Origin of the sequence: Methylobacterium sp. E-041, from assembly GCF_022829665.1 — a bacterium.
Taxonomy (GTDB): Bacteria; Pseudomonadota; Alphaproteobacteria; order Rhizobiales; family Beijerinckiaceae; genus Methylobacterium.
This window is the reverse complement of the sequence record NZ_JAKSYQ010000186.1, coordinates 1-54,879: the sequence shown is the minus strand read 5'-3', so window position 1 is coordinate 54,879 and position 54,879 is coordinate 1. Positions and strand designations below refer to the sequence as shown.

Here is a 54,879-nt window from a genome sequence, read left to right as displayed (position 1 = left end):
TCCGCGCCGTGACAGCATGGCGCCTTCTCCCTGGAGGTCTTGCCGGCCGGTTCGGCCTTGGGGCCGCCCCGGCCGGAGCGGTGAGGCTCCGACGCCGAGGGTGCCGTTGCCGAAAGGTCATAGGGCGCAGCACGCGGCCCGTCCACAACCGCCTTGCGCGGGAGCGGTGGCCGGGGCAGGCTCGAAGGGGACAACCGACATCGGAAGAGAGATCATGGCCGAGCCACGCGAAGGCGCCCTGGACGACGAGACCATCGCCGCTCGGATCGCCGCCGAGATCCCGGCCTGGCGCTACGAGGACGGGTGGATTCGCCGCACCTACAAGACCGCGAGCTGGAAGAGCACGCTGATGGTGATCAACACCATCGGCCACCTCGCCGAGGCCGCGTGGCACCACCCCGACCTGACCGCTTCCTACGCCTGGGTCGAGGTGCGGCTGATGAACCATGCCGCCAAGGGCATCACCGACAAGGACTTCGCGCTGGCGCGCAAGATCGAGGAGGTCGTCTCCTGGCAGCCGGGCCTCGAGGGCCAGGGCCTGGAAGGGACGCCGACGGACGCACGCTTCGCCTACGTCAAGTACGAGAAGTAGGCCGATCCTCACGACACGCTCATGGCATCGCGCGGCGGAGACGCTCGATTCCTTACGTGGGCGGCTCGATCTTGGCGGTGCGGTTCCGGCAAGGGGCCGCGCCAGCCCCGCGTGAGACCATGCCGAACCTTCGATCCGCCCTCGCCGCCGTCGCCGGCCGCCCGCCCGCCATCCCGGACGCGCCCGCTCTCAGCTTCACCATCGGGCAGGATGCCGGCGGCTGCTGGGTCGCGCTGGAGAGCCACGGGATCGCCGGCGGCCTGTTCCGCAACCGCGACGACGCGCTCCATTACGCCGGGGGCGAGATCCGGAACGGGCGCGGCGAGATCCGCTTCGCCACCGGCCCCATCGCCTTCAAGGCCGGATGCTGAGGCGCCCCGCGGTCACTGCGGGCTCTTCACCCGGCGGCACTCGGTCTTGAGGTAGGAGGTCTTGCCGATCTCGTCGCGCAGGTCCGTGCGGGCGATGATCTCCTGCCAGCCGTTGGTGCAGCCGAGCTCGTTCGCGACGCGGACCTTGCGCACCTCCAGGGCCTTGTCGTCGGTGCAGGCTTCCTGCGCGATCGCGTTGGCGCAGACGAGGACGACGGCGAGGAAGGTGTTCACGGCAAGGGCTCTCCCGCGGGAAGGACGTGGCAGCCCTACGCACGAGCCGTGCAGGAGGTTTCGCGCCGGGCGGCGCGGCGGCGTCGCCTTGCGTCGACCGGGCCGAGCTTCACGCCACGGCGACGACGCGGTCGGCCGCGTAGGTCGCGCCCTCGACCGGGTTCGCCACCCATCGGCAGCGCCCGATCGCCATGTCGTGCCCGGCATGAAAATGGCCGGACACCCACAGGACGGGCCGCGCGGCGTCTTCGAGGTCGTCGAGCACCGTGGTCGCGTAGAAGGCCGGCACCCACCACGGCACCCCCGGCGCATCGCGGAAGGCGTCGGCCGCACGCGGGCTCGGGGGATGGTGCGTCACCGCCACCGTCGGCCCGTCGAACGGCTGCGCCAGGGCCGCCAGCAGCCGGCGGCGCTCGGAGGCGTGGGCCGCCATCGCGTCGGCGGGAAGCCAGGCGGTGCCGTCGGCCTTGCGGATCGAGCCGCGGTACTCTCGCGAACCGGTGATCGGGTCGGTCATCCGCTCGGCCGCGTAGCTCACCGGGTCGGCCGGCCGGTCGGGCGCGTCCGCCGCGAGCCAGCGCCCGGCCAGGGACCAGTCGCTCCACAGGGTCGCGCCGACGAAGCGGACCCCATCGAGGACGCACGTGGCGCCGTGCTGCAGCAGGTGGATCCGGGCACCGGCGCCATTCAGGCGCTCGACCTCCCCTGTCAGTGCGGCGAGGAGCTTGGGGGCGGTTCGCGCGTCGCCGGTCGGCGCATAGTGCTCGTGGTTGCCCGGCACGAGCACCACCGGTCGGCCGCCGGCCAGCGCCAGCACGGCGGCGAGCCCGCGCTCGGGGTGGCCCTCGTACAGATCGCCGGCGCAGACCATCACGTCGAACGCCCCGCTCGGTGCGGCGATGAGATCGAGGCGGCGGCGCTCGAGATGGAGGTCGGAGATCGGGAAGATCCTCACGGGGGCGGTCCTGCTTCCTGGGCGGCGCGGCGCTCGGCGGAGGCCGCGCGAAGGATGTCGCTGGCCGAGTCCGCGTTGAGGATGGCGATCCCGGCCGCGGCGATCAGGTCGGGCCAGGGCGAGGGCTGCAGCGCGGTGGCGAGCCCGGCCGCGATGATCGCCAGGTTGGCGTAGGCGTCGTTGCGGGCCGACAGCCAGGCCGCCCGCGTCAGGCTGCCGGCGCCGTCGCGATGGCGCGACAGCATCAGGGCGCAGGTCAGGTTGACGGCGAGCGCGCCGAGGCCGGTGAGCGTCAGAGGAAGCGGCGCCGGCGCGCTCAGGTCCGAGACCTTCTCGTAGGCCGCGTAGGCGGTCGCGAGGGCCGGCACCATCAGGATGCCGGCCATCAGCGTGCCGAGGCGGGCGCGGTTGACCGCGCTCCAGCCGAGGCCGGCGAAGATCAGCAGGTTGATCGCCGCGTCCTCGAGGAAGTCGAGGCTGTCGGCGATCAACGCCACCGAGCCGATCGCCAGGGCGACCGCGATCTCGATGCCGAAGTAGCCGAGGTTCAGCCCCGCGACGCGCGCGACGACGGGGCGGAGCGGGGGGGAGGCGGTGGAGTCCACGCGGGCGACGGTGTCCGTTGACGGGCCGGGCCGCCTCTTCGCCCACCGCGCGCGGGCTGTCGACCCGGCCTCGGCGTTTCGCCCGGCTGGATTCGGCGCCCGACCTGTGCGAGGCGGGGCCGCGGCCGGACCGAATCCGTGCGGCCGGAACGAGGAGTCTCAGATGTTGCCCGAATTGCGCGTTCTCTACTTCGAGGACCTCGAAGTCGGGCTCTCGGAGACCCTGTCGAAGACGATCGCCTCCTCCGACGTGATCGGCTTCGCCGAGATCACCGGCGACCGCAACCCGATCCACCTGTCCGAGCACTTCGCGGCGCGCACGCCCTTCGGCACCCGCATCGCCCACGGCCTCTACACCGCCGGGCTGATCTCAGCGGTGCTCGGCACCCGCCTCCCCGGCCCCGGCGCGGTCTACATCAGCCAGACCCTGAACTTCCGCGCGCCCGTGCGCATCGGCGACACCGTCGACGTGACCGTCGAGGTAGCCGAGCTCGTGCCCGAGCGGCGCCGCGCGCGCCTCAAGTGCACCTGCTCGGTGGCCGGCGAGGTCGTGCTCGACGGCGAGGCCCTGGTGAAGGTGCCGACCAAGGCCGAGGCCGACCCGCTGGCGATCCGCATGGGCGGCCGTCCGCCGGCGTGAGCGGAGCCGGACCCTAGGGCCGCCGACCGCATGTCCGCCGACGCGCGGTCCGTGCAGCCGATCCCGATCACCGATCCGGCCGATCCGCGCCTCGCCCCCTATGCGGCGATGCGCGAGCGCGACCTCGTCGGGCGGGCCGGTCGCTTCATCGTCGAAGGCGAGGTCACGCTGCGGCTGATGCTGTCGCCGCAGGCCCGCTTCCGCACCGAATCGATCCTGTTGCTGCCCGAGCGCGTCGCCGGCCTCGCGGCCGCGATCGAGGCCGGCCCCGGCACGCCGCCAGTCTTCGTCGCCGACCGCGCGGTGATGAGCGCGGTGGCCGGGTTCCCGATCCATCGCGGCGTGCTCGCCGTCGGCATTCGCGGCGACGGCGTGCGTGCGGACGCGGTCGTCCCGCCGGCGCCCGCCCCGGCGCTGGTCGTCGGCCTGGCCGGCTTGACCAACCACGACAACGTCGGCGGCCTGTTCCGCAACGCCGCGGCCTTCGGTGCCGATGCGGTGCTGCTCGACGCCGGCACCTGCGATCCGCTCTACCGCAAGGCGATCCGCGTCTCGGCCGGCGCCGCCCTGACCGTGCCCTTCGCGCGCTTGGATCCCGGCGCCGACTGGCTCGCGACCGCCCGCGCCCTCGCCCTCGAGCCGCTGGCGCTCAGCCCGTCCGGGCGAGAGGACGTCGCCGACCTGACGGCGCCGGCCCGCACGCTGCTGCTGCTCGGCACGGAAGGCCCCGGGTTGCCGGCCGACGTGCTGGCGCGGATGCGCGGCCTGCGCATCGCGATGGCGGCGGGCTTCGACTCGCTCAACGTCGCCACCGCCGGCGCGATCGCCCTGCATCGCCTCTCCGGCGGGGGGCGCGATGCGCGCGACAATGCGCACCCATTGCCTTGACCCCGCGGCGAGCTAGCTTGACAGCAGGTGGACCGGGCGGGAGCCGGTCGTCCGCCGGGTGGTTCTGGTCTGGGAGTCGGGCGCGTTGCTTCAGTCACGGGAGGGCCTGCGGACATTGTCCGGGCGCCGGGTCGTCGTCGTCGGTGCCGGGCCGGGCGGCCTCGCCACGGCCCTGCTGCTGGCGCGCGCCGGCCTTCAGGTCACGCTGATCGAGAAGGACCAGCAGGTCGGCGGCCGCACCAAGACGGTCGAGGCCCCCGGCGGCTACAAGTTCGACATCGGCCCGACCTTCTTCCTCTATCCACAGATCCTGGCCGACATCTTCGACAGTTGCGGCGAGCGGCTGGAGGATCACGTCAAGCTCGAGCGGCTCGATCCGCAGTACCACCTCGTGTTCGAGGCCGGCGGCGAGATCCGCGCCACCGGCGACATGGACCGCCTCGAAGCCGAGATCGCCCGCATCGCGCCCGACGACGCCAAGAACGTCAAGCAGTTCTTCGCCGACAACCGGGTCAAGCTGAAGTTCTTCAAGCCGGTGCTGGAGCAGGCGTTCCACACCCTCCGCAGCATGGCGAGCCCGGGGATGCTGCGGGCGCTGCCCCACCTGCATCCCGGCCGCAGCGTCGACCGCGACCTGCAGCGCTACTTCAAGGATCCGCGGGTCCGCCTCGCCTTCGCGTTCCAGACCAAGTACCTCGGCATGTCGCCGTTCCGCTGCCCGAGCCTGTTCACGATCCTGTCGTTCCTCGAATACGAGCACGGGGTCTACCACCCGGTCGGCGGGTGCGGCGCGATCTCGGAGGCGATGGCCGGCCTCTGCCGACGCATGGGCGTCGACATCCGGCTCGGGACCTCGGTCGAGCGCGTCACCTTCGACGGCAAGCGCGCCGACGGCGTGATCGTGGACGGAGAGCGGATCGCCGCGGACGCGGTGGTGATCAACGGCGACTTCGCGCAGGTGATCCAGGATCTCGTCCCCGAAGTGCACCGCCCGCGCTGGCGCGACCGGAAGATCGAGAAGGCGCGCCTCTCGTGCTCGACCTTCATGATGTACCTCGGCATCGAGGGTAAGATGCCCGAGACCCTTGGGCACCACACCATCCTCCTGGCCGAGGACTACGCGCGCAACATCCGCGAGATCACCGACGGCATCCTGCCGATGCAGCCCTCGGTCTACGTGCAGCATGCCGGCTACACCGACGGCGGCATGGCGCCCCCCGGCCATACCGCCCTCTACGTCCTCGTGCCGGTGCCGAACCTGAAGGCGGGGATCGACTGGCCCGCCACCCGTGCGACCTATCGGGCCCTGGTGCTGGAACGCCTGAAGCTCCTCGGTCTCGACGACATCGAGAGCCGCATCCGCTTCGAGCGGATCGTCGACCCGGTCGAGTGGCGGGACGAGTTCGCGGTCTACGAGGGCGCCACCTTCAACCTCGCCCACGACCTGATGCAGATGCTGTACTTCCGCCCGCACAACCGCTTCGGGCCGGGGCTCTACCTCGTCGGCGGCGGCACGCATCCGGGTTCGGGCCTGCCGGTGATCTACGAGGGCGCGCGCATCTCCGCCCGCCTGCTCATCGAGGAGCTGGCCGGCGCCCGCGTCGCCGAGACCTCCGGCGTGCCCGAGACCGCGGCGCTCGCCACCGGCGGCGAGACCTCGTGAGCGTCGCTGGGCCCCGCACGCTCCGTACGCCGACTCCCATTCCGCATTCCGGCCGCGCCCCGAGGCGCCTCGCGCTCGCCGCGGTGGCCGTCGTCGTCGCCCTGCCGGCGGCGGCGGCCACCGTCGAGGTGGTGGTGGATGGGGCCGACCCCGGCACCTCCGTGTCCGTCGCCCTGTGCCAGGGCGGCCTGTCCGAGGAGGCCTGCAGCCTCGGGCAGGAGCTGACCGCGCGCGGCGGGACGGTGAACGTCGTGTTCCGCGACGTTCCGGCCGGCCGCTACGCCGTCGCGGCGTTCGAGGACGTCAACGGCAACCGCAAGCTCGACCGGACCGGCCTCGGCCTGCCGATCGAGCCCTACGGCTTCTCCGGGGGCGTCGGTCTCAAGGCCCGCCCGACCTTCGCGCAGGCCGCCTTCGACCTGCGCGAACCCGGGACCGCGCTGCGGGTCGGCCTCGCCCGCGCCCTGCCCCGACGCTGAGGCGCCGCGTGACGGAGCCTCTCGTCCGCGTCGCGGGCGCCGCCCTCGCCTATCGCGATCGACGCGTGCTAGACGCGGTCGATCTCGTCCTCGGCGCGGGCGAGATCCTGGCGCTGCTCGGGCCGAACGGCGCCGGCAAGACCTCGCTGATGCGCCTGATCGCGGGGCGCCTCGCGCCGCAGGCCGGAACGGTGCGGGTCGGCGGCCAGGATCCGTTCCGGGTGCGCGCAGCGCGGCGGGCGATCGGCTGGGTGCCGCAGGAGATCGCGCTCTACCCGCGCCTCACCGTCGCCGAGAATCTCGGCGTGTTCGCGCAGCTCGCCGGCATCGGGCGGCGTGAGCGCGCCATGGCCGTGGCGGAGGCCATGGCGCTCACCGACATCGCCGAGGCGGCCGGGCGCCCGGTCGGGCTGCTCTCGGGCGGCTACCAGCGGCGGGTCAACATCGCGGCGAGCCTGATGTGCCGGCCGGCCCTGGTGCTGCTCGACGAGCCGACGCAAGGGGTGGATCTCGTCGCCCGCGCCGCGATCCACGCCGTGCTCGGGCGCCTGCGCGAAGAGGGCACCGCCATCCTGATCGCCACCCACGACTTCGCCGAAGCCGAGCGCCTCGCCGACCGTGCCGCCTTCATGGCCGGTGGCCGCATCGTCCGCGAAGGTACGCTCGCGGACATGCTGGCCGAGCTTCGTGCCGGCATTCCCGAGCGCGAGGTCGCCCTCAGCCTGCCGGCCGGCCCCGCCGCCGACGAGGCCCTGCGCCGCGCCGGGTTCGCGCCCTCGCACACCCCCCTGGTCTGGCGCGCCGCCCCCGGCCTCGCCCGCCCGCTCGACGGCGCGGACCTGCTCGACGCGCTGCGGGCGCAGGCGGTGCCGGCCTACGAGGTCCGCGTGCGCGCGCCCGGCCTCGAGGCGCTCTACCTCGACGCCCTCGACGGCGGCCCCGCGGGCCTGCGCCTGGCCGAGGCCGCGCGATGATCGGCGCCGCCTTCCGCGTGATGTGGATCAGCCTGATCCGCGACCGCGCCGCCCTGACGATGGCCTTCGTGCTGCCGACCGTCATCTTCGTGATCTTCGCCGCGATCTTCTCGGGCGCGATCGGCGACCGCATCCGCATCCATCTCGGGCTCGCCGACCTCGCCGGCACCGCCACCACCGAGCGCCTGATGAAGGCCCTGGAGGCCGACCCGTCGCTCCGCGTCACCCGCCTGCCCGAGCGCGACTTGGCCGGAATCGTCGCCACGGTGCGCCGCGGCGACGTCGACGTGGCGCTGGTGATCCGCAGCGACCTCGCAGCACCGGTGGCCGGTGCGGCGTCCGAGCAGCCGGTGGTGCTGGTCGAGAGCCCGGCCAAGGCGCTCGCCACCCCGATCGCCCTCGGCCAGCTCCAGCGGGTGCTGAACGAGGCGCTGCCCGACGTGGTGCTGTCGCGGGTCGTCGCCGATGTCGAGCGCAGCGGCAAGATCGGCGCCGACGAGCGCGCCTTCCTCGACGAGGCCTTCGCCGAGCAGCGCGCGAAGAAGGAGCCGTTCAGCTTCGCCTCGCTGGTCGAGCGGCGCAGCACCGCGGAAGGCGCCGCCAACGAGCGCGTGCGCTACTATGCCGGTGCGATCACCGCGGTGTTCCTGCTGTTCGCCGCGATGCAGGGGGCGATGTCGCTCACCGAGGAGCGCGCCACCGGCCTCGCCGACCGGCTGATGGCGGGGCCCGGCGGCCTGGGCGTCATCGTGCTGGGCAAGTTCGCCTTCCTCACCGTGCAGGGCGTCGCCCAGGCCGGGCTGATCTTCGCGGCCGCGGCCCTGCTCTACGGCGTCGAGATCGGCCCGCACTGGCCGGCCTTCCTCGTCACCTGCGCGCTGGTCTCGGCGATGGCGGCCGGGCTCGCGCTCGCCGCCTGCGCCGCCGCCGCGACCCGCCAGCAGGCGCACCTCGCCTCGACCTTCGGCGTGCTGCTGCTCTCGGCGGTCGGCGGCAGCATGGTGCCGCGCTTCCTGATGCCGCCCTGGCTGCAGCAGGCGGGCTGGTTCACGCCGAACGCCTGGGCGATCGAGGCCTACCAGGGCGCCCTCGGCGACGGCGCCGCCGCGGCTTTGGCTGCCTGGGGCGTGCTGTCGGCGATCGGGCTGGCCGGGCTCGGGGCCGCCTTGATGCTCGTTTCGCGGCGGACGGCATGACGATGGTCGACCCGGCGCGACCCGGTGGCGCGTTGACCGCCGATCGGTTCTGCCTAGCTTCAATCGAGGGGACGCCGTCGTCGCGGGCGTGCCGGGAGTATCGAACGCCATGAGCCAGGATTCCACGGTCGCCGTCGTCGGCAGCGGGCTCGGCGGCTTGGCCGCCGCCTGCGTGAGCGCGGCGCGCGGACACCGGGTCACGGTCTACGACAAGAACGACTGGCTCGGCGGAAAGGCCGCGGTGCTGCACGAGGGCGGCTTCCGGTTCGACATGGGGCCGACGATCCTCACCGTGCCGCGCGTGCTGGAGCGCATCTTCGCCGAGGCGGGCCGCAACCTGCACGACTATCTCGACCTGCGCCGGCTCGATCCGCAGTGGCGCTGCTTCTTCGACGACGGCACCCGCATCGACCTGATGCAGGACGTCGCCCGCATGGCCGCCGACATGGATCGCTTCGCGCCGGGCGCCGGGAGCGGCGAGGGCTACAGGAAGTTCTTGGAGGTTTCCGAGAACCTGCACCAGATCTCGGAAAAATTCTTCTTCTGGAAGCCGGTGGAGGACCTGTTCGACACGATCAACGTCCGCGCGAACCTCAACCCCGGGACCCTGCGCGACGTGCTCGCGCTGCGGATGCACGCCTCGGTGGCGAGCACGATCCGCGGCAAGGTGAAGGATGCTCGCCTGGCGCAGATGCTCGACCACTTCGTGCAGTATGTCGGCTCCTCGCCCTACGGCGCGCCGGCGGTGCTCTGCGCCATCGCGCACATGCAGACGGCGGAGGGGGTCTGGTACCCGATGGGCGGCACACGGGCCGTCGCCGAGGCGCTGGCCAAGCTCGCGACCGAGCTCGGCGCGACGCTGAAGCCGGGCGAGGAGGTGTTGGGCCTCGACGTCTCGGCCGGCGCGGTGAAGGGCGTGCGGACCAAGTCCGGCACCACCGCCTACGACGCGGTGATCTCGAACATGGATTCGGTGCGGACCTATAAGGAACTGGTCGGCGGCGACGCCGGCAAGGCCTACGCGAAGAAGAACCCCGAGCCGGCCTGCTCCGGCGTGGTGCTCTACCTCGGCCTGAACAAGCGCTACGAGCACCTGAACCACCACGACTTCGTCTTCTCCAAGGACCCCGAGGAGGAGTTCGACTGGATCTACCGCAAGGGCGAGCCGGCCCCGGACCCGACCGCCTACCTCGCGGCGCCCTCCTCCACCGATCCGTCGGTGGCGCCCGAGGGCGGCGAGGCGCTCTACGTCTTGGTCCACACGCCGTACCTGCGCCCGCACCACGACTGGAAGACGATGTTCCCGGCCTACCGGCAGGTGATCCTCGACAAGCTCAAGCGCACGGCCGGCATGCCCGACCTCGAGGAGCGCATCGTCGTCGAGCGCCACCTCACGCCGCAGGACATCCACGAGCGCTACCACGTGCTCAACGGCGCGATCTACGGGCTGGCCTCCCACGGCAAGGTCATGGGCGCGTTCAAGCCGGGCAACCGCTCGCGGCAGGTGCGCAACCTCTACCTCGCCGGCGGCGCCGCCCATCCCGGGCCGGGCATGCCGATGGTGATGATGTCGGGCTGGATCGCCGCCGACGCGCACGACGCCGACGCCCGCGGGCAGCTGCGCGAATCCGCGTGACCGGCGAAGCGGCACCCGGCATCCTGCCGCCCGGTCCGGTCCGGGATTGAACCCATGGCCGATGCGCCCGATCGCAGCCGCCGGTTCCGGGCGCCGCCGCCGGCCTCGCCGGTGGTGTGGCGGTTCATGGTCGCCTACTTCGATCGCTTCCTCCGGCGGCGGATGAACGCCCTGCGCCTCGCGCGCTGGGGGGCGGCGCCGGAGCTCGGCCCGGGGCCGGTGGTGGTCTACTGCAACCATCCGGCCTGGTGGGATGCGGCGGTGATCATCCTGCTCGCCGGGCGCCTGTTTCCCGAGCGGTCGAGCTACGCGCCGTTCGACGCGCGGATGCTGGAACGCTACGGTGTCTTCCGCCGGATGGGCGCGTTCGGCGTCGACCTCGACACGCCGCGCGGCGCGGCGCAGTTCATGGCGGCCTCGCGCGAGATCCTGGCCCGGCCCGCGAGCGTGCTCTGGATCACCGCCCAGGGGCGCTTCGCCGACGTGCGCAGCCGGCCGCTTGCCCTGCGCGCCGGCGTCGCCCGGCTCGCCGAGATCGCGCCGGACGCGCAGTTCGTGCCGCTGGCGCTCGAATACGCGTTCTGGGACGAGAGCGGCGCCGAGGCCTGCGCGGCCTTCGGCCAACCCGTGTCCGGGCGGACCTTGGGCGATTTGCCCCGCGGCGAGCGCCTCGCGCGGCTGGAGGCCGACCTCACCGCCGTCCTCGATCGCCTGAGCGCCGACGTGATCGCCCGCGATCCGGCGCGGTTCCACGACCTCGCCGCGGGGCGCCAGGGCGTCGGCGGCCTGTACGACGGCTGGCGGCGGATGGCGGCGGCCCTGCGCGGGCGGCGCTTCGAGGCCGGCCACCGGGCCGCGGCCGGGCGGGAGACCCGGGCCGAGGAAGCGCAGCGCTGATGGTCGACCTCGTGCTGCCCGCCCTCGCGATCCTGGCGCTCGCGGCCGCGCTCCTGCCGGCCGTCCTCGCCGCGATGAACCTGACGCTGCTGCGCACGCCCGAGCCGGACGGGCCGGAGGCGGGCCTCGTCTCGATCCTCATCCCGGCGCGCAACGAGGCCGCCCATATCGCGGCGACCGTTCGGGCGGCGCTCGCCGGCGTCGGCGTCGCCGTCGAGGTGCTGGTCGGCGACGACCACTCGACCGACGCCACCGCCGAGATCGTCGCGAGCATCGCCGCCGGCGAGCCGCGCCTGCGCCTCGTGCCTGTGCCGCCGCTGCCGGAGGACTGGACCGGCAAGAACCACGCCTGCGCCCACCTCGCCGGCGAGGCACGTGGCGCGCATCTGCTCTTCGTCGACGCCGACGTGCGGCTCAAGCCGTTCGCGGCGGCCGGCCTCGTCGCCCATGCCCGCCGCACCGGATCGGGCCTCGTCAGCGCGGTGCCGCGGCAGGTGATGGGTACGCTTGGCGAGAAGCTCACCGTGCCGATGATCAACTTCCTGCTCGTCGGCTACCTGCCGGTGGCGATGATGCGCGCCTCGATGCGCCCGGCTTTGGGCACGGCCTGCGGGCAGCTCCTCCTGATCGGGCGCGACGCCTACGCGGCGATCGGCGGCCACGGCGCCATCCGCCGCTTCCTGCACGACGGGGTGAAGCTGCCCCGGCTGCTGCGCGCGGCCGGACACCGCACCGACCTCGTCGCCGGGCACGCGCTCGCCGATTGCCGGATGTATGCGGGATTCTCGCAGTGCTGGGCCGGGTTCTCGAAGAACGCCCACGAGGGCATGGCGACGCCGGTGGCGCTGCCGGTCTGGACCGCCCTGCTCGGCCTCGGCCACGTCCTCCCGCCCGTGCTGGTGCTGGCCGGCCTCCTCGGCGGCCTCGACGCTGCGACCTGGTTCCTGGCGTTCGCGGCGCTCGCCGTCTCGCTGGCGACCCGCACGGCGATCACCCTGGTGACCGACGAGCCGGCCGCGACCATCCCGCTCCACCCCGCGGCGGTCGTGGTCGCGCTGGCGATCCAGTGGAACGTGCTGCTGCGCCGCAAGCGCGCCGGCGCCGCCGTCTGGAAGGGCCGCAGCTATCCGACCGGCGGCGCCTGAGTCTCCGAGAGGATCCACGCCGCCGTCTCCGCATCCGCCTCGGCGACCGCGAGGTGCAGGACGATCGGCGTCTCGTAGGGATGGCGCGCCTTCAGGGCCGCGGCGAGGGTGTCCGACAGGCCCGTGCGCGTCTTCACGATCGCGACGACCTCGCTGCCGTGCTCGATCGCGCCCTTCCAGGCGTAGACCGAGCGCATCCCGGGCAGCACGTTGACGCAGGCGGCGAGCTTGTCCCGCACCAGCGTCTCGCCGACGGCGAGCGCCGTCTCGGCATCGGGGAACGTGGTATAGACGAGGAGCGGACGCTCCATGCTATGGCTCTCTGAACGACTGGGCGCACGCACGAAGCATGGTGCACGCGCACGATTGAGCCCCGCTCCGGCTCCGCGTCAACTCAGGTGGGTCCGGGTCACGCATGCCGCGCTTCCACAAGGTCGCCTTCGTCGCGAGCCCGACGCCCGACGCCCGCGAGGCGGCCGCCGCCCTGATGCGGCGCTACGACCACGTCGCGCCCGAGGAGGCCGACGTGGTGGTCGCCCTCGGCGGCGACGGCCTGATGCTGCAGGTGCTCCACCGCTTCATGGACGCGAAGAAGCCGATCTACGGCATGAACCGCGGCACCGTCGGCTTCCTGATGAACGAGTTCCGCGAGGATACCCTCCTGGAGCGCCTGGAGGCCGCGCATCGCAGCGTCGTCCACCCGCTGCTGATGGAGGCGCACGACACCGAGGGGCGCAGCCACCGCGCGCGCTCGATCAACGAGGTCTACCTGCTGCGCCAGACCCACCAGACCGCCAAGCTCAAGATCTCGGTCGACGGGCAGGTGCGGCTGCCCGAGCTGATCGCCGACGGGGTGCTCGCCGCCACCGCGGCCGGCTCCACCGCCTACAACCTGTCGGTCGGGGGCCCGATCCTGCCGCTCAATGCCAAGCTCCTGGCGCTGACGCCGATCTCGGCGTTCCGGCCCCGGCGCTGGCGCGGCGCGCTGCTGCCGGACCACGCCCACATCCGGATCGAGGTGCTCGACGCCGAGCATAGGCCCGTCGCGGCGGTGGCCGACCACACCGAGTTCCGCCGGGTGTCGATGGTCGACACCTGGCTCGACCGGGAGACCGATCTCGTGCTGCTGCACGACCCCGGCCACAGCCTCGACGAGCGCATCCTGCGCGAGCAGTTCGGCTGAAGGCGCTCGCCTACGCAGCGAGATCCCTGCGCGCCCCGTAAGCGGCGAGCGCGCACAAAGTCTCCGCGAACGCCGCACGGATCTCCGCCATCTGCCCCGCATCGGGGATGGTGCCCGAACTCCGAGCCCCGCCCTCGACCGCGGCGAGCAACCCGACCAGCCGCGTCGCGCCGATGTTCGCGCTCATCGACTTCAGGCCGTGGGCGGCGCTGGCGACGGTGCCGGCTTCGCCTCCGGGGATCGCGGCTTCCAGCGCGGTCAGCGCCGCCGGCGCCTGCCCGGTGTAGAGGCCGAGCACGCGCGCCAGGAAGGCGCCGTCGCCCATCTCGGCGAGGCCTTCGAGGGTTTCGCTGTCGAGGAGCCCGGGGGCGGAAGGCTGGTCCGAGCCTGCTTCGTCGAAGGCGTCCACCCGGGACGCAAGCGTGTCCGCACCGGGCGCGTCGGCCACGACGAAGCGGCCGAGCACCTGCGCGAGCTGGGCCAGGGTGAAGGGTTTTGCCAGCGTCCCGTCCATGTCGGCGTCCTGCCACGCGAGCGCTCCGTCGCCGATCACGTGCGCGGTCATCGCGACGATCGGCAGGCGGGCGGCGCCGGTCTCGGCCTCGCGGCGGCGGATCGCGCGCGTCGCTTCGAACCCGTCGAGAACCGGCATGCTGCCGTCCATCAGGACCAGATCGAAATGGGCGGCCGCGCTCGCGGCCATCGCCTGCGCGCCGTCCCCGACGGTGATCACGTCCGTCACGCCGCAGCGCGCCAGCGCCTCGATCGCGACCTCCAGGTTCACGGCGCTGTCGTCGGCGACGAGCACGCGGGCCTGAGGGAAGCGCGGCAGGGCGTCGGCGGAGGTAGTGGAACGCGGCGCGTTCGCGGCGAACGGGCGGTCGGCGGCGAGCGCTGCCAGCACCGGCCGCCACTCTGCCTGCACCACGGGCCAGCGCAAGACCTCGTCGGCGAGCCCGGCGCGGAGCGCCTGCTGACCGGCCGGATCGCCCATCGGCACCACCGCGACCACCCGCAGGGCCGCGTCCGGGCGGCGCCCCCGCGCGAGCAGCTCGGCCGCATCCATGATCCAGGGTGCGCGATCCGGCGCGGTGTCCGCAAGCGGGGCGAGGTCCGCCTCGACGAGGCCCGCCGCCAGCGCCACGCATGTCGCACCGCCGAGGCCGGCGAGCACGACGCCCTTCGGCGCCTCGGCCGACCGGCGGATCGTCTCGGCCGTCTCCGGCGCTTCGATCGGGATCCGCGCCCAGAAGGTCGAGCCCTCGCCGACGCGGCTCTCGAGGCCGACGCCGCCGCCCATCGCCGCGATCAGGCGCTCCGCGATCGAGAGGCCGAGGCCGGTGCCGCCGAAGCGGCGCGTGGTCGATTGGTCGGCCTGGGTGAAGGCGGTGAACACCCCGGCGATCTTGTCCTGCGGAATGCCGATGCCGGTGTCGACGACGGCGATCTCCAGCATCCGCCCGCCGTCGCAGGTCCTCATGCGGACGAGGACGTGGCCCGCTTCCGTGAACTTGAGGGCGTTGGAGACGAAGTTGCTGACGACCTGGCCGAGGCGCACCGGGTCGCCGACCATGCCGGCGGGCACGTCCGCGCCGATCTCGGCCGCGAGGTCGAGCCCGGCCGTGCGGGCGCGCTCGCCGAACAGCGTGACGACCGAGTCGGCGATCTCGGCCGGGCTGATCGCGGCGCGCTCTAATTCGAGCTTGCCGGCCTCCACCTTCGCGAAGTCGAGGATGTCGTTGATGATCGCCAGCAGCGATTGTCCCGAGCGCGCGATCACCTCGGCGTAGCGGCGCTGGCGCGGCGGCAGGTCGGTGGCGGCCAGGAGCTCGGCCATCACCAGCATGCCGTTCATCGGCGTGCGGATCTCGTGGCTCATGGTGGCGAGGAAGGTGGATTTCGCGGCGTTGGCGGCGTCCGCCTGCTCCCGCGCCTCGCTGAGATCGTGGGTCCGCACGCGGACCTCCTCCTCCAGCCCGGTGCTGTAGGCGGCGAGCTGCCGGTCGCGGACCTTCACCGCGCCGAGCAGGTCGTTGAAGGTCTGGGCCAGGGCCCCGACCTCGTCGTCGGTGGTGACGTCGGCCCGTCGGCTGTAGTCGTGGCGCGAGCGCACCGCGTCCATGGTGCCGGCGAGCGCGGTCAGCGGCCGCGTCACGGCGCGCTGGAGCCTGAGCGAGACCGCGAGGCCGACGGCCACCGCGACGAGGCCGGCGAGCAGCGCGTTGAGCGCGACGCCGCCGAGGCGGTCGGCGAGGTCGCCGGTCTCGGCCACCACCACGACCCGGCCGATCTCGCGCTGGTTCTCCAGCACCGGCTCGCCGACCTTGAGGGTCCGGGTGAGGAGCAGAGCGAGGAGCGACGGCTGCTCGGCGGCGTCGAGGTCGAGGTCGTTCGACAGCCTGAGCCCGATGCCCTGCTCGCCGAGGATGCTGCCGTCCGGGCGAATCAGCGCGGCGTAGACCAGCGAGGGGTTACGCGCGATCGCCCGAAGGGTGGTGTCGGCCGCATCCGCGTCGTCGCTCGCGATGGCGCCGGCGCCGCTCTGCGCGAGCACGCGCGCGACCGTGCGCAGGGCCTCGCGCTTGTCGGCGGCGTAGCGGTCGACCTCGCGCCAGACCGAGAGCGTGGTCGCGACGAGGAGCGCCACCGCGACGGCGCCGACGACCGCCCAGGCGACCCGGCCCGCGAGGGACCGCCGCGGGTCCAGTGCCTTCCAACGCATCGTGCCCCGGCCTTCCTTCGAACGTCGCATCCGATCGCGACGGCTCACGCGGCTGCGCGCAGCCATTGCCGCTCGACCTCGCCCCAGCCGGCCAGGAACGCCGCGACGCAGGCCGGGTCGAAGTGCGAGCCTGCGTTGTCGGACAGGAGCGCCCGCGCCTTCTCGAGCGACCAGGCCTCCTTGTACGGCCGCTCCGAGACCAGGGCGTCGAACACGTCGGCCACGGCGACGATGCGGCCCGACAGCGGGATCGCCTCGCCGGCCAGGCCCGCCGGATACCCGGTGCCGTCCCAGCGCTCGTGGTGGCTCGCGGCGATCTCGGCGGCGAGCTGAACCACGTTCGAGGTGCTGCCTTCGAGGATGCGGCGGCCGCGCTCGGCGTGCTTCTCCATCTCGCTGCGCTCGTCGACCGAGAGCGCGCCCTGCTTGAGCAGGATCGCGTCGGGCACGCCGATCTTGCCGACGTCGTGCATCGTCGAGGCGAGGCTCAGGAGGCGGCAATATTCGGCGTCGAAGCCGAGGTTCCTCGCGATGATGCCGACATAGGTCGAAACCCGCGCGATGTGGTTGCCGGTGTCGGTGTCGCGGTGCTCGGCCGCGCGCATCAGGAGGTCGATGATCTCGCGCTCGCGCGCCTCGATCACCGAGACGGCGGCGGCGACCTCGCGCGCCAGCCACGCCGCGCGGTCCTGCTCCTGGCGGTGGGCGTGGCTGATCTTCATCAGGTTGCCGACGCGCGCCCGGATCTCGGCGGGGTCGAACGGCTTGCCCAGGAAGTCGGTGGCGCCGGCATCGAGCGCCTGCCGGCGGATCGTGCGCTGGTCCATGCTCGTCACCATGACGATCGGCACGTGGGCGAAGCCCTCCACGCCGCGCGCGGCCGCAATGAACTCGAGCCCGGTCATCCCCGGCATGTCGTAGTCGGTGATGGCGATGCCGATGCGCTCGACGTTGTCGCGCAGGAACGCCAGCGCCGCGACGGGGCAGGTGAACTCGACCGGCTCGCAGTCGGGCACGGGCTTCAGCGCCTGGACGACGAGCAGGTTGTTGAGTTCCGCATCATCGAGGATCAGCGCGAGCATGAGGCTCCATCCCGTCGGCGGTGAAGGGGGCCCGTCGTCATTGCGTCAGCAGCAGCCGGCCGGAGACCGGGCCGACGCCCTTCGGCACCGGCACGCTCGTCGCGCCGTAATTCGCGTTGAGGACGAGGTTCGGGCCTTCGTAGAGGTTGATCTGCTGGGCCACGATCACGGTGTAGGCCGACTGGTCGGCCACCGGCCTGGATGCGTCGATCACAAGGCGGCCCGCCGGCAGGTAGATCGTGCCGAGCATGGTGCGGGCGTTGTCGCTGATGATGCGGTAGGTCCGCACCGGCTTGGTGAAGGCGAGCGGCGGCGGCGTCGGGCTGATGATGTCCCCGAGCAGGGTTTCGACGAGCGCCGTCGGATCGATCGGCAGGATGACCCCGCGATCCTCCGACAGCAGCAAACCAGCCATGATCCCGGTCGTGGGGGCGGTCAGGCTGATGGTGGTCTTCTTGTCGAAGACCAGGCCGCCGTTGTTCCCGGTGAAGTAGAAGGCCACGTCGGTGCCGGTGAGCGTCGCCTTCTTGTCGACGACGAGCGGACCGTCCTTCATCACGTAGATGCCAGGCTTCAGCGTGACGACGGCGTCCTTGGTGATGTGCAGGCCGGCGCAATAGGTGCCCGGCTCCAGGGTGATGTCTCTGTCGATCGTCTTGATCGCGCGCACGTTGAGCAGGTTGAGCGGGAACGGCAGCGTCGCGCAGGCGCCGATCGGCGGCGCGGCGCGGTCCTTCAGCGGATCCTCGATCCCCGGGCACCCGGTCTGCGGCGTCGGGCTGAAGTTCGCGCGCACGCCGAGGTAGCCACCGGCCGAGCAGATCGTCTGCGCCTTGGCGATCGCGTTGTCCTGGCCCACCATTCCCGTCCCCGAGACGGAGTTCGAGTAGAGGGCGCAATCGGTGGCGGTGACCTGCGCGTTCTTCTGCAGGTTGAACGCGCCGGCGGCGAAGGGGTCGAGCGCCAGCATGCACAGGCGCATCCGACCGACGACGCTCGCCTGCGCCTTCACCGCGAGCTTGGCGGCGGGCATCCCGACGAAGCTGCCGAAGGACAGATTGTAGCTCTCGGCGGCGATCGCCGCGACATTGGTCTTGTCGGGCGCGACCGTGACCTGCACGGTCAGCGGCCGGTCCGGCGGCGATTTTGCCTCCGATCGCACCGTCTGCTCGGTGACGCCGACCACCGCGGCGGTGCTCGACAGGGCAAGCTTGAGGGCGTTGCCGCCGGCGAGCGCTCCGGCGTCGACGGCGGCCTGCAACTGGTTCCGCCGGGCCGCAAGGCGCGCATAGTCGACGCCGCCGCCGACGAGGCCGAGCAGCATCGTCGCGCAGAGGCAGAAGATGACGGCCACGGCGCCGCGTCCGTCGGCTCCGAACGCCCGGAAGCGAGACGCCGCGGACGCGAACGCCACGCCGCCGCGATGCCCCGTTCGCCACCCGCTCCCCATCCCGACCGCCTCCTCGGCCCATCTTGAACCGACGGGTCTACAGGCTTCGGATTAATGAAAGGCCCTCTCGATCCGATCGGATGGAGGCGGGCGCAGAGTGATCGCGTCTGGCGTGCAGGACTTGATGAAAACAATCAAGGATTGAATTATTAGGGTCGATGCTCGTCTCCGGACGAGAACCGTTGCAGGATCGAGCCTGAATCTACATCTACAGGTAGAATTTTGCGGCGGTTTGTCGACGATATCGACCGTAGCGCCCGGCCGGCATCGAATATCGGTATTACCCCAGGTTGTAGGCCTGTTCGCCGCTCGGATCGCGTCGTCGCCGCTGCGATTGCCTTGCCCGGCCTCAGGAATTTTAAAGCTCTACCACCGTAGACTGCGGTCCATTCGGGGTAGGACCGGGCCGACGATCGGCGATCCGATGCCCTTCAGGCCGAGAATGCGTCGGACGCCCAGGACACGCTGCACGTTGCCGATCGATCGGCCCGGACCCGTCGGCTCGATCGCCGTTCGCGCTGCGGATCTCCGGGCGTGGCTTCGCCGCGCATCGGTTCACGCATGGGCGCGGGTCCGGTTCGTGTCCGCGGCGGCTCCGATCCGGGCGGGCCTGCTGGGCGACCGTCGCGGCGTCGCCGCCGTCGAGTTCGCGATGCTGGCGCTGCCCTTCATCGCCCTGCTCGGCGTCGTCGCCGAATCCGGCGTGGTCGTGCTGGCCCAGCAGACCCTCGACGTGTCCGTCGACCGGGCCTCGCGCCTGCTGCGGACGGGCGAGTTCCAAGACCGGGCCGACGGCTCGGATCCGGCACAGCGCCTGCGGCAGCTGATGTGCGGCACTTCCAGCCTCTTCTTCGCCTGCCGGGACGTCCGCCTCGACGTGACGCGGGCGGAGACCTTCAAGGGCTCGCAGGTGTCCGAGCCCTACGACACACAGACCAAGACCGTCTCGCAGAGTTTCGGCACCCAGTTCCAGTGCCCGACGGGGGACGACGTGATCGCGATCCGCGCGGCCGTCCCGATCCTGCGGCTGTTCGCGTTCCTCGACTTCACCGGGCGTCGCCTCGCCGACAACCGCCAGCTCCTCGTCTCGACCGTGATCTTCCGGGCGGAAGCCTACGACGCGAAGCCCTGCCAATGACGGCGGGCCGGGGCGGCCTCGGGCGGTTCGCGCGTGCGGAAGGCGGCGTCAGCGGCGTCGAGTTCGCCTTCATCGCCCCGATCCTGGTCCTGATGTTCATGGCCTCGATCGAGCTTCCGCGCGCGATCACCACGGGGCGCCGGGTCTCGCTCGCGGCGACGACGATGGCGGACCTGATCTCGCGCGCCGACGTGACCGACATCGCCGACGTCTACGCCGCCGCACAGGCCGTCTCGAGCCCGTACGACCTCGGCCGTGCAGGCATCGTGCTCACCGCCGGCGGGATCTACCTCGACGGGTCGACCCCCGTGGCGAAGGTCTGCTCCAGCGTCGCGCGCAACGACACGCAGCGCGCGGCCGGCTCGACGATCGGCCCCGCGCCGGCCGGAACGGCAAGCCCCGGGGACCGTCTGGTGATGGCCGAGCTGCGCCTGCCCTACACCGCCGTGTTCGGCGTCTTCCCCGTCCTGAACCGCTGGACGTTCGTGGTCAGCAAGACCTGGCCGGTGCGGGCCGGCAAGACCTATCTCGGGCGCGAGGAAGTCGTGCTGCCCGGCGGAAAGCCCTGCGCGGCATTCTGAACGAAGACGCATCGCGCGCGCCGCGATGATCGAGCGGGAAGGCGCGGCCCACACGCACGAGGCGCGACGGCCGGCTCGATCATGAAAGGCCGCGATTTCCGAAGACGGTCCCGAAACGCAAAAAGCCGGCCTGAGCCAGCTCTTGCAGTTCGATCAGTACCTGAATTGGAGCGGGCGAAGGGATTCGAACCCTCGACCCCAACCTTGGCAAGGCTCTCACCCCGCCGCAACTTTCCTAGGGACCGGCGTCCGGCCCGTCAATTCCCATGCAACGCCGTTCGATTGGATCGAGCGCCATGCACGGCCATGCGGGCCGGATTTCGTAATTGCGGGGCCATTCCGGGACCCCGCTCCGGGCGTCAGATATACACGTACCGCCCATCCTTCAGACGCATCCGGATCCCCAGGACGACGACGAAGGCTCCCGGCAGGATCTGGAACAGGTAGCTCACCAGGTACAGCCAGGGCGCGCCGGCCATCGCGGACATGATCGCCTCCGCGGTGGATCCGACCAGCATGAGGCCGGAGCCGAGGATGAGCGCGTCGAGGCTGTAAGCCCGCTTTGGCTGCGGCTCGGTCCTCAGGATCCCGCCGACGCTCCACCAGCAGCCGAGAGCATGCCGGAGCTGATCGAGCTTGGTGTCGCAGTCGGCGAGGTGCGATGACCACTCCTCGGCGTAGGACTCCCGCTTGCCCTCCGGCAGCCGGGCGGCCGCCTTGCGGATGAGGAAGCGGGCGAGCCTCGGGCAGCGGTCGTAGAGGTCCGCGCCCAGGATGTTCATGAGCAGCCCGATCAGGAGTTCCATGCGAGGGCTCCTTCCGGCGCGACCTGGTACTCGGCGAACGCGGCACGGGCCCGGGCGCGCCCTGCCATCGTCAGCGTGTAGAACCGTCGCCTCGGCCTCCCGGCCTCGCTCGGTTCCACCTCCTCCCACTTCCCCTCGACCCAGCCGGCGGTCTCCAGCCGGGCGAGCATGGGGTACATCGTCCCCGACCCGATGCGGGCGGACTTGCTGATCTCCGCGCCCGACCTCCCCTCAAGGGGAGCCGAGAGCAGGAACTTGAGCGCGCGCAGGGTCGTGTCGGAGAGCCGGACGTCCTCAGCCATGGTGTACCTCGAAAGTCGACATAGCCCCCTATATCGACTTTCGACTACGCTTGTCTAGTCCCTGGTCCTTCCGACGCAGGGCCCGCCCTCAGGCCAGTGTCGCGAGGTCGGCTTTGTCCTCCTCCGGCGCCGCCGGGGCCCACTCCATCCGGATCTCGGCCGCGCGGCGTTCCAGGTCCTCGGCCGCTCGGATCGCGAGACGCCGAGTGGGCTCGAACAGGGCATCGGGCACGGGGCGGGAGCCCGAAATCCACTGCGACACCTGCGCCTGGGTGATGCGCCGGCCCGCAACTTCCGAGAGCGCCGTCGCGAAGAAGCTCTGCCAGCGCGGCCCGAAGGCTCGCTCGCCGAGGCTGATGACGCCCCGTCGGATGAGGATTTGAGCCTCGGTCAAACCCGAGAGGTCGACCTTGGCCTCGCGGATCGGCTTGGGGAAATCGAAGGACACGGTGCGGGCTCCTGCGCAGGACGGGCGTTTCAATTCTACACCGGCCGCCCCGTGATGGGGGGCCGGTGGAGGTGCAGGCTTCAGGCGGCCTCGACTTCGAGGAGGTTTTTGATCCCCCGGCGGATGCGCTCGGCGCCCTCGTGCAGGCCCTGGTCGTTGCCGGCCTTCCAGCCGAGGATCGCCATCTCGACCTCGCGGCGCGTGACGTCTCCGGGGAGCGAGAGGATCGGCCTGCCACCCACGCGGACTTGGATGCTCATGCCTCCCGGCGCGCCCCACGCCCACCACCCCTGACCGCGGACGTCGTACCCGGGGAACTGGCCGATGCGATCGCACGCGACCTCCTCAAGATGGCGCACCTGCAGGTTTCGCAGAGTCGCAATCAAGTGCTCGCGTGCCTCCCAGCGGTCGTGGCCGGCGCGTCCGTGGCCGGTCATCCGAGCTACCTCTCCGACGAAGGTCCTGGCGGCGTAGACGGCCCTCTCAGCGGCCGTCCACTCGTCGTCCTCGGTCGACTGGCGCAGCGTCGGTGCCGCGGCGGCGTGCGGCTCCAGGGCGGCGGCGACGGTAGCGTGGTCGTCGGAGGTGCAGAAGTCGAACGTGAGGATCGCGGCAACGGCGGGGTGCTCCGGGAAGGCGCGTTTGGCGGCGGCCCGACCCTCGGCGTCGATCGTGCCGAGGGCGCCGAACATGGCGTAGACGGTCGCGTCCTCGTCCCGGGACGGGGACGCGGCGAGCACGGCCTCGATGGCGGGGATGGCAGCTTTCATGGGTGTGGTCCTTCCGGAAGGGCTGGGTTCGGTCCTGAGGCCCGGGATCGGGAGGTCTCTCACCCCTCCCGAGGGGCGGGCCTCAGTCGCCGGAGAGGCGGCGCTCGGCGCGCTTGCGCAGCACGGAGGCCTCGATCGTGCGGGCCGTCGGGCCGGTGCGCACGTGCACGGTCGCCTCGCGCTCGAAGTCCCGCTCGCCCTCGTAGCGGCGGTAGACGCCGACCCGGACGATCCAATTGCCGTCGAACCTGAACTCGCCCTCGGTCGTCAGGCGCAGGCCGTCGTCGAAGTCCACGCCGTCGTTGTCGAAGTCCACCATCCTGGCCATGTCCGGATCCTCTGTGCTGGGGGTAGGGTTCTCGCCTGAGGCCGGGGGGCGATCCCCCGGCCGGTCCGCGCCCTCAGTCGGCGCAGACCTGGGAGTCCTCCCAGATCTCGGCCTGGAGCTCGGCGTTCATGACGCCATGGCCGTCCTCGGCGCCGCCGGCGACGACGATGTCGCGGTACGTGCGGCCGTTGATCCTGTGCTCATTGCCCCAGCAGAGGACCGAGCCGTCGCCCAGCACCGCGATCGCATCGGAGCCGAGGTCGTCGAGGTCGACCGTGGCGGTCTCGGTGGGGGCGGAGAGGGCCGCGATCTCGGCGAGCGCGGTGTCGAGGTCGGACTGGGTGATGATTTCGTTCAGGGCGTGCTCGACGGCCTGGTTGTGGGCGACGTTGGCGGCGGTGAGTTTGGACATCGGTGCGGTTCCCTCGGGGAGACCGTCTCCCCGTTGCTTGTAAATATACAAGCAACGGGGCCGAAAGCAAGGGGTGCTTGTAAAAAATAAAGCTCCGCGTCAGGCCGCCGCAGCCGCCTTCTGGTAGGCGCTCGACGTGTGGCCGTAGACCTTGAGGACCATGGCCAGCGACATGCCGAGGTACTCGCTCACCTCCACCGGAGGCACGCCGGCGCGGAGCATGATCGTTGCCCTGGAGTGCCGGAGGATGTGCGGCGTCGGCCAACCCATCTCGTCGGCGTCGCCCTCGGCCTCCTCCGAGAGGTAGCCCTCCTCCTCCTCGGGCAGGTCGGCGGCGAGGCCGGCCGACAGGTCGGTGACGCGGTGCGTCCCGTCGATGTCGCGCCGGTCCAGGCAGGCCCGGATCGCGGCCATCCTGAACCCCTTGCTGACCCGCTTCACGGCGGCACCGTTCCGATGGACGACGCGCGACACGCCGGCCGCCAGGTCCTCCTCGCGCCACTCCTTGAGGAGCGGGAGCAGGCGATCGTGGATCCGGCACGGGGGCTGCCTCTTGCGGGATGCCGGCGCCTCGGGGCCCTCGCGGAACATCGTCACCGTCGGGAAGTCCACGTACCCGGCGACCTTGTGCTTGCGCCAGCGCAGGTCGAGGACGGCCGCGCTCCGGGTGCCCGAGTAGAACGCGATCTGGAGGAACCGCACCAGCTGGTCGCCGGGCTCGTGGCGCAGGCCCTCGATCGGCTGCCAGTACGGCTCGCGCGTGGCGATGTCTGAGGAGAACCAGCGGAACCCGGAGGCCGCCTTCAGGAGGCGCTCGAACTCCGATTCGGTCAGCCAGTCCGGATGGCCCTTCGAGGCCTTGGGCAGTTCGAGCACCGGAACCGACGAGAGGTTGTACTCCCGATGCCAGGCGTTGATGGCGGCCGACAGGGTCCCGAGCTCGCGCCGGGCCGTCGACGTCGAGATCGGCTTCGAGATCTTCCAGCCGGGCTTCGTGTAGCGCTCGCTCGTCCGCTTCTCGACGTAGTCGCGGCACGTCGATCCACGGATCTGCGCCAGCGTCAGGCCCCTCAGGATGCGAAGTAGGTGGACGATGTGCTGGCCGACCAAGGCGGCATTCTTCGTGCCCTCCATGCGGGCGCCGTAGAACGTCAAGCAAGCGGCGACGGACACCAGGCGGGGGTTGGAATTCGCCGGGTCGTCGTGATCCGGCGAGGCCATGAGCCGCTCTCGGGCTAGGCGCCCTTGCTCCGCGATGTGGAGCGCGAGCTCCTCTTGAGCCGCGCCGCGAGCTGCAAGGCCGTGTCGTGTTCTGCGCTTGTAGCGCTCGCCATCGATGAAGTCTGCGATTGCCCAGACCTGTCGCTTCCGGTCGAAGACAAGGCGGGAGGGTTGCTTGGGGCGAGCCACGTATTTCTCCAGTCGAGCAGGTATTGGCGGGTCGTGTAGATCGCGTGTCCGGGCTGCATCGATTTCAGTCGATGAGGATCCGGGGCACGCGTCGCGGCCCGCAGCTGCGCGGTGGAGAAGGTCGGGAAGCCTAGGGCGTCCGCTAGCTCGGGGGCCCACGCGGCGACGTCGAGCGACATCAGCGTGTCCGTACCGGCCATGGAGGCCTCGTCGCGGGCGCCGTCCGAGAAGTCGAACGGGCCGGCGTGAAGGACGAATGTGGGCTTCGAATTGAGCATGGTGCGATTCTGAATCGAGGGGGCTTCGACTGCAACGGCAAATAGAGGCCGCGGTTAACACGGCGGGGGATGGTTACTGGGACATGCTCGAAGTCCCAGCGTTTCGGCCGTCCGCGTGTAGGTCCGGTTCGGGCGGTACCGGCGGTAGATCTGCCGCATCGCGTCATCGACGGCCTCGGCGCTATCGTCCTCGAGGAGCTCCGCCGACGCATCGCCGTCGTCGGATTCCGAAAACCGAAAGACGATGTACTGCCGCCCCAAGGTCGGCCGCCATCCGAAATGGGCCGGGCACGCGTCCGGGTCCCGCCGGCGGAAGAGCAGGAGCCGCCCCTCCTCGACGCCGAGGATCTCCCCCAGGAACTCGTCCTCCGGATCGCGGGAGAGGTGGGAGTCCCCGTCATCCCTCGCCGTGAACGGCGGACTGGCCGTCACCAGATACCCATGCTTGATCACGCAGCGATCGAGGCTGTGGGCCTCGGTGATGCTCATGTCGAACGTGATCGACAGGGGAGCGGACGGGGTCGGGGCGGGCTTCTTCTTGGTGGCCATGGTCAGGTGTCCTTGTGTTCGGTGGAACGCGCAGCCTTGGCGCGTGCCCGGGAGGATCCGGCGCCTCACCACGCGAGGCTACCGAGGGCATCGGCATCGTCGGAGGGGGGCGGTTTGGGCCCCGCCGCCTCGACCGCGGCCACCCGGCGGCGGATCACCCGGAGCCAGTGCAAGCACGTCGCGACGTCGAACCCGGCGTGGCGGTGGTGCGCCGCGAGCGTCGGGACCGCCGCGTCGACCCGCGCCGTGCGGAACTCGGGCGGCAACGCGCCGATCCTGACGAGGGCGTGCCCCACGAGGGCGTCCGGATCGAGCACCAGCAGCTTGCGCAGAAGGGGCTCAACAGCGGCGTCGAGTTCCAAGTACGACCGGGCAACCCGCCCGCGTGGCCGCGCCGACCTCAGCGCCGCCGCGACCGCCTCCGCTTCGCGCACCTCGGCCTCGTACGCGTGCCGCGCGGCCTGCTGGACCGGCGGGAGCCCGCGGACCTGGATGTAGTGGGTCCGCCCGTCGTCGTCGCGGAACTTGATCCACGTCTGCTCGTGTGTCAGCAGGCGCCACATGCGCTGCCCCTCGGGCCCCGTCTCGGCCGCCAGCATGTCGACACGCAGGCCGTAGCGGACGATGACCCCCGCATCGCGCCAGGGCGTCTCCGGGTCGCGGGGGATCACGAGGGCCCGACGTCCCTCCCTGATCCTGGGGAGGTCCTCCACGATCCGATCGATGCCGAGCACGTCCACCGGCTCGCCGTCCCCGTAGACCCCGTAGAGCCAGAGGACGTCCTCGCAGACGGCGACCATCTGAGCGTAGGCACCGGCCTCGCCCAGCGGCGTACCTGCCTCAAGGCCCTCGTCGAACGCCCCCTCGTAGCGCCTCGTCCGGAGCTCCTCGATCTGGCGCACCAGCTCGTCGAGACCGGAACCGGTCAGGATCCCGCCCGCCATCAGATGACCTCCCCGACACAGGCGTTCTCGACGCGCGTCCACGCGCCGTCGACGTAGTGGAAGGCGCGCCTGTCCTCGCCCTCGGGATCCCACCCACGCACGTGGGGCTCGGGGCCCCCGTCCACTCTCAGGACGACGACGCCCCCATCGAACAGGCGCACGCGCGTGACCAGGACCTCGCCGTCCCGGCGCACCGAGAGAACCGCCGAGACGAACGTCGGCACGTCGGCCGGCAGGCTCCTCGCGATCGCGGCCTCGACGATGGCTACGTCGCGGGGCCGCCGGCGCCCGACGCCCGCGTCGTCGATGAGGGCCGTCAGGCGGGCGCACGGCGGCAGGGGGGCCGCCTCCCGGATCAGGGGGACCGGCGGCGTCCAGTCGGCCGGCCGGGTGAGCTCCTGCAGCGCGATCTGGCGCCACATCGGATCGCGGACCATCGGGCCAGGATCCGGGACGTAATCCCAGAGGGCCATGAACTCGTCGGCGGGGGGCTGCTCGGGCACGGGGATCACTCCGGCTTGGCGAGGTCGGTGAGCAGCGCCTCGACGTGGGCGCGGTGCTCGGCGGCGAGGCGGTCCGGATCGAGGTGCGGGGGCAGCGCCTCGTCCTCGTCGTCCGGCTCCATCACCTGGTGGTTGTGCTGAAGGTCGATGGCACGGTCGCTCATGCGGCTCATCAGGCGGCCTTCCGGAAAGCGGGGACGTAGGCGGCCTCGCGCGACCTCGGCGCGACGGTCCGGTGCGCCGGGCAGTAGGGCGAGCCGAGATCGGCCGGGTGCCCGCAGGCCGTCGGGTCCAGACGGGGATCGCCGGCGATCCAGCGGCAGACCCCGTCTCGGACGTCGAGGATCGAGACGCGGCGGGACTCCGGCAGGAGAACGTCCGATGCGGCCGGGCGGGGCGCGGGCTTCGGCGGGGGCGGCGGCGCCTTAACCACGAGGGCCTTCGGGGCCTTCCGCGGGCCCTCGTGGGGCTTACGTGCAAGGGGGGTCCTGCTGGCCCCGGGGCCCTGGAAGCTGACGTTCTCGCGCCGCATCCGGCCGATGACCGAGCTGTGGCTACGGGCGATGCCCTCGGCGGCGAGCGTGGCCGAGATGGAGCGGGCGGACACGCCGGCGAGCCACAGCGCTTTGACGCGCTCGACCAGGTCGGGCGACCAAGTGTGGGGATGGAGGGGCATGGGGGTACGAGGCACCGGGGGTCTCCTAGCGAACGCAGATCAACATGCAGCCAATGCACCAGCTTTGTCAACAAGACTATTGGCCGGGCTTATTTCGGAGCATAATCTTGCGTTAACCATTTCCCCTGTGGACACGCCCCATGCCCCGGTTGACCGCTCCCCCGCTCGATTTCGACGGCTTCCCTTGGCGCCACGTCGGCGAGCGCCTCCGCTACGGCCACGCCATGGCGCTCTTCGTCATGGACGAGGCCCCGCAGACCTTCTCGGACGCCTACCGAGCCGAGCGCGGCTTGATGGTCGCGGCGGTCTTCTCCTGGACGGACCGCGCCGGCACCCCGAACCTGCTGCCGTGCTGGTGGGGGATCTCGGCCGAGGACGTGGACGTCCCGGCGCTCAGGGCGGCGGCCGACGCCGCAATCGCTAAGGCCCGCGCCGCCCGTGACGAGGCCAACGCTCGGGCCGAGGAACGCCGGCTCGCCGCGCAGGCTCGCGTCGACGAGATGGCGGGACCGATTCGCGAGCGGCTTCAGGCGCTCGTCGGGGCGGCACCCTGGCAGTTCGGCCGGTCCCTGACGGAGGCGGCCGAGACCGCGCACCGGGCCGAATGGGGGCCCTACGATCTTGAGCGTGCGGAGCGCTGGCTGTCCAACGCCGAGGCCAACCGCGTCCGCGCGGAGCAGAGGATCGGGCGCCCGGCGATGCCGCACTTCTACGCCCGGTCAGAGGACCCGGCGGTGCGCGCTGCGACCCTGGAGGGGCTGCGCTACCTCGCCTCCCTCGACGAGGACTGGGCCGCCATCCAGAACGGCGAGGGTTTCAGCCAGACCACGACCTGGAGCGGTCACGTCCTCGCCGAGCGCGAGGTCCTCGACCGGGGCGAGGCCGCCCACGGGCTCGCGCTGATCTATCAGCACAGGCTGCAGCTGCCCGACGAGCTCTGCGAGCGCGCCCTCGGCGAGGCCCCGGTGCGCCGAGGCCGGCGCCGCCTCCCAGCTGGCGACTTGCTAGCCCCGGCCTGACGATACCCTCGCCCCTGTCTCTCCGTCTCCCTCAGTTCAACTTAGGCAGTCCCGCAATGATCGACCTCAAGAAAATCCTGGCCTTCATCGCCGCTCTCATCGCCGCCATTTTTGGCGACGCCCGCGAGGCCGCCGTGTCCCTGTACGGGGACGTGAAGCGCGTCGCCGGCGTCGCGAAGGCCGCGGTCGACCGCACCGCTACCGCCGTCGGAGCCGGCCTGGAGGGCCCGGCTCGGGGGCTGGATCTCACGGCTTCCGGGATCGGCGGTGTCCTCGGGGCCCTGCTGCCCCGTCCGGCCGTCCACGCGTCCGACGTCGCCGAGGTCGCCCTGGCCAACGACAACCGCGCCGCGGCCGGCCCGCGCCCGGTCGCGCTTGGCCTCGGAGAGCTCGTTATCGCGCACAACCGAGCCGCGATGGACCCGACTGGCCGCTCCGGCAGGGATCTCGCCCCGCTCCCGCGGGACGTCGCATCCTGGCTCGCCGGCCTCGACACTGGCGCCCGGTGCAATCTGGCATTCGTGCCCGCGTTCCGCGTCGAGCAGCATCTCCGCGCCGAGTCCCTCTCGGAGATCCATGGGGGCCTGCCCCTGATGCCGTCCCTTCAGGCGCGCCTTGATGCCGAGGCCCCGAAGCCTCGCCCCGGCGAGTACGACGCAGACGACAAGAGGGTCATTGAGGAGGCCTACAGGCTCCTGGAGACCCCCGAGGCCCACGCCCGCGTCGCCGCCTGCCGCATGTGACGTGTCAGCGACCGAACGACGAAGGGCCCGCCGGTCATCCCGGCGGGCCCTTCGCATGTCTGGGGGGGCTTGAGGCTAGACGAGGCCCTGGCGCCGGGCGGCGGCGACGACCGCGCGCTCGGCCCGCTCGGCCCGGGCCTCGGCCGCCGCGGCGCGCTGCAGGGCGGCCCCGAGGAGGAGGCGGAGCTCGGCGGCCTCAGCGGCAAGGGCATCGGCCTCGGCCTCGACCGCGACGGCATCCCGGCGGGCTTGCCCGAGGCGGCCGGCGAGGCGCGAGACGGCGTGCCGGTCCGTGTCCTGCCGAGCGCGCAGGCCGTCGAAGGCACCCTGGATCGCGGAGTGCCCGAGAGCCAGGCCCTGGCCAACGCGGATGCTGCTGTCGATCGCGAAGCTGCGGGTCTGGTGCGACATGGGCGTCTCTCCTGGCGGGGCGGATCTCACCGCCCAATTCGCGCCTGGGCGGGACTCCCCGTCAACCCGGTGCCACGTGGATCCACATGGGATGGTGAACACCCCGTTTCCGGGGGGGCTGCAGCATGCGTCCTGAACGGATCGCGATTTCGCTCTTGATGAATCGCCGATCATGCAGACTGAAACGCCCAAAAATATGCTGAGGAAATGCTGAGCTCAGCACGACGTGCGCACGAGGGAGTGCCGAGCGAGTGCCGATGCCGTGACATGTCATGGTGCCTTGCACCTCGTCACGGCATCCTACGCCCATGACCGCACCCCGCACCTCATCCTCGGCCGCCCGTGCACGCGAGGCAAACCGCGCCGTCAAGGCGGCCTCCCGCGCCCGGGCGGCGGAGGCGGGCGCGCCCGACCCGGCGACGCTCGACCGCGCGATCGCTGACGGGCTGGCGGTCGTCATCGCAGGCGCGCCCAAGGGGTACCGCCTCGCGAGCCCGATCGACGCGGGAAGGGTTCTGCTGGCGGCGGCCGCCGCGCTCAAGGCCCGCACGGAACGGGCCATCGCGGCCGGAAAGCCGGCGGTCGTCTACCGGCGCGAGGCCGTCGCGACCGCCCTCGCGGCCCGCCTCGGACTGGATCCCTGAGGTCCGGGAGTTCGCAATTCCCGCGTTACACCGGATAGGAGTAACGGGGGGAGGAGATGGCCTGGTCGAAAACACTCGACTGACGCGACGCCCCTTCGGAGGGGTTCTCAGCCCTTGGAGCGCGGCTTCAGCGTCACTTCGAGATCGCAGCCCATCGCGTCGGCCACGGAGCAGAGCCGGGCCCAATGCCAGCCCGCCAGGTGCCCTGCCCTGAGCTCCGTCCGGACGTGGCTGTCCTTCATCCCCTCGGGGTAGCTGAGGCGGCAAGGCTTGGCGGATGGGGCGGCCGGCTTCACCCGCTCGCAGAAGGCCTCGATGGTGCCGGCGTGGGAGACTGCGATCTGCTGGGCCACCCCGTCGCGGGCCCGATCGGCGATCGCCGCGCCCCGGGCGGCGTCGTAGCGCTCGATGATGCGGTCGCTCCGGATGCCGAGGAGGCGGTCAGTGGCTAAATGGCCCGGGCGGCTTGGGCGCGGGCGACCTAGTGCACTGACGCGATCAGAGGATTCACGTGGTGGGTGACGTGTGCGAGTCTGTGCGATGGCTCAGACCGTTTGCGTGCTCCTCGATGACACCGCCCAGTCACAGCTGACCGAGATCGCCGGGGATCGATCACGGCCCCTCAAACACATCCTGCGGGCCCGTATCGTTCTGCTCTCGGCCGAGCGTCTCAACGTACAGGACGTGGCCCGGCAGGCCGGTGTCAGTCGGCCCGCCGTCTGACGCTGGCAGCAGCGCTTTGCTGAGGAGGGCGTCGAAGGCTTGCTGCGCGACAGGACCCGCCCGCCAGGCATCCCACCCCATCCGACCCGAACGGTGGCCAAGGTGCTGGCGCTGACCTGCTCGGAGCCCCCCGGCGAGGTGACCCACTGGACCGGGCGCGCCGTCGCCCAGCAGACCGGGATCTCGTTGCGCTCCGTGCAGCGGATCTGGCAGGCGCATCGCCTGCAACCGCATCGGGTTCGCACCTTCAAACGATCCCACGATCCGGCCTTTGCCGAGAAGGTCGAGGATGTGGTCGGCCTCTACATGGATCCGCCCGCCCATGCGGTCGTGCTCTCCATCGACGAGAAGAGCCAGATCCAGGCCCTGGAGCGCACCCGTCCCGACCAGCCGCTCGGACCAGGGCATCCCGCCGCCCAGACCCATGACTACAGCCGTCACGGCACCACAACCCTGTTCGCCGCCTTGAACGTCTTGGAGGGCACCGTGCTCGGCCGCTGCATGCAGCGCCATCGCCATGGCGAGTTCATCCGCTTCCTGAACGCGGTCGAGGCCGCCGTGCCGGCGGGCAAGGTGATCCACGCGGTGCTCGACAACTACGGCAGCCACAAGCACCCGAAGGTCCGCGCCTGGCTCGCCCGCCATCCGCGATGGACTTTCCACTTCACCCCGACATAGGCCTCATGGCTCAACGCCGTCGAGGGCTTCTTCTCCGCCCTCACACGCCGCCGGTTGCGACGCGGGACCTTCACCGGACTCGTCGACCTGCAGGCGGCCATCAAACGCTACATCGTCGAGCACAACCAAAGGCCCAGACCCTTCGTCTGGACCAAACCCGCCGCTGCCATCTTCGACGCTCTCAATCGAACCCTTGAACCATCCGTCTGAGTCAGTGCACTAGTCGACGGAGCTTGAGTAGCATGGCGCTCCACCAAGAAGGCCATTGACGCTCTATTGCCACGCAAGAAGATAGAGATGCGCTTGAGCCACGGGAACTTCTCCAACAAAGTGGACAAGGCCTACAGGCGGCGTCCCGAGGACTGACGGGTCGGAGCCAGCGACGCCGCCGGCGCCCCTTACGGATCCGAGGGTTCTGCTGCTAAGCTCGAACCCGTGCGGGGGAACGAGTCTCGATGGCGGCGACGGGTTCGGTCTTCGAGATCATCCTGCAATGGTCGAGGAATAAGCCTGACTGGCAGCGGGACGCCCTACGTCGCATAGTGGCCAAGCGCACCCTCGACGCCGACGATCACCAAGAGCTTGCACTGCTCTGCAAGAGGGGATGTGGCTTTCCCGGTATCGAGGTGACACCGTCGCCCTTGGGCGCCGAGCATGTTCCGTCCATGGCCACCGCCGGTGAGAAGGTAGCGCTGACCTCGATCAGGGATGTCATGGGCGTCAATCGGCTCGCTCCCGGCCAGGAACTCTCGTTTGAACCCGATGGAATTACGATCGTCTACGGCGACAACGGGGTAGGAAAATCCGGGTATGCCCGCATCCTGAAGCGGGCGTGCCGGGCACGTTCCCCCGGCGAGATCCTGCCGAATGCCTTCGGCGGCGGTGCCGATGCGGGATCCGCCACGATCGGATGCGTCGTATCGGGCGATCCGATCGCGCCGCTGGCCTGGACCGACGCGGGCTCTCCCCACGCCATCCTTTCCAGCGTCAGCGTCTTCGACCGCGAATGCGGAATGGTCCATGTGCGCGAGAGGAACGAGGTCGCGTTCCGTCCGTTCGGGCTCGACATCCCCGATGAGCTCGCCGGTGTCTGCCAAGCGATCCGCACGGCGCTGACGGCGGAACAGGGGGCGCTTGAGCAGGCGCGGGATTCGGCGTTCACGGAACCCGCGTTCGGGTCTGGGACCCGGGTCGGGCGGCTTCTCGGCGCGCTCGCTCCGGGTACCGACCTCGGACCCCTGGAAAAGCTGTCGAACCTGTCAGCGGAGGAGCGCGCAAGGCTTCGCCGGCTTGAGGAGGACCTGGCCCGCGACCTGGTCCGGGCCTCAGGGGAGCAGCGCGAGCTGGCCCGGGCCGTACGCCGCCTCTCCGAGGAGCTTGATAGGGTCTTCGGGGCGGTGTCGGATGCGGAGCTCGCGCAGCTTGCGGCGCTCGCCGGGACCGCCCGCTCCAAACGCTCCGCCGCCTCGCTCGCGGCCGAACGCGCCTTCGGCGGAAGCGCCCTGAAGGGGGTCGGGGAGGCGACCTGGCGAGCCCTATGGGACGCGGCGCGGCATTACTCGGAGCATGTCGCCTACGAGGGGCACGACTTCCCGCGGACGGACGCGGAAGCGGTCTGCGTGCTCTGCCACCAGCCGATCTCCGAAGGGACCGGGGATCTGAAGCTGACCTTTGAGGAGTTTGTGAAGGCCGACAGCGAGCGCGAGGCGCGGAAGGCCGAGGTCGCCTACGAGGAAGCCCTGGGGAAGCTGTCGGGTCTGTCGCTGCGGATGTCCGGGTTTCCGCTGCGCCGCCAGCTGTCGGTGACCCATCCAGATGTCGCCGCCGCGATCCTGCGCGGGCTGGCGACCGTCCGGCTTCGGCGATGGATCTGCACGCGGGCACTCGCCGACCGCGGGGCGGGTCCAATGCCCGTGGTTGCGGCCGGCATCATCGGCACGCTGACGACTCTTGCGGATGATACGCAGGCCTATGCCAAGGAGCTTCTGACGGCGGTCGATCCCGCCGGTCGGGTACGGCTGGTTGCGGAACGGGACGAGTTGCGTGACCGCGCACTCTTGGAGGCACTGCTGCCGAAGGCGAGGATCGAGGTGGCACGGCTGAGCGAGCTGGCGGGTTTGAAGGACTGCCTGTCCGAGATGGCGACGAATGCCATCACGACGCTCGGCAACACGATCGCCGACAAGGTCATCACGCCGAAGGTCCGCGATCGCTTTCAGGAAGAAATCCAGAAGCTGGCCGCCCACAGGGTGAGGGTCGACATCGTCCGTTCGGGCGGCAGGTACGGCTCCCCGCAGTACCAGGTCCGGCTGTTCGCCAACGAGAGGGCGAAGGTCGGCGAGATCCTGAGCGAGGGCGAGCAGACCTGCGTGGCCCTGGCCGCCTTCCTGACCGAGCTCGCTACCGCGGCTCATGGATCGACGCTGGTCTTCGACGATCCGGTCTCCTCGCTGGACCATCGGTGGCGGCGCAAGGTCGCCGAGCGGCTGGTCGAGGAAGGGGGCGTCCGGCAGATTATCGTCTTCACGCATGACCTCGTCTTCCTGAACGACCTGCATGCGCTGTCAATCGACGGCAGGATCCCGGTCTCCCTGATCTCGCTCACCCACACCTCTGCCGGCGCGGGCGTCGTGAACCAGGGACTGCCCTGGATCGGGGCTAAGGTCCGGGAGCGCCTCGACGCTCTTGAGAAGGACGCACGGGCGGCCAAGGTCCTCTACGACGACAATCGGGATGATGAGTACGGGGCTGCGGCCTCCCACTTCTTCAGCAGGTTACGAAGCACGTGGGAACGGGCCCTTGAGGAGGTGGCCTTCAACTGCGTCATCCAAAGGCACCGCGACTACATCAGCACCAAGGACCTGAGAAAGGTGGCGAGCCTGACCGTTGCCAACGTCGAGGATTTCGCCGCCGGCTTCAAACGGTGCTGCGATCAGACGGAAGCCCACGATCCATCTCCCGGGCGGAACGCTGCTCCCCTGCGCCCAGACGAACTGCTCAAGGCCGTCGGGGACCTGAGGGCCTGGGTGGACCAGCTTCGTGAGCAGCAAAAGGGCGTTTGACGGCCTTCTGTCATCGTCGCCTACCGCAGTAGGTGCCGCGGCCACCTGGTTGAGATCGACGGCGCCCTCCGCCGCGGCAGCCTGGCCCTGCTAGCCCCCGACACCATGCAAGGCCCCTTTCTAATGATCGCCGAGCGGATCCCCGACGCGCTGACCACCTCGACCTTCGAGCGGGATGCCGACCGGAACATCGCAGGCCGCGACGAGCCCTGATGCGCCTTAACGGTTTTCACCTATCAATCGGATTTGGAGGTACGGGCCCCGGCCTACCGCCGATAGGCATCGTGCCAGGAGTGGTCGTCCCACCATCGACGAGAAGGGTGTCGCCGACGATGTAGTCGGACAGGTCGCAGGCTAGGAACGCGATGGCTGAGGCGATGTCCTCGACCCGTCCGATGCGACCATACGGGATCTGCGACACCGCACTGCGCAGATTTTTACCCTGCATCTGGCCCGCGTTAATGCCGGTCCTCACGGCGCCGGGTCGATGGCGTTCACGCGCAACCCGCGCGGGGCGAATTCCTGGGCGAGGGTGCACATCAGCGTCGTCGTGCCGCCCTTCGAGGCCGCGTAATTAACGTGATCGCCCCACGGGATGCAGTCGTGTGACCTGAAGGCTCCCGACGCGATGGGAACCAGCGTCGTCGGCTGACTTCCCGGCTATTGAGCCAGCCCCGGCTTCTGTTCACTTCCGGCCGTTTGTAGTTCGCGCCGATCAGTGTAACAGGCAATTTTTCAAATATCAAAAATCGCCTTTTCATCGTCTATCGAAGGTAACCGGGGGCTCCTAAGCAGTCTCAATCTTTCATGTCTTACATATGCTGCCCTTTCAATTTGTCCTCTTAGTGAACTTTGCATGATTTCACCGGGGACAGTTTCGAGAATATCTGAAATTGTTTGATATTTTATTGGTAAAAACAACCTCTTTTTCAGGACGCTTTTATTGAGAGGTTCCTTCCCCCAATATGTTTTTAAATCACGAATGACAGGCTGGATTTGATCGAGCACGGCTGCTCCGTGTAATCGTGTGAATTCTAAGTGATCCATATCTTGATCGTCATCGTGCATCCGATTTATATCTCTCAAACAACATGCAGGAAATCCGTTTACATACAGATTCGACTCTGGTCTTGACAGACTAAATCTGAGATCAGTTGATATTTCTTGACAGTCAACTATTCCGAATGCGACGGCCTTAACGAGTAGGTCAACATCTTCAGTAAGTCGCTTGGGTCCAATTTTTATGAAAGGTAGCTTCTGTTCTCGCTGATACATACAGGCTTGTACGAAGCCGACAGCATCCAAATCAAAATTATGCCCAGTGAAGATTGCGCGAATTCTGAGTTCGATGTCGGACGGCGCAAGCTGATTTATATCAGCAAATACTCGAGGTTTTTCTATTTCCTCGTGAAATATTTTGTAGAATTCTGCGCTTCCGATACCTATCATGCCATTATTATCTCTCGTTGAGAGTTTCGCGTAGCGAATGCGTGATAATTAGTCCGGGATGGATATGTACAAGTACAATACAATCCGATGAGATAGATCGCGTGACAACGCTTATAGCTTCTTAGATGCGCTTTCATCAAAACCCCGTCACCAAGGTTACAGCAAATCGCCGCGGCACACCGAAACTGATGCCCGGGCTCAGGCCTTGAGCGCCTCGATGCTGTCGAGGAGGTCTGGGCCGCCGGTCCGGCGGGCGCTCCACTTGCGGAAGATCGCGAGGACACTGCGATCGGTGATGCCGTGGCGGGCTGGGTTGTTCTCGTCCAGGACGCGCCGGAGCCGGGCGGGGACGTCGCGGTGCCAGAACTTGGTATGGTTCGGGCCGACCTCGCGTCCGAGTTCCTGGTAGGCGCCGTTGCCCGCCCAGCGCAGGCCCTTGGCGCCGAGCAGGGTACCGATCTCGCTGGCGCGGAAGTCGAGCTTCCGGCCGATACTGCCCGCGGTACAGATGTAGACCACTGCGGACTCCGCGGAGACGGTGGGCAGGTCCGGGGCGGCGCTCTCGCCGCCGACGCGGGCGAAGGCCTCCTCCGCCTTGCCGGTCCGGACGCCGTGCATCTCGGTGACGAGGAGCTCGACGCCGCGGGTGAGCCGCTCAATGAGCTCGCCTTGCCGCTGGAGGCGCTCATCCTGTTCCCGGACACGCGCTAGATGCTCACCGCGCTCGGCGCGGAGGATCTCGTTCTGCTCCCGGAACTGTGCCGCGATGGTCTCTCCCACGTCGCGCCGGAAATCCTCCATATCCGCGAGGGGTTTCCTCGGCGGAAGGTGGTGGAGCACGCCCATGGGAGGCTTCTCGCTCATGCGGCGACGGCTTCCGGGTTCGCGTGGTTACCGTGGAAGGCGTCGAAGGCCGCGTCGGCAGCGAGGGCGGCGAAGCGCTCGTGGTCGATCTCGGTGCGCCGCCCGAGGGCGTCGCGCATGACGGCGTGGGCGCGCTTGCGATCGTCAAGCTCGATCTGGGCGAAGACGCCCTCGGCCTCCGGGTTTACGACCCCGGCCGCAAGCATCTCGCGGCGGGCGAGGTAGGGGTCCCGGGCTAGGGCTCGGATGTAGCGGTCGGCGACCTTGCTCTGAGGAACCTTGCCGCGCTCCCAGCGGGTCCAGGTCTTCGGGCCGGTGGAGAGGATCTGTTCCATGTCGGCCTGGCGGAGCTTGTACTTGAGGCGGATGGCGTTGAGCTCGGCGGCGGACAGGAGCCCGTCCATCTCTCGCACGGCGTTGGCGACGGCGAGCTCGTGCTCGGAGATCTGAGAGCCCTGATAGCTGACGTTCCCGCATTCGGCACAGGCCATGCGACGGTCCTGGATGGCGAGGCTCTTCCCCGACCGTTCGACCACGAAGGGCTCGACGCGCTCGCAGACCGCGATCGCCTCGCAGGCTTGGCAGGCCTCCATCGTCATCGATCGATATCCTTCTTGAATGAGGTGACGACCAGGACGTCAGCGCCGGTGACCAGCAGCTTCAGGAACATCCAGTCGGCGCAGTCGTCGACCCAGATCGAGTAGTAGTCCGACACGGTGGTCGGGTGGTGTCTTCGCGTCGGCTCGGACTTGCTGAAGTGCGCCTCGCCCAATTCCGTCTGGATGATCGCCCGCAGGTCGTCCGTGTCGAGCTTACGGGTCCTGAGCTCTTCGAGGACGGGAGAAAAGAACGAACAGGCCTCCTCGTCGGCGGCGAGCGCGCGGACCTTTGCCAGGGGATTGTGCGGCGTCATCCAGCCTCCAAGAGGTAGCACCATGCTACCCGAACTTCAACCGCGGCATTCTGCTGAGGCTGGCGGCCCGGCTCCCTTGGTTGATCCCCGGTAAGCGTGGCCTGGAGGGTTTTACGCATGGGCCGGTGCGCGGTTCCGTCCCTTCGTGGAAGGGGCCGCCCGTGCCTAACCCAGCTCCATCTTCGGCTTGTCGGACGATCGCCAGGACCGGTTCCAAACTAGGTGCGCAGCATGTCCGATGCCCGGTCCCGCTCCTCGCCGACCTGCTCGGGCGGCCGGGAATCGCGACGCTACGGCGACCCCAGACGCAGAGGGGGGCGACGTCTCCGCGGACGCACCCCCGAGCATGTCGGCATTCGGATAGGCGCCCTGGGACGCCCGTCCGGCATGTACGAGCGCCTCCGGATCGTCCATAAGGCAGTCATGAGCGCGGGATTCCCGATCAGGGCCTACGAGGCGTCGCGCGGCTGGTGGGCGACCGCCGTCCGCCTGCTGTCGTTCGTCCTCCTCCTGGCGCTCATGGCGCCCTGTGCGATTTCCTCCGCCGACGCCCATCGCCTTCCTGATCACGCGCCCGCGTTCGCCACGTCCTCGCATAAGGGTGCGCCGGACCAGCCCGACGGGTGCCCGGCCTGCCATGCGACCTGCGGCTGCCATCTGGCCATTGGCATCGAGGCGTCACCCGGGATTCCGATCGCCACCGCCGGACGCCCGTCCTATGCCACGGCCGACGTCACCGTAGCCTCGATCTCCGCCGGTCGCCTTCCAAGGCCCCCTCGCGCCTGAGGCGGCACCGCCACGGCCGTGGCGGATGCAGACCGGACATCCCAGCGGATGCCGGCTCCTTGAGCGAGCTTGACTTGAACCGGACCGTCGACCCAGCCCCAGGCGGTGACCGCGGTCCTATGCGAACGGCCTCCCTTCCATGCGTGCAATCATATCCGTGGCCCTCCTGGCCATAGGCGTCGCCATCGGCGGTGCCGTCCCCCGCGTGTCCGAGACCGTGCGGGGCGCGCTGGCCGCCGCCGGCCTGTCCTCCACCGCGGCCAAGACTCCGGCGACCAACGCGGCCGTGACCGGGGCGCAGGCCACCAAGGTCGACGGCGACCACAAACACGCCGAGGGCGAGGCGCACGGCCACGACGAGGCAAGCGAGGGCAAGATCAAGATGACGGCCGAGCAGGCCGCCGAGCAGGACATCAAGCTGGCGCATGTCGAGGGCGGCATCCTCTCGCGCCATCTCCTGGTGCCCGGCACCATCACCCAGGACGCCGACCGGATCGCCCGGGTGCCTGCGCGGGTCGCCGGGACAGTGGCGGAGATGCGCAAGCGTCTCGGCGAGGACGTCGCCAAGGGCGAGATCGTCGCCGTCCTGGACAGCCGCGAGGTCGCGGATGCCAAGAGCGACTTCCTCACCGCGACGGTCAAGGCGGATCTGGAAAAGACCAACTTCGACCGGCAGCAGGCCCTCTGGGACAAGAGGATCTCGGCGGAATCGGCCTTCCTGAACGCGAAGGCCGCCTACTCCGAGGCGGGCCTGCGGGTCGATCTCTCCCGCCAGAAGCTATCGGCCCTCGGGCTGAACGCGACCGAGGTCGCCGCCGCGGCCAAGAAGGACGAAACCACTCCGAACTTGTCGTCGCTTCGCCGCTTCGAGCTCAGGTCCCCCCTCGCGGGGCGGATCGTGGAGCGCAAGGTCGACGTCGGAACGAAGGTCGGCAGCGAGGGGGACCCGGCCGACGTCTATACCGTGGCCGACCTCTCCTCCCTCTGGATCGAGCTCCCCGTCCCCACCACCGAGCTGTCCAAGGTCCGCGAGGGCGCCAGGGTGACTATCGTCGGGGGCGAGGACGCTCCCCGCCCCGAGGGCAAGGTCGTCTTCGTCAGCCCGATCCTCAACCCGGAGACGCGCTCGGCCCGGGTCATCGTCGCCCTGCCGAACAAGGACATGTCCTGGCGCCCGGGCACCTTCGTCACGACCGAGATCGAGATCGCCCAGGACAAGGTCGCGGTGCGGCTGCCGAAGTCCGCCATCCAGACCATCGGCGGCGAGAAGGTGGTGTTCGTGCGGACCGAGGAGGGCTTCTCGAAGCGAGAGGTGACCCTCGGCAAGGCGGACGACGATGCCTACGAGGTCGTCGCCGGCCTGGAGCCCGGCGACGAGGTCGCGGTGGCCAACTCCTTCGTCCTGAAGGCCGAGCTCGGCAAGGCCGAAGCCGACCACGACCACTGAGGGCGGCCGCCATGATCTCGAAGATCCTCGACTTCTCCGTCCGCCAGCGTTGGCTCGTGGTGCTCCTGTCGCTGCTCGCGGCCGGGTTCGGCGTGTTCTCGCTGACGAAGCTTCCCATCGACGCGGTGCCGGACATCACCAACAACCAGGTGCAGATCAACACCACTGCGCCCTCGCTCTCGCCGAACGACATCGAGCGCATCATCACGTATCAGGTCGAGACCGCGCTCGCAGGCATCAAGGGCCTGGAATACACCCGCTCGCTATCCCGGAACGGGTTCTCCCAGGTCACCGCCGTCTTCTCCGAGGCGACGAACATCTACTTCGCCCGCCAGCAGGTCGCCGAGCGTCTTCAGGAGGCCGAGGCGGCGATGCCGTCCGGGGTCGAGCCGCGCATGGGGCCGATCTCGACGGGCCTGGGCGAGATCTACATGTGGTCGGTGCACTACGCGAAACCTGCTGAGCGCAAGGTCTCGAAGCCCGGCAAACCCGGTTGGCAGCCGGACGGCAGCTACCTCACACCCGAGGGCCAGAGGCTCTCGACGGAGCTCGAACGCACGGCCTACCTGCGCACGGTCCAGGACTGGATCATCCGCCCACAGGTGAGGACCGTCCCGGGCGTGGCCGGCGTCGACGGCATCGGCGGCTTCGAGAAGCAGTACCACGTCCAGCCCGATCCGATGAGGCTGACGGCCCTCGACCTGTCCTTCGCCGACATCGGGCGGGCGCTGGAGGCTAATAACGCCAACCAGGGTGCGCGCTACCTGGAAGACAACGGCGAGGGCTACGTCGTGCGCGCCGCCGGCCGCTTGGAGAGCATGGAGGACATTGGCTCCGTCGTCGTGACCACGCGCGGCGGCGTGCCGGTCCGCATCTCCGACGTCGCCGAGGTGCGGATCGGGCGCGATCTGCGCACCGGGTCAGGCAGCGAGGACGGGCAGGAGGTCGTCATCGGCACCGCCCTGATGCTCATCGGCGAGAACAGCCGCACCGTCGCCGCCGCGGTCGACGCGCGCATGACCGGCATCCGGCGCACGCTCCCGCCCGGCGTCGAGGTCCAGACGGTCCTCAACCGCACGGTCCTGGTCGAGGCCACCATCCGGACGGTCGCCAAGAACCTGGCCGAGGGCGCGGCCCTCGTCGTGGTCATCCTGTTCCTGCTGCTCGGCAACATCCGCGCGGCCATCGTCACGGCCCTCGTCATCCCGGTGGCGATGCTGATGACCATGACGGGCATGGTCCAGGGCCGCATCAGCGCCAACCTGATGAGCCTTGGGGCCCTCGATTTCGGCCTCATCGTCGACGGGGCAGTCATCATCACCGAGAACGCCCTTCGCCATCTCGCCGAACGCCAAGGGGAACTCGGGCGAAAGCTCGACCTGGAGGAGCGCCTCGCCACCGTGCGGGCCTCGGCCGAGGAGATGATCAAGCCCTCCCTCTACGGGCAGGCCATCATCATCCTCGTCTACGTGCCGCTCCTCACCTTCACCGGGGTCGAGGGCAAGATGTTCGAGCCGATGGCGCTCACCGTCATCATCGCCCTGGTCGCGGCCTTCGTCCTGTCGCTCACCTTCGTCCCGGCGATGATCTCCATCGTCATCACCGGCAAGGTCACCGAGACCGACAACCTCTTCGTCCGGGCGATCAAGGCCGCCTACCGCCCAGTCCTCGGGGCCGCCCTGCGCGTGCCCATGCTGTTCGTCGCGGTCGCCCTGGTGTTGCTTGTCGGGGCAGGCATCCTGTTCAGGGGTCTGGGGCAGGAGTTCATCCCGCAGCTCGACGAGAAGAGCATCGCGTTGAACGCCCAGCGCATCCCGTCGACGTCCCTGTCGCAATCGCAGGCGATGCAGCTGAAGGTCGAGCAGGCCATCGGCCGGTTCCCCCAGGTCGCCTACGTCTTCTCGAAGACCGGGACCGCCGAGGTCGCCTCGGACCCGATGCCGCCGAGCTCGTCGGACACCTTCGTCATCCTGAAGCCGCAAGCCGAATGGCCGGACCCGGACCTGTCCAAGGCCGAGTTGCAGGAGAGCATCGAGAAGGCCCTCGGGGCGCTCGCGGGCAACGTCTACGAGTTCTCCCAGCCCATCCAGCTTCGCTTCAACGAGCTGTTGGCCGGCACACGCGGCGACCTCGCCGTGAAGGTCTTCGGCGATGACCTAGGCGCGATGACCGCGGCCGCGAACCAGATCGCCGGCATCCTGCGCGGGGTCGAGGGCGCGGACGACGTGAAGGTCGAGCAGACGGCTGGGCTGCCGTTCCTGGAGATCGGGATCAACAAGGCCGAGGCGGCCCGCCTGGGCCTGAGCACGTCCGCGATCCAGGACGTCATCGGGGCGGCCATCGGGGGCCGCGAGGCGGGCGTCGTCTTCGAGGGCGACCGGCGCTTCCCCATCGTCGTGCGCCTCAACGACAAGGTGCGCGAGGACCGCGAGGCCCTGGAGAACATCCCGGTGCCGTTACCTCCCGGACCGAACGGGCGCGCCGCGTCCGTGCTCCTGAAGCAGGTCGCGAGCTTCTCGGTGACGGAGGGCCCGAACCAGATCTCGCGCGAGAACGGCCGGCGCCGGGTCGTGGTCACCGCCAACGTGCGGGGCCGCGACATCGGCTCGCTCGTGGCCGAGGCGCAGGACAAGGTAACCTCGGGGGTGTCGCTCCCGGCCGGCTACTACGTGACCTGGGGCGGACAGTTCGAGAACCTGGCTTCCGCCCGCCAGCGCCTGATGGTGGTCGTCCCGGTGTGCTTCTTCCTGATCTTCCTGCTGCTGTTCTCGGCCCTGAACTCGGCCCGGGACGCGCTCCTGGTGTTCAGCGCGGTTCCTTTGGCGCTGACCGGGGGCATCGCCGACCTATGGCTGCGGGGCATGCCGTTCTCGGTGCCCGCGGCCGTCGGCTTCATCGCCCTGTCCGGGGTGGCGGTGCTCAACGGCTTGGTGATGCTGACCTATATCAAGCAGCTCATCGCCGAGGGACGGCCAAGGCGCGAGGCCATCATGGAGGGCGCCATGACCCGGCTCCGTCCAGTGGCGATGACCGCGCTGGTGGCATCCCTCGGGTTCGTACCGATGGCGCTGGCGACCGAGACCGGGGCAGAGATCCAGCGCCCCCTGGCGACGGTAGTCATCGGCGGCCTCATCTCGGCGACCCTTCTGACCCTCGTGGTCCTGCCGGCCCTCTATGCCAGGTTCGCCGGTGCGGTCGCCCCCGAGAGGAAGGATCGGCCCAAGCCGGTCCAACCGCATCTCCGCGCCGCCGAGTAGGAGGGTCGGCATGAGCAAGAAGGTCGCCCGAACCATCGCCGACTGGGGCGGCGGCGGCCCACGTCGCCGACGCCGCGTCAGGCCCCACGTCCGTCGCGCGGCCGGCCGGGCGTTCGCCCTGGCCCTCATCGCCATCCCGGCCTGCGTCTACGTTCTGTACTGCCTCTGCAACATCGGCGGGAGGACGCACTTCCACCTGATGCCGACGGGGCCGATCCATCCTCAGGACGGATCCCCGTGGGGAGACAAAGCCTCGATGATGCGGCAGTCGGCGACGGACCCGCAGCCGCACTGACCGATGACGTCACGCAGCTCATGCGCCAACCGGGTCAGGTCGGCCAGCTTGCGCTCGACCTGCGCCAGGTGGGCGCGGGCGATGGTGTCGACCTCGGCGCAGGACCGGTCGCGGTCGTCGGCCATGGCGAGAAGCTCCCGGATCTGGTCGACCGTGAAGCCGAGGTCCCGTCCCCGCCGGATGAAGCTCAGGCGGCGCAGGTGCTCCGGACCGTAGAGACGGTAGTTGCCCGCCGACCTTTCCGGCGCCGGCAGGAGCTTCATCTTCTCGTACCACCGGACCGTCTCGACGCGGGTGTTCGTCGCCGCGGCCAGGTCGCCGATGGTCATGGGGGGTGCCTGCGCCATGGCCTTGACCCTGTAGTTGCTACAGGGTGCATGTAGGGCCTCAGACCCTTCGGCGCGAGGCCCGGGTCGACGGAGCTTGCCATGTCAGGGCCAGGAACATCGGGAGCGGTCCCCGCGGGCGCCGCGCTGCGCTACCGCGTGAAGGGCATGGATTGCCCGAGCTGCGCGACCAAGATCGAAACGGCGGTAACCCGCCTGCCCGGCGTCCGCGACGTGCGCGTGAACTACACGGCCCAGGTCCTCGACCTCGTGCTCGACGAGGGCTCGACGCCCAGGGCGGACCTGGAGAACCGGATCACGGGGCTCGGCTATGGCGTCGGGTCCCTGCCGACCGCGGCCGACCTCGCCCGCTCGCAGACGACGGGCATCGCGGCCCCGGCCATCGTCGAGGAGGAGGCGGAGACCCCCGCCTGGCGCAGCCGCAAGGGGCTTTTGGCGCTGGGCATCGCCGTCCTGTTCGCAAGCGGATTTCTCCTGCAGACGGTTCGGCCCGGGCTGGCCGGGGAATACGCCTACTGGCCCGGCGCGCTCCTGGGTCTCGCCTTCTACGGACGCCGCGCCATCGCCGCCGCCCGCAACGGCTCGCCCTTCTCCATCGAGATGCTGATGTCGGTCGCCACCATCGGGGCGCTCGCCATCCATGCCGCCGAGGAAGCGGCGGTGGTGGTCCTCCTCTTCACCGTTGGCGAGATGCTCGAAGGCTTTGCGGCCGGCCGGTCCCGGGCCGGCATCAAGGCCCTCGTGGGCCTGGTGCCGAAGACGGCGCGCCTGGTCGAGGGGGACGGCGCCGTGCGTGAGGTGGCGGCCGCCTCCCTGGTGATCGGCCAAACCGTGCTGGTGCGCCCGGGTGACCGCGTCCCTGCGGACGGCGAGGTCACGGACGGCACGTCGAGCCTCGACGAGTCCCCGATCACGGGGGAATCGGTGCCCCGGCCAAAGGAGGTCGGGGACGCCGTCTATGCCGGCAGCGTCAATGCGGACGGGGCCCTGCAGGTCAGGGTCACCCGGATGCCGTCGGACAACACCGTCGCCCGCATCCTGCACATGGTGGAGGAGGCGCAGGCGTCGAAGTCGCCGACCGCCCGGTTCATCGACCGCTTCAGCGCCGTCTACACCCCGGTCGCCTTCGCGGTCGCCGCGCTGGCGGCGCTTGGCCCGCCGCTGCTGCTCGGCGCCGACTGGGGCACCTGGATCTATCGCGGACTGGCGTTGCTCCTCATCGCCTGCCCCTGCGCCCTCGTGCTCTCGACCCCGGCCGCCATCGCCTCGGGTCTTGCCGCCGGAGCGCGGCGGGGACTGCTGGTGAAGGGCGGCGCCGCCCTGGAGACCATCGGACGGGTGCGTACCGTCGCGTTCGACAAGACGGGGACGCTCACGGCAGGGCGTCCAAGGGTCACCGACGTCCTCCCATTTGCCCCGGACATGACGGATCGCACCCTGCTCGGGCTCGCGGCGACGGTGGAGGCCGGATCGAGCCACCCCATCGCTCGTGCGATCCTCGAACGTACGGAGGCCGACGCCATCCCCCTGCGCCCCGTACGCGATGCCCGTGCGGTTCCCGGCAAGGCCGTCCAGGCCACGGTCGCCGGTCGCACGGTCGCGGTGGCATCCCCGCGCCACGCCGCGACGCTGGCCAGCCTCTCGCCGGAAGCGGAAGCGACGGTGCAGGCCCTTGAGGAAGCCGGCAAGACCGCCGTCGTCGTGGTTCGGGACGGAGAGGCGCTCGGCGCCGTGGCGGTCCGGGACGAGCCCAGACAGGATGCGGCCGCCGGCGTCGCGGCCCTGCGCCGGCTCGGGGTCGAATGCGTGATGCTGACCGGCGACAACCGGCGCACCGGCGAGGCCATCGCCAAGGGCCTGGGACTATCGGTCCGGGCCGACCTGCTGCCGGCCGACAAGCTCGCCGAGATCGGCGCGTTGAAGGAGGTCGGCCCGGTCGCTATGGTCGGCGACGGCATCAACGACGCCCCCGCGCTCGCCTCCGCCAGCGTCGGCATTGCCATGGGCGGCGGCACAGACGCGGCACTGGAGACGGCTGACGCGGCCATCCTCAACGACCGGGTCTCGGACGTGGCCGCCCTCGTGGCGCTGTCCCGGGCGACGCTCGGCAACATCCACCAGAACGTGGCCATCTCGCTGGGGCTTAAGGCCGTGTTCCTGGTGACGACGCTCGCAGGCATCACTGGGCTATGGCCGGCCATCCTGGCGGATACCGGGGCGACCGTCCTAGTGACGGCCAACGCCCTTCGCCTGCTCCGGGCTTGAGCCGATGCGTCTCATACGGGAAAGGGCCGAGGTCGGCGCCCTCGTCGTAATCGCTGTGACCGCGGCGGGCACCGACCTGTGGACCAAGGCGCTGGCGGTCGACAGGCTTTCCGACGGAACCGTGCACGCGGTACTGCCGATGCTCGACCTCAGGCTCGCGTTCAATCATGGCATCAGCTTCAGCCTGCTTCCGGCGCATGACGCGACGTCCCTGGTCGTCCTTCTTGCGCTTCAGGGAATGCTGACGGCCCTCGTTGCCGGGTTGGCATTCCGCGCGACCGGAGCGTCGGAAGGAGTTGGTTTCGCCATCATGACCGGCGGTGCCCTGGGAAACCTCATCGACCGATGTGCGGACGGCCGCGTCACGGACTTCCTCGACCTGCACCCGGCGGAGGTGCATTGGTTCACCTTCAACATGGCCGATATCTGGATCAGCCTCGGGGCCGCCTTGATAGCTTGGGAGGCAGTCGGCAAGCCGGGCCGGCCGAGACCACCAGCGCCGCTTGATCCGGCCGCCCTACGGGCCCCCTAACGGCATCATTTCGGTCGTGCCCGTAATGGTCGGACGGCCTGGCCGCAGGCATCGACGATGCGGTCCTGCTAATCGAACGAATACTGGGATGCGTCCGTTCCTTCAGTCAGGCGGAGGATGCGTTTAGGAAGAACGACGCATGGGGTCCTATGCCTCGATGCCGGCCTCGCCCGCGACATGGTCGGGCTTCTCGACCTTACCGCGTCGCTGGAGCTGGAGGGCCACGACCCAGCACAGGACCGCCCAGGCCGACCCCACGCACCAGCCCGCCAGCACGTCGGTCGCGTAGTGCACCCCGACATAGACCCGGCTCATCCCGACCACCACCGTGAGGAAGACGGCCAGCCCCATGAAGTATGCCTTGAGGCGAGCGCCCGCCGCCACGCGCGTCATGAGGGCACCGAGCGTCAGGTAGGTGACGGCGGAAAGCATGGCGTGGCTGCTGGGGAAGCTGGCGGTAAACACCTGGATGCCGCCGGGGATCTCGGGTCGCGGACGGTTGAAGAGGAGCTTGAGGCCAAAGCTGATGACCGTCCCGCCCAGGATTGAGCCTACCACCAGGACCGCTGCCCCCTGCTTGCGGATCAGGAGCAGGTAGCCTGCCACAGCCGCGATGAGAAAGCAGAGAACCACCATGCTGCCCAGGGAGGTCACGTCCCGGGCCATCTCGTGCAGCCAATCCGGTCCAATCGGACCAGCCGCGCCGGGTGGACGGAAGAAGTGGGCGACGCGGGTGTCGAACCCCATCGTGCCGCCCTCCATGACCTTGTCGGCCAGGAGACCAAACCCGAGGATGAGGGCGGCGACGCAAAACAGCGTCACGGGCAGACCAATCTCCCGTTTGCCGAGGCGCGCCATGATACCGGCACGGGCGGACGGAGAGGATTGGTTCATGCGCCCGAACTCCTGGATCGGTCCCTTGACGGTTGCTGGCTCGGGACACTCACCGCCTCATGCGGCAGAGCCGAAGAACCCGTTCGGATCCTCGCCCGTTCCCCCGCGGTGAGCGGCGAGCCAAGGAGAACCCGCACCTTTGTTGCCCGCAATGGTCGCATCCACGCCGAGATCCCTGCGGAGGAGGACCTGAAACGTCGGATATCGACCCCGAGGCCTAGTGGTCGAAACCTGACGCTTGATACCGTCCGCTTCCGACCCTTCTCGGACCCTCAGAGTGTCCGCTTCCGGGCAGCCTGATAGACCAGATGCTTATGACCGGGATGGGTGGAGAGCAGTCTGGCCGCTTTCGGCGGCGTGCTGTGCTAAGACAGACATAGGTGGCCCTGCCGACCGTGGAAGCACCGCGGTGCTACCGCGCGAACGGACTACGAGCCGAAGTCTGCCGGTCATCCAGGATGGCCAAGAGATGCGTAGGGCGAAGGAAACAGCCTGATCTGACGCGTGGCGAGCACGACCGCCGCTGGCAATGGATCGAAAACAATCTCGACCGCACTCGGACCTCCCCGGGATCAGATGTCGATCCGGGCGCCGATCTCGACGGCACGGTCGACCGGGATGCGGAAGTAGCGGGACGCGTCCGTGGCCGCACGGGCCATGGAGATGTAGAGCCTGTCCTGCCACACCGGCATGCCGGTCTCCGGCGAGGCCACCAGCACCCGCCGCGTCAGGAAGTACGACAGGTCGCCCTTGTCCAGGCCCGCGGCCGCAAGGGCGCGCGGAAGGTCGGGCAGTTCGGTGAACCCGAAGCGCACCGTCACGCAGGAGAAGGCGTCGGACAGCTTCCTCACGGCGACGCGCTCGGCGTCTGCCACGCGCGGCAGGTCCTCGGTGACCACGTGCAGGATATAATTGTTCGCGTGCATCACCCGGTTGTGCCTGACGTTGTGCATCAGGGCCCCTGGGGTATCGCCGGGCGTTCCCGTCAGGAACATGGCCGTTCCCGGCACCCGTTGGATCGAGCCGGTCTCCACCATCCGCGTGAACTCGGAGAGCGGCACGCGCCGACGGTGGATCTCCTCGGCGATCAGGGCCGAGCCGCGCCGCCAGGTCCACATCGCCGTGACCAGGGCGGCGCCGATGGTCAACGGCACCCAGCCCCCGTGCAGGATCTTGAGCGCGTTGGCCGAGAGGAACACCAACTCGATGAGTAGGAACGGCGCGATGACCGCGGCCGCGACCGCAGGCGACCAGCGCCAGACCTTCCAGGCGACGACGAACAGCAGGCAGGCGGTGATGACCATGTCGCCGGTGACCGCGATGCCGTAGGCGGCCGCCAAGCCGCTCGACGACTTGAACAGCACCACCACGAACACGACCGCGACGAGCAACCACCAGTTCACCCGAGGGATGTATATCTGCCCCTTCTCGGTCTCGGAGGTGCGCAGGACCCGCATGCGCGGCAGCAGGCCGAGTTGCATCGCCTGCTGGGTGATCGAGAAGGTGCCGGTGATCACCGCCTGGCTGGCGATGACCGTCGCCACGGTGGCGAGTAGCACCATCGGCAGCAGAGCCCAGGACGGATAGAGCAGGAAGAACGGGTTCTCGGCCCGCTCGGGGTGGGCGAGCAGCATGGCGCCCTGGCCGAGATAGTTCAGGGCGAGCGCCGGCAGCACCAGCCCGAACCAGGCCGCGCGGATCGGCGTGCGACCGAAGTGTCCCATGTCGGCGTAAAGCGCCTCCGCGCCGGTCACAGCGAGGAACACGGCACCGAGCGCCAGCAGGCCGGCCGTGCCGTGGCTCAGGATGAACGAGACGCCGTGGGCGGGGTTAAGCGCACCCAGAATGCTCGGGTCGTCGACGAGGTGGCCCAGGCCGCCCAGCGCCATGACGATGAACCAGAACGCCGTGAGGGGGCCGAAGAAGGTCGCCACCCGCGCCGTCCCGTGGCTCTGCAGGGCGAACAGCCCGATCAGGATGGCGAGGCTGATGGGCAGGACGTACGGGTCGGTGGCCGGGGTCACCAGCTTCAGCCCTTCGACCGCAGAGAGCACTGACATGGCCGGAGTGATGATGGCGTCGCCGAAGAACAGTGAGACGCCGACCATGCCCAGCACGATCACGAACCCGCCGGAATGGCCCAGCGCCCGCTGGGCGAGCGCCACGAGGGACGGCGTGCCGCCTTCGCCGTCGTTGTCGGCCCGCATCACCAGCAGCACGTACTTGAGCGTGACGATGAGGATGAGCGCCCAGAGGATCAGCGAGACGACGCCGAAGACCATCTCGCGGGTCGGCGCGTGCCCCCCTCCGGCGGTGGCGTGGAGGGACTCCTTCAGGGCGTAGAGCGGGCTGGTGCCGATGTCGCCGTAGACTACGCCGACCGAACCGAGCGTCAGCGCCCAGAACCCCGCCCTCGGGCCATGTCCCTCATCGGAGGGCAGCGGGGTCTCGGACTTCGCGAACTCGGTCCTGGCGATTGCGGGCATCCACTGGCTCCACGTCAGCGAACGCGGGAAGCTCGCAAGGCAAGCCTCCAACGGCCTGGGGCCGGGAACGTTCAGGTAACACGAAGACGAATGTCCCCGTTCAGGCAGGCCGTCGCGACGTATGTCTTGAGGACTGAGAAGTAGACGCCCGACCAGCCGGAGTTCGCGATGGCCAGCGCCAGGGCGGCGCTCGCCATCAGGATCAGGCCGCCTGAGGCCTCGCCCCGGAGGACGTTACGCAGGGCCGAGGTCGGGCGAAGGCGCCGCGGCATGGGCATAGATCTCCCGCGCTGGCGGCCCGACCAACGCTGAAGCCTGCCGGTCCGAAGGTCGGACCGCGCACCCATGGCCGGCTATCGCATTCGTTGGCCTATCCGGCAATCCGAAGCCCGGAGCGTCCCGGGACGGTTCATGTCATGCAGCCCGGCCCGCCGCACCGACGCCGACTTGGCTGACGCTCCAGTGCTCCAGGTGCTTGTAGACGATGACCTTGTTCGCGAGTTGGGCACCGTGCCGGCTGCAGAAGCCTTCGAGCTGCTCGCGGGTGCCGATCAGTTCGACGCACATGGTCAGCTCGGGGTTGAGCGACTCGGCGCCGTCGTCCTGGATCGGCCCATGGTTGCTGTAGCCGTGGTGGGACTGGTGGGCGACGGCGTTCATGAGGCCCTCCGCCTTGGCCTGGGCGACGAGCTCCCGATAGAGCGGCTTCGAGCCAGAGAACCACCGGCCCTTGCCGGCGCCGCCGCGCTCGCCCGGCTTCATGTAGATACGGATCATGCCGGTGTCGGCGGCGACGACGCGATGCGATGGGGTCATGACGTCTCCTCGGTGATGGGGCGCTCGGCCAACGGTGCGACGGTCGGCACCCGGCCCGTACGGGCCTGGCGCAGGGTCATGCCGTCCGGGATGTTGGCCGCCGCCGACTTCGGGACCGCGATGCGCTGCGACAGGTAGATGCCGTTGTGACCCGAGCAGAGGTAAGCCAGGAAGCACGCGACGGCGAGATAGACCCCGTGCGTCGCGCCGAAGAGCTCGATGCCCATCAGCGTGCAGGCGAGCGGCGTGTTGGCTGCGCCGGCGAAGACCGCGACGAACCCCAGCGCCGCGAACAGGTCCACCGGCGCGCCGAGCAGCCCGGCCAGGGCGTTGCCGAGCGCCGCGCCGATGAAGAACAGCGGCGTGACCTCGCCGCCCTTGAACCCGGCGCTGAGGGTCACGACCGTGAACAGGATCTTCAGGGCCCAGCTCCAGGGATGGATGTCCGGCCCGAAGAAGGTGTTGATGGTCATCCCGCCGGCGTCGGCGGCCGAGACGCCGAGCCCGAGGTAGTCCCGCGTACCAAAAGCGTAGACGAGGCCGATGACCGCGAGGCCGCCGATCACCGGGCGGAGCGGCCCGTACGGGACCAGGCGCTTCAGCCAACCACCGAGGAGGTGGTTGGCTTCCGCGAACAGCAACCCGACAAGGCCGAAAGCGACGCCGGCGAGCGCGACCTTGGCAAGGAGCAGCGGATCGACGGTCAGGGCCTTCGCGCCGCCGGCGAGGAAGTCCACGTGGTAGAAGCCGTGGTGGATGCCCCATGCCTGGCAGGTCCAGTCGCCGACCACCGCGGCGAGGAGGCAGGGCACCAGCGCGGCGTACTCGACGCGACCGACCGCGAGCACCTCCAGCGCGAACACCGCGCCGGCGATGGGCGTGCCGAAGACTGCGCCGAAGCCGGCGGCGATACCCGCCATCAGGAGGACCCGGACCCCGGCCGCATCGACCCCGAAGAGCTTGCCGAAGGCGCTGGCAAGGCTGCCTCCCATCTGGACGGCGGTACCCTCGCGCCCGGCCGACCCGCCGAACAGGTGCGTGACGATGGTGCCGAGGAAGATAAGCGGCGCCATCCGGAGCGGCACGCCGCCGTCCGGCTCGTGGATCTCCTCGACGATGAGGTTGTTGCCGCCTTCAACGCTCTTGCCGAACAGGTGGTAGAGCAAGCCGACGGCACAGCCCCCGAGCGGAAGCAGGAACAGGAACCAGGGATGGTCGAAGCGCGCCTGGGTGGCCGCGTCGAGGCTCCACAGGAAGGCCGCGCAGAGGGTGCCGACCGCCGCGGCCATCGGCACGAGGATGGCCGACCATCGCGCCACCGAAACGGCATGGGCGTGCCGCGTGCGGACGAACGCCGCGAGGTTCAGGCTGTCGAAGAGATTTTGGAAGGTCGCGCGCATGAGTCCCCCTTGTTGCGGCGCCGCAAAAGGTAGGAGTCATTAGCCCAGGGGGCGGTTTGGCCGAAAGGCCCGGCAGATTCCATTGCCGTGGACGGGAGATGCCTTCGCCTCGCCCGTTCGTCAAGATCCAACTCCCGCGCGCCCGGGCCCCATCCCGAGTGGGGATGGGGCCCGGGTCGTTCGAAAGCATCACGAAAGACGGTGGCTGGTCCAGGGCCCGGGGCATGTCTATGCCCTCCGCGGCCGAGGCCGGCGCGTTCGACGCCGGCCCGGGGCGGAGCGCATCCCATGACCCTTTCCTGGCTCGGAGCCGTCATCACCTTCCAGGTGACCTTCACCGAACTCTTCATCGCCGCGACGGTGATGATGGCCGGGGCGTACCGGTTCGGATGGCGCAGCGTCCTGGCGGGCTCCATCCTCGGCGGGCTGGCGGTGTCGATCCTCGCGGTCGTCCTGCGCAAGGCGGCCTACCTCCTGGCCCTGAACGTCCTGGATTGGATCTCGGCGGTCTTGCTGCTCGGGTTCGGCCTGTACCTGCTCTACGAGTTCATCGACGGGCTCTCGAAGCGCGATGCCGGCACGGCCCCCGGCTCGACGGACGCGAACTGGTCGCGGCCGATCAACGCCGCGGGCCTCGGCGTCGCCGCCTGGGCCCTGGTCGCCGAGGGGCTTGAGATCCTGGTGGTCTGGCTCGGCGTCTCGCTTCGGGAGGGCGCGGGAACGGCGACCCTCGGGGTCGGCATCGGGGTCGTGCTCGTGGCGACCTTGGCTTTCGCCCTCGGCGGCACCGGGATCTTCCGGAAGGTGCCGCCCTACGTCCTCGACGGGGTCGCGGCCCTCATGGTGACGGCCTACGGCGCCTATTTCCTCTCCCTTGCCGTGACCCGCGCGTGATCGGTCGACGAAGGGATTGACCCGGACGACGGATTAATCCACGTTGCCGGACGTGGGATGGGGATGAAGCTCCCCGATAACTGCCGGCCCCCTATGGGCCGGACGATAGCTTCTACCGAGCGCTTCGGCGCGGGTAGAGCTATGTGTTGACCCGCACCGTCACGCTCATGACCGCAACCGGATCGCCGCAAGGCGGCCCCTCATGAGCCGACCGATGACCCTGCCCGATCCAAGACCGTCCTGATGCCCGCCGTCGCCCACCAGGCGCGGTCCGGGCCTTTTCCCGTTCGCGCACGAAAAAAAAGGCGGAGCCATAAGGCTCCGCCGCGACCAGGACACATGCCTCCGAGCGGTCACAAGAATACATGTGCTTAGGTCTAGTCTGTCGCAGGAATAAGGATAGCCACTCGATAGTCTGAGTCAACGCAAAAAAGCGATGTCTCGGAATAATAAAGAGCGGCATCTTTATTTAAAAAACAGCACTATTTGCGCCCCTGATAAAGCCATGGCTTTTTCGGGCGACGTCGTATTGGTTAAATCAGCATCTGCATGATAATGACTGGATAATTCTGTCGCACTTAGAAAATGCTTATTGCGCTGATCTTATAATTCGATACTTCTACCGGCGCTCCACTTGGGCTCCCGGACGATGATCTTGGGGCTCGAGGGGAATGCAGCCCCGGTCCGGGGCCCGGCGCGGAAGCGCGCAGGGCCGACACGTCGCCGCCGACGGACCGGGATGCGGTGAGGAGACCCCTGGCGGACACAACGTCCGGGTTCGAACGCTCAAATGGAGGAACACCTATGAGGAAGATCGCCCTTGCGGCGTCCGTCGCCTACGCCGCGACGCTCCTGCCGGCCGCCATGCCGGCCATCGCGAACGAAAACCTGATGAAGCTGATGCAGGACCCCAACCAGTGGGCGTTCCCGGGCCTCGACTACACGAACCAGCGCTATTCGAAGCTCGACCAGATCAACAAGGACAACGTCAAGAACCTCCAGGTGGCCTGGACCTTCTCGACCGGCGTGCTGCGCGGCCATGAGGGCGCCCCGCTCGTCATCGGCAACATGATGTACGTCCACACCCCGTTCCCGAA

The 54,879-nt window shown here is 69.7% G+C and carries 57 protein-coding genes, 3 pseudogenes and 2 riboswitches (1 of these 62 only partly in view); of the genes and pseudogenes, 26 read left to right on the top strand and 34 right to left on the bottom strand.

Annotated elements, in window-relative coordinates; genetic code table 11:
• Nucleotides 1-18 carry the beginning of an ABC transporter substrate-binding protein gene (locus MKK70_RS18255; protein ID WP_147727942.1) on the bottom strand. The gene continues 963 nt to the left of window position 1, outside the view, so 18 of the gene's 981 nt are visible here — the first part of the coding sequence; the start codon lies at nt 16-18; the stop codon falls past the left edge of the window.
• Between the two features lie 196 nt (nt 19-214).
• On the opposite strand from MKK70_RS18255, the gene MKK70_RS18250 reads away from it, so the two are divergent.
• A complete protein-coding gene (locus tag MKK70_RS18250) occupies nt 215-592 on the top strand; it encodes a 4a-hydroxytetrahydrobiopterin dehydratase (RefSeq protein WP_147727941.1) in 378 nt (125 codons plus the stop codon).
• 119 nt (nt 593-711) lie between these two features.
• Nucleotides 712-963, top strand: a complete 252-nt coding sequence (locus MKK70_RS18245) for an RAG2 PHD domain containing protein (protein WP_147727940.1) — start codon at nt 712-714, stop codon at nt 961-963.
• Nucleotides 964-975: 12 nt separating this feature from the next.
• Here MKK70_RS18245 and MKK70_RS18240 read toward each other — a convergent pair whose 3' ends face one another.
• The 3 genes from MKK70_RS18240 to MKK70_RS18230 all read right to left on the bottom strand — a co-directional run bounded on the left by MKK70_RS18240 (nt 976) and on the right by MKK70_RS18230 (nt 2,757).
• Nucleotides 976-1,197 (bottom strand): hypothetical protein, encoded by a 222-nt coding sequence (locus tag MKK70_RS18240; protein WP_147727939.1) that lies wholly within the window; start codon nt 1,195-1,197, stop codon nt 976-978.
• 109 nt (nt 1,198-1,306) lie between these two features.
• Complete coding sequence (locus MKK70_RS18235; RefSeq protein ID WP_147727938.1) at nt 1,307-2,152, bottom strand: metallophosphoesterase; 846 nt, start codon at nt 2,150-2,152, stop codon at nt 1,307-1,309.
• On the bottom strand, nt 2,149-2,757 hold the full coding sequence (locus MKK70_RS18230) for a cation transporter (protein ID WP_147727937.1): 609 nt from the start codon (nt 2,755-2,757) through the stop codon (nt 2,149-2,151). The genes MKK70_RS18235 and MKK70_RS18230 overlap by 4 nt, the downstream gene beginning before the upstream one ends.
• A 163-nt stretch (nt 2,758-2,920) precedes the next feature.
• Between MKK70_RS18230 and croR the strand changes: the two genes are divergently transcribed.
• From croR to MKK70_RS18185, 9 genes are all read left to right on the top strand, one after another.
• Nucleotides 2,921-3,397 (top strand): 3-hydroxybutyryl-CoA dehydratase, encoded by a 477-nt coding sequence (gene croR, locus MKK70_RS18225; protein WP_147727936.1) that lies wholly within the window; start codon nt 2,921-2,923, stop codon nt 3,395-3,397.
• A gap of 30 nt (nt 3,398-3,427) precedes the next feature.
• Complete coding sequence (locus tag MKK70_RS18220) at nt 3,428-4,285, top strand: TrmH family RNA methyltransferase (protein ID WP_147858437.1); 858 nt, start codon at nt 3,428-3,430, stop codon at nt 4,283-4,285.
• Nucleotides 4,286-4,370: 85 nt separating this feature from the next.
• Nucleotides 4,371-5,948: a phytoene desaturase family protein gene (locus tag MKK70_RS18215; RefSeq protein WP_147729199.1), complete on the top strand. Its 1,578-nt coding sequence runs from the start codon at nt 4,371-4,373 to the stop codon at nt 5,946-5,948.
• A gap of 38 nt (nt 5,949-5,986) precedes the next feature.
• Nucleotides 5,987-6,427, top strand: a complete 441-nt coding sequence (locus MKK70_RS18210; protein ID WP_409567267.1) for a DUF2141 domain-containing protein — start codon at nt 5,987-5,989, stop codon at nt 6,425-6,427.
• 8 nt (nt 6,428-6,435) lie between these two features.
• A complete protein-coding gene (locus MKK70_RS18205) occupies nt 6,436-7,401 on the top strand; it encodes an ABC transporter ATP-binding protein (protein WP_147858438.1) in 966 nt (321 codons plus the stop codon).
• Nucleotides 7,398-8,597: an ABC transporter permease gene (locus MKK70_RS18200; protein ID WP_147858439.1), complete on the top strand. Its 1,200-nt coding sequence runs from the start codon at nt 7,398-7,400 to the stop codon at nt 8,595-8,597. Before MKK70_RS18205 ends, MKK70_RS18200 begins: the two co-directional genes overlap by 4 nt.
• A 109-nt stretch (nt 8,598-8,706) precedes the next feature.
• Complete coding sequence (locus tag MKK70_RS18195; protein WP_147729536.1) at nt 8,707-10,233, top strand: phytoene desaturase family protein; 1,527 nt, start codon at nt 8,707-8,709, stop codon at nt 10,231-10,233.
• Between the two features lie 126 nt (nt 10,234-10,359).
• Entirely contained in the window at nt 10,360-11,130 is a 771-nt protein-coding gene (locus tag MKK70_RS18190; RefSeq protein WP_147858456.1) for a lysophospholipid acyltransferase family protein, read from the top strand.
• On the top strand, nt 11,130-12,275 hold the full coding sequence (locus MKK70_RS18185) for a glycosyltransferase (protein ID WP_243949242.1): 1,146 nt from the start codon (nt 11,130-11,132) through the stop codon (nt 12,273-12,275). Before MKK70_RS18190 ends, MKK70_RS18185 begins: the two co-directional genes overlap by 1 nt.
• On the opposite strand, the gene cutA is transcribed toward MKK70_RS18185, so the two are convergent.
• Nucleotides 12,254-12,586: a divalent-cation tolerance protein CutA gene (cutA, locus tag MKK70_RS18180; protein WP_147726304.1), complete on the bottom strand. Its 333-nt coding sequence runs from the start codon at nt 12,584-12,586 to the stop codon at nt 12,254-12,256. The two genes, MKK70_RS18185 and cutA, sit on opposite strands and share 22 nt — an antisense overlap.
• Before the next feature lie 104 nt (nt 12,587-12,690).
• On the opposite strand from cutA, the gene MKK70_RS18175 reads away from it, so the two are divergent.
• Complete coding sequence (locus MKK70_RS18175; protein ID WP_147726303.1) at nt 12,691-13,458, top strand: NAD kinase; 768 nt, start codon at nt 12,691-12,693, stop codon at nt 13,456-13,458.
• A gap of 10 nt (nt 13,459-13,468) precedes the next feature.
• Here the strand turns inward: MKK70_RS18175 and MKK70_RS18170 are convergent, their stop codons facing one another.
• The 3 genes from MKK70_RS18170 to MKK70_RS18160 are packed head-to-tail and all read right to left on the bottom strand — an operon-like array spanning nt 13,469 to nt 18,712.
• The gene (locus tag MKK70_RS18170; RefSeq protein ID WP_243949240.1) at nt 13,469-16,180 is read right to left on the bottom strand and encodes an ATP-binding protein; all 2,712 of its coding nucleotides are present in this window, start codon (nt 16,178-16,180) and stop codon (nt 13,469-13,471) included.
• Nucleotides 16,181-16,224: 44 nt separating this feature from the next.
• Nucleotides 16,225-17,262 (bottom strand): HD-GYP domain-containing protein, encoded by a 1,038-nt coding sequence (locus tag MKK70_RS18165; protein ID WP_243949239.1) that lies wholly within the window; start codon nt 17,260-17,262, stop codon nt 16,225-16,227.
• Nucleotides 17,263-17,299: 37 nt separating this feature from the next.
• Complete coding sequence (locus MKK70_RS18160; RefSeq protein ID WP_279603704.1) at nt 17,300-18,712, bottom strand: pilus assembly protein; 1,413 nt, start codon at nt 18,710-18,712, stop codon at nt 17,300-17,302.
• A gap of 580 nt (nt 18,713-19,292) precedes the next feature.
• On the opposite strand from MKK70_RS18160, the gene MKK70_RS18155 reads away from it, so the two are divergent.
• Together MKK70_RS18155 and MKK70_RS18150 are read left to right on the top strand one after the other, a co-directional pair.
• Nucleotides 19,293-19,850 carry a TadE/TadG family type IV pilus assembly protein gene (locus MKK70_RS18155; protein WP_243949237.1) on the top strand — a complete coding sequence of 186 codons (558 nt, stop codon included), beginning with the start codon at nt 19,293-19,295 and terminating at the stop codon, nt 19,848-19,850.
• A complete protein-coding gene (locus tag MKK70_RS18150) occupies nt 19,847-20,431 on the top strand; it encodes a TadE/TadG family type IV pilus assembly protein (RefSeq protein WP_147726298.1) in 585 nt (194 codons plus the stop codon). Before MKK70_RS18155 ends, MKK70_RS18150 begins: the two co-directional genes overlap by 4 nt.
• A 359-nt stretch (nt 20,432-20,790) precedes the next feature.
• Here MKK70_RS18150 and MKK70_RS18145 read toward each other — a convergent pair whose 3' ends face one another.
• From MKK70_RS18145 to MKK70_RS18085, 13 genes are all read right to left on the bottom strand, one after another.
• On the bottom strand, nt 20,791-21,237 hold the full coding sequence (locus tag MKK70_RS18145) for a hypothetical protein (protein ID WP_056250388.1): 447 nt from the start codon (nt 21,235-21,237) through the stop codon (nt 20,791-20,793).
• Complete coding sequence (locus MKK70_RS18140; RefSeq protein ID WP_056250390.1) at nt 21,225-21,539, bottom strand: PadR family transcriptional regulator; 315 nt, start codon at nt 21,537-21,539, stop codon at nt 21,225-21,227. The genes MKK70_RS18145 and MKK70_RS18140 overlap by 13 nt, the downstream gene beginning before the upstream one ends.
• An 88-nt stretch (nt 21,540-21,627) precedes the next feature.
• Entirely contained in the window at nt 21,628-21,987 is a 360-nt protein-coding gene (locus MKK70_RS18135) for a hypothetical protein (RefSeq protein ID WP_056250392.1), read from the bottom strand.
• 80 nt (nt 21,988-22,067) lie between these two features.
• Nucleotides 22,068-22,757 carry a hypothetical protein gene (locus MKK70_RS18130; protein ID WP_147842675.1) on the bottom strand — a complete coding sequence of 230 codons (690 nt, stop codon included), beginning with the start codon at nt 22,755-22,757 and terminating at the stop codon, nt 22,068-22,070.
• A gap of 82 nt (nt 22,758-22,839) precedes the next feature.
• Nucleotides 22,840-23,085 carry a hypothetical protein gene (locus MKK70_RS18125; RefSeq protein WP_147842676.1) on the bottom strand — a complete coding sequence of 82 codons (246 nt, stop codon included), beginning with the start codon at nt 23,083-23,085 and terminating at the stop codon, nt 22,840-22,842.
• Between the two features lie 73 nt (nt 23,086-23,158).
• Nucleotides 23,159-23,497 carry a hypothetical protein gene (locus MKK70_RS18120; RefSeq protein WP_056250399.1) on the bottom strand — a complete coding sequence of 113 codons (339 nt, stop codon included), beginning with the start codon at nt 23,495-23,497 and terminating at the stop codon, nt 23,159-23,161.
• 99 nt (nt 23,498-23,596) lie between these two features.
• Entirely contained in the window at nt 23,597-24,718 is a 1,122-nt protein-coding gene (locus tag MKK70_RS18115; protein WP_243924973.1) for a tyrosine-type recombinase/integrase, read from the bottom strand.
• A gap of 14 nt (nt 24,719-24,732) precedes the next feature.
• On the bottom strand, nt 24,733-25,185 hold the full coding sequence (locus tag MKK70_RS18110) for a hypothetical protein (protein WP_056250404.1): 453 nt from the start codon (nt 25,183-25,185) through the stop codon (nt 24,733-24,735).
• 54 nt (nt 25,186-25,239) lie between these two features.
• Complete coding sequence (locus MKK70_RS18105; protein WP_147842678.1) at nt 25,240-25,734, bottom strand: hypothetical protein; 495 nt, start codon at nt 25,732-25,734, stop codon at nt 25,240-25,242.
• 65 nt (nt 25,735-25,799) lie between these two features.
• Nucleotides 25,800-26,678: a hypothetical protein gene (locus MKK70_RS18100; RefSeq protein ID WP_147842679.1), complete on the bottom strand. Its 879-nt coding sequence runs from the start codon at nt 26,676-26,678 to the stop codon at nt 25,800-25,802.
• Nucleotides 26,678-27,181, bottom strand: a complete 504-nt coding sequence (locus MKK70_RS18095; protein ID WP_243949236.1) for a hypothetical protein — start codon at nt 27,179-27,181, stop codon at nt 26,678-26,680. The genes MKK70_RS18100 and MKK70_RS18095 overlap by 1 nt, the downstream gene beginning before the upstream one ends.
• A 5-nt stretch (nt 27,182-27,186) precedes the next feature.
• Nucleotides 27,187-27,345, bottom strand: a complete 159-nt coding sequence (locus MKK70_RS18090; protein WP_187274963.1) for a hypothetical protein — start codon at nt 27,343-27,345, stop codon at nt 27,187-27,189.
• An 8-nt stretch (nt 27,346-27,353) separates the two neighbouring features.
• Complete coding sequence (locus tag MKK70_RS18085) at nt 27,354-27,872, bottom strand: GcrA family cell cycle regulator (protein ID WP_243924974.1); 519 nt, start codon at nt 27,870-27,872, stop codon at nt 27,354-27,356.
• Nucleotides 27,873-27,997: 125 nt separating this feature from the next.
• Here MKK70_RS18085 and MKK70_RS18080 point away from each other — a divergent pair, with 125 nt between their 5' ends.
• Both MKK70_RS18080 and MKK70_RS18075 read left to right on the top strand, forming a co-directional pair.
• On the top strand, nt 27,998-28,876 hold the full coding sequence (locus tag MKK70_RS18080) for a hypothetical protein (protein ID WP_147842682.1): 879 nt from the start codon (nt 27,998-28,000) through the stop codon (nt 28,874-28,876).
• 56 nt (nt 28,877-28,932) lie between these two features.
• Nucleotides 28,933-29,619 (top strand): hypothetical protein, encoded by a 687-nt coding sequence (locus tag MKK70_RS18075; RefSeq protein WP_147842683.1) that lies wholly within the window; start codon nt 28,933-28,935, stop codon nt 29,617-29,619.
• Between the two features lie 75 nt (nt 29,620-29,694).
• On the opposite strand, the gene MKK70_RS18070 is transcribed toward MKK70_RS18075, so the two are convergent.
• The gene (locus MKK70_RS18070; protein ID WP_056250418.1) at nt 29,695-30,030 is read right to left on the bottom strand and encodes a hypothetical protein; all 336 of its coding nucleotides are present in this window, start codon (nt 30,028-30,030) and stop codon (nt 29,695-29,697) included.
• Nucleotides 30,031-30,338: 308 nt separating this feature from the next.
• Between MKK70_RS18070 and MKK70_RS18065 the strand changes: the two genes are divergently transcribed.
• Complete coding sequence (locus tag MKK70_RS18065) at nt 30,339-30,674, top strand: hypothetical protein (RefSeq protein WP_056250420.1); 336 nt, start codon at nt 30,339-30,341, stop codon at nt 30,672-30,674.
• A 107-nt stretch (nt 30,675-30,781) separates the two neighbouring features.
• Here the strand turns inward: MKK70_RS18065 and MKK70_RS18060 are convergent, their stop codons facing one another.
• Complete coding sequence (locus MKK70_RS18060) at nt 30,782-31,027, bottom strand: hypothetical protein (protein WP_147840812.1); 246 nt, start codon at nt 31,025-31,027, stop codon at nt 30,782-30,784.
• A 187-nt stretch (nt 31,028-31,214) separates the two neighbouring features.
• Here MKK70_RS18060 and MKK70_RS18055 point away from each other — a divergent pair.
• Nucleotides 31,215-32,285: pseudogene (locus MKK70_RS18055) on the top strand (IS630 family transposase).
• Nucleotides 32,286-32,530: 245 nt separating this feature from the next.
• Nucleotides 32,531-35,137, top strand: a complete 2,607-nt coding sequence (locus MKK70_RS18050; RefSeq protein ID WP_147840813.1) for an AAA family ATPase — start codon at nt 32,531-32,533, stop codon at nt 35,135-35,137.
• 229 nt (nt 35,138-35,366) lie between these two features.
• Here the strand turns inward: MKK70_RS18050 and MKK70_RS18045 are convergent.
• From MKK70_RS18045 to MKK70_RS18025, 5 genes and pseudogenes are all read right to left on the bottom strand, one after another.
• Nucleotides 35,367-35,734, bottom strand: a pseudogene (locus tag MKK70_RS18045) (SDR family oxidoreductase).
• 138 nt (nt 35,735-35,872) lie between these two features.
• Nucleotides 35,873-36,586 carry a hypothetical protein gene (locus MKK70_RS18040; RefSeq protein ID WP_147840815.1) on the bottom strand — a complete coding sequence of 238 codons (714 nt, stop codon included), beginning with the start codon at nt 36,584-36,586 and terminating at the stop codon, nt 35,873-35,875.
• A 198-nt stretch (nt 36,587-36,784) separates the two neighbouring features.
• Entirely contained in the window at nt 36,785-37,450 is a 666-nt protein-coding gene (locus MKK70_RS18035) for a hypothetical protein (RefSeq protein ID WP_147840816.1), read from the bottom strand.
• Entirely contained in the window at nt 37,447-38,049 is a 603-nt protein-coding gene (locus MKK70_RS18030) for a type II TA system antitoxin MqsA family protein (protein ID WP_147840817.1), read from the bottom strand. Before MKK70_RS18030 ends, MKK70_RS18035 begins: the two co-directional genes overlap by 4 nt.
• Nucleotides 38,046-38,363 carry a type II toxin-antitoxin system MqsR family toxin gene (locus MKK70_RS18025; RefSeq protein WP_187275328.1) on the bottom strand — a complete coding sequence of 106 codons (318 nt, stop codon included), beginning with the start codon at nt 38,361-38,363 and terminating at the stop codon, nt 38,046-38,048. The genes MKK70_RS18030 and MKK70_RS18025 overlap by 4 nt, the downstream gene beginning before the upstream one ends.
• Before the next feature lie 387 nt (nt 38,364-38,750).
• Here MKK70_RS18025 and MKK70_RS18020 point away from each other — a divergent pair, with 387 nt between their 5' ends.
• From MKK70_RS18020 to MKK70_RS18010, 3 genes are all read left to right on the top strand, one after another.
• Entirely contained in the window at nt 38,751-39,149 is a 399-nt protein-coding gene (locus MKK70_RS18020) for a hypothetical protein (protein WP_243924975.1), read from the top strand.
• Between the two features lie 139 nt (nt 39,150-39,288).
• Nucleotides 39,289-40,596 (top strand): efflux RND transporter periplasmic adaptor subunit, encoded by a 1,308-nt coding sequence (locus tag MKK70_RS18015; RefSeq protein ID WP_147840819.1) that lies wholly within the window; start codon nt 39,289-39,291, stop codon nt 40,594-40,596.
• Nucleotides 40,597-40,607: 11 nt separating this feature from the next.
• Nucleotides 40,608-43,853, top strand: coding sequence for an efflux RND transporter permease subunit (locus MKK70_RS18010; RefSeq protein WP_243949235.1), 3,246 nt, complete (start codon nt 40,608-40,610; stop codon nt 43,851-43,853).
• A 222-nt stretch (nt 43,854-44,075) separates the two neighbouring features.
• On the opposite strand, the gene MKK70_RS18005 is transcribed toward MKK70_RS18010, so the two are convergent.
• Complete coding sequence (locus tag MKK70_RS18005; protein ID WP_147840821.1) at nt 44,076-44,477, bottom strand: MerR family transcriptional regulator; 402 nt, start codon at nt 44,475-44,477, stop codon at nt 44,076-44,078.
• Nucleotides 44,478-44,576: 99 nt separating this feature from the next.
• On the opposite strand from MKK70_RS18005, the gene MKK70_RS18000 reads away from it, so the two are divergent.
• Nucleotides 44,577-46,760: a heavy metal translocating P-type ATPase gene (locus MKK70_RS18000; RefSeq protein ID WP_147840822.1), complete on the top strand. Its 2,184-nt coding sequence runs from the start codon at nt 44,577-44,579 to the stop codon at nt 46,758-46,760.
• A gap of 4 nt (nt 46,761-46,764) precedes the next feature.
• Nucleotides 46,765-47,292, top strand: coding sequence for a signal peptidase II (lspA, locus tag MKK70_RS17995; RefSeq protein WP_056250438.1), 528 nt, complete (start codon nt 46,765-46,767; stop codon nt 47,290-47,292).
• Nucleotides 47,293-47,439: 147 nt separating this feature from the next.
• Here the strand turns inward: lspA and MKK70_RS17990 are convergent, their stop codons facing one another.
• The 5 genes from MKK70_RS17990 to MKK70_RS17970 all read right to left on the bottom strand — a co-directional run bounded on the left by MKK70_RS17990 (nt 47,440) and on the right by MKK70_RS17970 (nt 52,888).
• Entirely contained in the window at nt 47,440-48,186 is a 747-nt protein-coding gene (locus MKK70_RS17990) for a phosphatase PAP2 family protein (RefSeq protein WP_147840823.1), read from the bottom strand.
• Between the two features lie 572 nt (nt 48,187-48,758).
• On the bottom strand, nt 48,759-50,672 hold the full coding sequence (locus tag MKK70_RS17985) for a potassium transporter Kup (RefSeq protein ID WP_147840824.1): 1,914 nt from the start codon (nt 50,670-50,672) through the stop codon (nt 48,759-48,761).
• A gap of 71 nt (nt 50,673-50,743) precedes the next feature.
• The gene (locus MKK70_RS17980) at nt 50,744-50,944 is read right to left on the bottom strand and encodes a Na+/H+ antiporter NhaA (protein ID WP_243924977.1); all 201 of its coding nucleotides are present in this window, start codon (nt 50,942-50,944) and stop codon (nt 50,744-50,746) included.
• A gap of 142 nt (nt 50,945-51,086) precedes the next feature.
• Complete coding sequence (locus tag MKK70_RS17975) at nt 51,087-51,488, bottom strand: DUF190 domain-containing protein (RefSeq protein ID WP_147762561.1); 402 nt, start codon at nt 51,486-51,488, stop codon at nt 51,087-51,089.
• Nucleotides 51,485-52,888, bottom strand: a complete 1,404-nt coding sequence (locus tag MKK70_RS17970) for a voltage-gated chloride channel family protein (protein ID WP_147840825.1) — start codon at nt 52,886-52,888, stop codon at nt 51,485-51,487. Before MKK70_RS17970 ends, MKK70_RS17975 begins: the two co-directional genes overlap by 4 nt.
• 23 nt (nt 52,889-52,911) lie before the next feature.
• Nucleotides 52,912-52,984, bottom strand: a riboswitch (Fluoride riboswitch).
• A 192-nt stretch (nt 52,985-53,176) separates the two neighbouring features.
• Between MKK70_RS17970 and MKK70_RS17965 the strand changes: the two genes are divergently transcribed.
• The gene (locus MKK70_RS17965) at nt 53,177-53,782 is read left to right on the top strand and encodes a TMEM165/GDT1 family protein (protein ID WP_147840826.1); all 606 of its coding nucleotides are present in this window, start codon (nt 53,177-53,179) and stop codon (nt 53,780-53,782) included.
• 50 nt (nt 53,783-53,832) lie between these two features.
• Nucleotides 53,833-53,904, top strand: a riboswitch (Fluoride riboswitch).
• 682 nt (nt 53,905-54,586) lie between these two features.
• Nucleotides 54,587-54,879: pseudogene (locus MKK70_RS17960) on the top strand (PQQ-dependent dehydrogenase, methanol/ethanol family); the annotation flags it as partial.

Coding starts and splice junctions, on each gene's coding strand:
- MKK70_RS18175 (WP_147726303.1), top strand. CDS start 12,691: ATGCCGCGCTTCCACAAGGTCGCCTTCGTCGCGAGCCCGACGCCCGAC.
- MKK70_RS18000 (WP_147840822.1), top strand. CDS start 44,577: ATGTCAGGGCCAGGAACATCGGGAGCGGTCCCCGCGGGCGCCGCGCTG.
- MKK70_RS18170 (WP_243949240.1), bottom strand. CDS start 16,180: ATGCGTTGGAAGGCACTGGACCCGCGGCGGTCCCTCGCGGGCCGGGTC.
- MKK70_RS18190 (WP_147858456.1), top strand. CDS start 10,360: ATGGTCGCCTACTTCGATCGCTTCCTCCGGCGGCGGATGAACGCCCTG.
- MKK70_RS18010 (WP_243949235.1), top strand. CDS start 40,608: ATGATCTCGAAGATCCTCGACTTCTCCGTCCGCCAGCGTTGGCTCGTG.
- croR (WP_147727936.1), top strand. CDS start 2,921: ATGTTGCCCGAATTGCGCGTTCTCTACTTCGAGGACCTCGAAGTCGGG.
- MKK70_RS18195 (WP_147729536.1), top strand. CDS start 8,707: ATGAGCCAGGATTCCACGGTCGCCGTCGTCGGCAGCGGGCTCGGCGGC.
- MKK70_RS18130 (WP_147842675.1), bottom strand. CDS start 22,757: ATGAAAGCTGCCATCCCCGCCATCGAGGCCGTGCTCGCCGCGTCCCCG.
- MKK70_RS18080 (WP_147842682.1), top strand. CDS start 27,998: ATGCCCCGGTTGACCGCTCCCCCGCTCGATTTCGACGGCTTCCCTTGG.
- MKK70_RS18015 (WP_147840819.1), top strand. CDS start 39,289: ATGCGTGCAATCATATCCGTGGCCCTCCTGGCCATAGGCGTCGCCATC.
- MKK70_RS18075 (WP_147842683.1), top strand. CDS start 28,933: ATGATCGACCTCAAGAAAATCCTGGCCTTCATCGCCGCTCTCATCGCC.
- MKK70_RS18220 (WP_147858437.1), top strand. CDS start 3,428: ATGTCCGCCGACGCGCGGTCCGTGCAGCCGATCCCGATCACCGATCCG.
- MKK70_RS17985 (WP_147840824.1), bottom strand. CDS start 50,672: ATGCCCGCAATCGCCAGGACCGAGTTCGCGAAGTCCGAGACCCCGCTG.
- MKK70_RS18115 (WP_243924973.1), bottom strand. CDS start 24,718: ATGGCCTCGCCGGATCACGACGACCCGGCGAATTCCAACCCCCGCCTG.
- MKK70_RS18160 (WP_279603704.1), bottom strand. CDS start 18,712: ATGGGGAGCGGGTGGCGAACGGGGCATCGCGGCGGCGTGGCGTTCGCG.
- MKK70_RS17975 (WP_147762561.1), bottom strand. CDS start 51,488: ATGACCCCATCGCATCGCGTCGTCGCCGCCGACACCGGCATGATCCGT.
- cutA (WP_147726304.1), bottom strand. CDS start 12,586: ATGGAGCGTCCGCTCCTCGTCTATACCACGTTCCCCGATGCCGAGACG.
- MKK70_RS18185 (WP_243949242.1), top strand. CDS start 11,130: ATGGTCGACCTCGTGCTGCCCGCCCTCGCGATCCTGGCGCTCGCGGCC.
- MKK70_RS18120 (WP_056250399.1), bottom strand. CDS start 23,497: ATGTCCAAACTCACCGCCGCCAACGTCGCCCACAACCAGGCCGTCGAG.
- MKK70_RS18065 (WP_056250420.1), top strand. CDS start 30,339: ATGACCGCACCCCGCACCTCATCCTCGGCCGCCCGTGCACGCGAGGCA.
- MKK70_RS18125 (WP_147842676.1), bottom strand. CDS start 23,085: ATGGCCAGGATGGTGGACTTCGACAACGACGGCGTGGACTTCGACGAC.
- MKK70_RS17970 (WP_147840825.1), bottom strand. CDS start 52,888: ATGCGCGCGACCTTCCAAAATCTCTTCGACAGCCTGAACCTCGCGGCG.
- MKK70_RS18150 (WP_147726298.1), top strand. CDS start 19,847: ATGACGGCGGGCCGGGGCGGCCTCGGGCGGTTCGCGCGTGCGGAAGGC.
- MKK70_RS18250 (WP_147727941.1), top strand. CDS start 215: ATGGCCGAGCCACGCGAAGGCGCCCTGGACGACGAGACCATCGCCGCT.
- MKK70_RS18140 (WP_056250390.1), bottom strand. CDS start 21,539: ATGGCTGAGGACGTCCGGCTCTCCGACACGACCCTGCGCGCGCTCAAG.
- MKK70_RS18005 (WP_147840821.1), bottom strand. CDS start 44,477: ATGACCATCGGCGACCTGGCCGCGGCGACGAACACCCGCGTCGAGACG.
- MKK70_RS18090 (WP_187274963.1), bottom strand. CDS start 27,345: ATGAGCGACCGTGCCATCGACCTTCAGCACAACCACCAGGTGATGGAG.
- MKK70_RS18145 (WP_056250388.1), bottom strand. CDS start 21,237: ATGGAACTCCTGATCGGGCTGCTCATGAACATCCTGGGCGCGGACCTC.
- MKK70_RS18040 (WP_147840815.1), bottom strand. CDS start 36,586: ATGATAGGTATCGGAAGCGCAGAATTCTACAAAATATTTCACGAGGAA.
- MKK70_RS18020 (WP_243924975.1), top strand. CDS start 38,751: ATGTACGAGCGCCTCCGGATCGTCCATAAGGCAGTCATGAGCGCGGGA.
- MKK70_RS18035 (WP_147840816.1), bottom strand. CDS start 37,450: ATGAGCGAGAAGCCTCCCATGGGCGTGCTCCACCACCTTCCGCCGAGG.
- MKK70_RS18070 (WP_056250418.1), bottom strand. CDS start 30,030: ATGTCGCACCAGACCCGCAGCTTCGCGATCGACAGCAGCATCCGCGTT.
- MKK70_RS17990 (WP_147840823.1), bottom strand. CDS start 48,186: ATGAACCAATCCTCTCCGTCCGCCCGTGCCGGTATCATGGCGCGCCTC.
- MKK70_RS17980 (WP_243924977.1), bottom strand. CDS start 50,944: ATGCCGCGGCGCCTTCGCCCGACCTCGGCCCTGCGTAACGTCCTCCGG.
- MKK70_RS18110 (WP_056250404.1), bottom strand. CDS start 25,185: ATGCTCAATTCGAAGCCCACATTCGTCCTTCACGCCGGCCCGTTCGAC.
- MKK70_RS18200 (WP_147858439.1), top strand. CDS start 7,398: ATGATCGGCGCCGCCTTCCGCGTGATGTGGATCAGCCTGATCCGCGAC.
- MKK70_RS18030 (WP_147840817.1), bottom strand. CDS start 38,049: ATGACGATGGAGGCCTGCCAAGCCTGCGAGGCGATCGCGGTCTGCGAG.
- MKK70_RS18025 (WP_187275328.1), bottom strand. CDS start 38,363: ATGACGCCGCACAATCCCCTGGCAAAGGTCCGCGCGCTCGCCGCCGAC.
- MKK70_RS18165 (WP_243949239.1), bottom strand. CDS start 17,262: ATGCTCGCGCTGATCCTCGATGATGCGGAACTCAACAACCTGCTCGTC.
- MKK70_RS17965 (WP_147840826.1), top strand. CDS start 53,177: ATGACCCTTTCCTGGCTCGGAGCCGTCATCACCTTCCAGGTGACCTTC.
- MKK70_RS18245 (WP_147727940.1), top strand. CDS start 712: ATGCCGAACCTTCGATCCGCCCTCGCCGCCGTCGCCGGCCGCCCGCCC.
- MKK70_RS18100 (WP_147842679.1), bottom strand. CDS start 26,678: ATGGCGGGCGGGATCCTGACCGGTTCCGGTCTCGACGAGCTGGTGCGC.
- MKK70_RS18105 (WP_147842678.1), bottom strand. CDS start 25,734: ATGGCCACCAAGAAGAAGCCCGCCCCGACCCCGTCCGCTCCCCTGTCG.
- lspA (WP_056250438.1), top strand. CDS start 46,765: ATGCGTCTCATACGGGAAAGGGCCGAGGTCGGCGCCCTCGTCGTAATC.
- MKK70_RS18050 (WP_147840813.1), top strand. CDS start 32,531: ATGGCGGCGACGGGTTCGGTCTTCGAGATCATCCTGCAATGGTCGAGG.